At 40.2% G+C, this 57,671-nt stretch carries 47 protein-coding genes and 3 pseudogenes (1 of these 50 running past the window's edge); 11 read left to right on the plus strand and 39 right to left on the minus strand.

Annotation, left to right across the window (positions count from 1 at the left end; all coding sequences use genetic code 11):
* Positions 1-251, plus strand: a 251-nt coding sequence (locus AC2JF7_RS06320) for a hypothetical protein (protein WP_500727848.1), incomplete at its 5' end; no start/stop codon positions are given.
* A gap of 156 nt (positions 252-407) precedes the next feature.
* On the opposite strand, the gene serS is transcribed toward AC2JF7_RS06320, so the two are convergent.
* From serS to AC2JF7_RS06335, 3 genes are all read right to left on the minus strand, one after another.
* Positions 408-1,715: a serine--tRNA ligase gene (serS, locus tag AC2JF7_RS06325; protein ID WP_500727849.1), complete on the minus strand. Its 1,308-nt coding sequence runs from the start codon at positions 1,713-1,715 to the stop codon at positions 408-410.
* A gap of 366 nt (positions 1,716-2,081) precedes the next feature.
* Positions 2,082-2,618: a GNAT family N-acetyltransferase gene (locus AC2JF7_RS06330; protein WP_500727850.1), complete on the minus strand. Its 537-nt coding sequence runs from the start codon at positions 2,616-2,618 to the stop codon at positions 2,082-2,084.
* Positions 2,618-3,223 (minus strand): TVP38/TMEM64 family protein, encoded by a 606-nt coding sequence (locus tag AC2JF7_RS06335; RefSeq protein ID WP_500727851.1) that lies wholly within the window; start codon positions 3,221-3,223, stop codon positions 2,618-2,620. The genes AC2JF7_RS06330 and AC2JF7_RS06335 overlap by 1 nt, the downstream gene beginning before the upstream one ends.
* A gap of 342 nt (positions 3,224-3,565) precedes the next feature.
* Here AC2JF7_RS06335 and AC2JF7_RS06340 point away from each other — a divergent pair, with 342 nt between their 5' ends.
* Entirely contained in the window at positions 3,566-4,354 is a 789-nt protein-coding gene (locus tag AC2JF7_RS06340) for an alpha/beta hydrolase fold domain-containing protein (protein ID WP_500727852.1), read from the plus strand.
* A gap of 151 nt (positions 4,355-4,505) precedes the next feature.
* The gene (locus AC2JF7_RS06345) at positions 4,506-5,882 is read left to right on the plus strand and encodes an NAD-dependent succinate-semialdehyde dehydrogenase (protein WP_500727853.1); all 1,377 of its coding nucleotides are present in this window, start codon (positions 4,506-4,508) and stop codon (positions 5,880-5,882) included.
* Between the two features lie 51 nt (positions 5,883-5,933).
* Here the strand turns inward: AC2JF7_RS06345 and AC2JF7_RS06350 are convergent, their stop codons facing one another.
* The 16 genes and pseudogenes from AC2JF7_RS06350 to AC2JF7_RS06425 form a co-directional block, all read right to left on the minus strand.
* Positions 5,934-6,947 (minus strand): zinc ribbon domain-containing protein, encoded by a 1,014-nt coding sequence (locus AC2JF7_RS06350; protein WP_500727854.1) that lies wholly within the window; start codon positions 6,945-6,947, stop codon positions 5,934-5,936.
* Between the two features lie 183 nt (positions 6,948-7,130).
* Complete coding sequence (locus tag AC2JF7_RS06355) at positions 7,131-10,121, minus strand: MMPL family transporter (RefSeq protein WP_500727855.1); 2,991 nt, start codon at positions 10,119-10,121, stop codon at positions 7,131-7,133.
* A gap of 5 nt (positions 10,122-10,126) precedes the next feature.
* Positions 10,127-10,699 carry a TetR/AcrR family transcriptional regulator gene (locus AC2JF7_RS06360; protein WP_500727856.1) on the minus strand — a complete coding sequence of 191 codons (573 nt, stop codon included), beginning with the start codon at positions 10,697-10,699 and terminating at the stop codon, positions 10,127-10,129.
* A 162-nt stretch (positions 10,700-10,861) separates the two neighbouring features.
* Positions 10,862-11,776, minus strand: coding sequence for a serine hydrolase (locus tag AC2JF7_RS06365; RefSeq protein WP_500727857.1), 915 nt, complete (start codon positions 11,774-11,776; stop codon positions 10,862-10,864).
* Positions 11,777-11,789: 13 nt separating this feature from the next.
* On the minus strand, positions 11,790-12,707 hold the full coding sequence (locus AC2JF7_RS06370) for a magnesium transporter CorA family protein (RefSeq protein WP_500727858.1): 918 nt from the start codon (positions 12,705-12,707) through the stop codon (positions 11,790-11,792).
* A gap of 139 nt (positions 12,708-12,846) precedes the next feature.
* Positions 12,847-14,141: pseudogene (locus AC2JF7_RS06375) on the minus strand (extracellular solute-binding protein).
* A 271-nt stretch (positions 14,142-14,412) separates the two neighbouring features.
* Positions 14,413-15,714, minus strand: coding sequence for an extracellular solute-binding protein (locus tag AC2JF7_RS06380; RefSeq protein WP_500727859.1), 1,302 nt, complete (start codon positions 15,712-15,714; stop codon positions 14,413-14,415).
* A 48-nt stretch (positions 15,715-15,762) separates the two neighbouring features.
* Positions 15,763-17,055 carry an MBL fold metallo-hydrolase gene (locus AC2JF7_RS06385; protein ID WP_500727860.1) on the minus strand — a complete coding sequence of 431 codons (1,293 nt, stop codon included), beginning with the start codon at positions 17,053-17,055 and terminating at the stop codon, positions 15,763-15,765.
* A complete protein-coding gene (locus AC2JF7_RS06390; protein ID WP_500727861.1) occupies positions 17,039-17,863 on the minus strand; it encodes a carbohydrate ABC transporter permease in 825 nt (274 codons plus the stop codon). Before AC2JF7_RS06390 ends, AC2JF7_RS06385 begins: the two co-directional genes overlap by 17 nt.
* A complete protein-coding gene (locus AC2JF7_RS06395) occupies positions 17,864-18,730 on the minus strand; it encodes a carbohydrate ABC transporter permease (RefSeq protein WP_500727862.1) in 867 nt (288 codons plus the stop codon).
* Entirely contained in the window at positions 18,730-19,815 is a 1,086-nt protein-coding gene (locus AC2JF7_RS06400; RefSeq protein ID WP_500727863.1) for an ABC transporter ATP-binding protein, read from the minus strand. Before AC2JF7_RS06400 ends, AC2JF7_RS06395 begins: the two co-directional genes overlap by 1 nt.
* A gap of 344 nt (positions 19,816-20,159) precedes the next feature.
* Positions 20,160-21,041: a DNA/RNA non-specific endonuclease gene (locus AC2JF7_RS06405; protein WP_500727864.1), complete on the minus strand. Its 882-nt coding sequence runs from the start codon at positions 21,039-21,041 to the stop codon at positions 20,160-20,162.
* 102 nt (positions 21,042-21,143) lie between these two features.
* Positions 21,144-22,097 (minus strand): exonuclease domain-containing protein, encoded by a 954-nt coding sequence (locus AC2JF7_RS06410; protein WP_500727865.1) that lies wholly within the window; start codon positions 22,095-22,097, stop codon positions 21,144-21,146.
* Positions 22,094-22,930 carry a Sir2 family NAD-dependent protein deacetylase gene (locus AC2JF7_RS06415; RefSeq protein ID WP_500727866.1) on the minus strand — a complete coding sequence of 279 codons (837 nt, stop codon included), beginning with the start codon at positions 22,928-22,930 and terminating at the stop codon, positions 22,094-22,096. Before AC2JF7_RS06415 ends, AC2JF7_RS06410 begins: the two co-directional genes overlap by 4 nt.
* A complete protein-coding gene (locus AC2JF7_RS06420; protein ID WP_500727867.1) occupies positions 22,931-23,578 on the minus strand; it encodes a DUF421 domain-containing protein in 648 nt (215 codons plus the stop codon). It lies immediately after the preceding gene.
* 12 nt (positions 23,579-23,590) lie between these two features.
* Positions 23,591-24,040 carry a DUF3290 domain-containing protein gene (locus AC2JF7_RS06425; RefSeq protein ID WP_500727868.1) on the minus strand — a complete coding sequence of 150 codons (450 nt, stop codon included), beginning with the start codon at positions 24,038-24,040 and terminating at the stop codon, positions 23,591-23,593.
* A 235-nt stretch (positions 24,041-24,275) separates the two neighbouring features.
* Here AC2JF7_RS06425 and AC2JF7_RS06430 point away from each other — a divergent pair, with 235 nt between their 5' ends.
* A complete protein-coding gene (locus AC2JF7_RS06430; RefSeq protein WP_500727869.1) occupies positions 24,276-25,190 on the plus strand; it encodes a proline-specific peptidase family protein in 915 nt (304 codons plus the stop codon).
* A gap of 281 nt (positions 25,191-25,471) precedes the next feature.
* Positions 25,472-26,881 (plus strand): DHA2 family efflux MFS transporter permease subunit, encoded by a 1,410-nt coding sequence (locus tag AC2JF7_RS06435; RefSeq protein WP_500727870.1) that lies wholly within the window; start codon positions 25,472-25,474, stop codon positions 26,879-26,881.
* A 467-nt stretch (positions 26,882-27,348) separates the two neighbouring features.
* Here the strand turns inward: AC2JF7_RS06435 and AC2JF7_RS06440 are convergent, their stop codons facing one another.
* On the minus strand, positions 27,349-28,266 hold the full coding sequence (locus AC2JF7_RS06440) for an L-lactate dehydrogenase (protein WP_500727871.1): 918 nt from the start codon (positions 28,264-28,266) through the stop codon (positions 27,349-27,351).
* Between the two features lie 197 nt (positions 28,267-28,463).
* Between AC2JF7_RS06440 and AC2JF7_RS06445 the strand changes: the two genes are divergently transcribed.
* Positions 28,464-29,405 carry an aldo/keto reductase gene (locus AC2JF7_RS06445; RefSeq protein WP_500727872.1) on the plus strand — a complete coding sequence of 314 codons (942 nt, stop codon included), beginning with the start codon at positions 28,464-28,466 and terminating at the stop codon, positions 29,403-29,405.
* An 81-nt stretch (positions 29,406-29,486) separates the two neighbouring features.
* Here the strand turns inward: AC2JF7_RS06445 and rpoN are convergent, their stop codons facing one another.
* The 8 genes from rpoN to AC2JF7_RS06485 all read right to left on the minus strand — a co-directional run bounded on the left by rpoN (position 29,487) and on the right by AC2JF7_RS06485 (position 39,328).
* Complete coding sequence (gene rpoN / locus AC2JF7_RS06450) at positions 29,487-30,752, minus strand: RNA polymerase factor sigma-54 (protein WP_500727873.1); 1,266 nt, start codon at positions 30,750-30,752, stop codon at positions 29,487-29,489.
* 40 nt (positions 30,753-30,792) lie between these two features.
* Positions 30,793-31,908: a glycoside hydrolase family 172 protein gene (locus AC2JF7_RS06455; RefSeq protein ID WP_500727874.1), complete on the minus strand. Its 1,116-nt coding sequence runs from the start codon at positions 31,906-31,908 to the stop codon at positions 30,793-30,795.
* Complete coding sequence (locus AC2JF7_RS06460; RefSeq protein ID WP_500727875.1) at positions 31,901-34,060, minus strand: glucosidase family protein; 2,160 nt, start codon at positions 34,058-34,060, stop codon at positions 31,901-31,903. Before AC2JF7_RS06460 ends, AC2JF7_RS06455 begins: the two co-directional genes overlap by 8 nt.
* A 1-nt stretch (position 34,061) precedes the next feature.
* On the minus strand, positions 34,062-34,889 hold the full coding sequence (locus AC2JF7_RS06465; protein WP_500727876.1) for a PTS system mannose/fructose/sorbose family transporter subunit IID: 828 nt from the start codon (positions 34,887-34,889) through the stop codon (positions 34,062-34,064).
* Positions 34,886-35,716, minus strand: coding sequence for a PTS sugar transporter subunit IIC (locus AC2JF7_RS06470; protein WP_500727877.1), 831 nt, complete (start codon positions 35,714-35,716; stop codon positions 34,886-34,888). Before AC2JF7_RS06470 ends, AC2JF7_RS06465 begins: the two co-directional genes overlap by 4 nt.
* 10 nt (positions 35,717-35,726) lie before the next feature.
* Complete coding sequence (locus AC2JF7_RS06475) at positions 35,727-36,224, minus strand: PTS sugar transporter subunit IIB (RefSeq protein WP_500727878.1); 498 nt, start codon at positions 36,222-36,224, stop codon at positions 35,727-35,729.
* Positions 36,225-36,235: 11 nt separating this feature from the next.
* The gene (locus tag AC2JF7_RS06480) at positions 36,236-36,649 is read right to left on the minus strand and encodes a PTS sugar transporter subunit IIA domain-containing protein (RefSeq protein ID WP_500727879.1); all 414 of its coding nucleotides are present in this window, start codon (positions 36,647-36,649) and stop codon (positions 36,236-36,238) included.
* Positions 36,650-36,769: 120 nt separating this feature from the next.
* The gene (locus AC2JF7_RS06485) at positions 36,770-39,328 is read right to left on the minus strand and encodes a sigma 54-interacting transcriptional regulator (RefSeq protein WP_500727880.1); all 2,559 of its coding nucleotides are present in this window, start codon (positions 39,326-39,328) and stop codon (positions 36,770-36,772) included.
* A gap of 519 nt (positions 39,329-39,847) precedes the next feature.
* Here AC2JF7_RS06485 and AC2JF7_RS06490 point away from each other — a divergent pair.
* The 4 genes from AC2JF7_RS06490 to AC2JF7_RS06505 all read left to right on the plus strand — a co-directional run bounded on the left by AC2JF7_RS06490 (position 39,848) and on the right by AC2JF7_RS06505 (position 43,906).
* Positions 39,848-40,816 (plus strand): ABC transporter substrate binding protein, encoded by a 969-nt coding sequence (locus tag AC2JF7_RS06490; protein WP_500727881.1) that lies wholly within the window; start codon positions 39,848-39,850, stop codon positions 40,814-40,816.
* A 393-nt stretch (positions 40,817-41,209) separates the two neighbouring features.
* Positions 41,210-42,181 (plus strand): ABC transporter substrate-binding protein, encoded by a 972-nt coding sequence (locus tag AC2JF7_RS06495; protein ID WP_500727882.1) that lies wholly within the window; start codon positions 41,210-41,212, stop codon positions 42,179-42,181.
* Between the two features lie 26 nt (positions 42,182-42,207).
* A complete protein-coding gene (locus tag AC2JF7_RS06500) occupies positions 42,208-43,125 on the plus strand; it encodes an ABC transporter permease (RefSeq protein ID WP_500727883.1) in 918 nt (305 codons plus the stop codon).
* Complete coding sequence (locus AC2JF7_RS06505; RefSeq protein ID WP_500727884.1) at positions 43,103-43,906, plus strand: ABC transporter ATP-binding protein; 804 nt, start codon at positions 43,103-43,105, stop codon at positions 43,904-43,906. Before AC2JF7_RS06500 ends, AC2JF7_RS06505 begins: the two co-directional genes overlap by 23 nt.
* Before the next feature lie 67 nt (positions 43,907-43,973).
* On the opposite strand, the gene AC2JF7_RS06510 is transcribed toward AC2JF7_RS06505, so the two are convergent.
* Genes AC2JF7_RS06510 through AC2JF7_RS06520 form a run of 3 tightly spaced genes read right to left on the minus strand, consistent with a single transcriptional unit; the run spans position 43,974 to position 47,044 of the window.
* Positions 43,974-45,836 (minus strand): beta-glucoside-specific PTS transporter subunit IIABC, encoded by a 1,863-nt coding sequence (locus tag AC2JF7_RS06510; RefSeq protein WP_500727885.1) that lies wholly within the window; start codon positions 45,834-45,836, stop codon positions 43,974-43,976.
* Positions 45,837-45,854: 18 nt separating this feature from the next.
* Complete coding sequence (rpiB, locus tag AC2JF7_RS06515) at positions 45,855-46,388, minus strand: ribose 5-phosphate isomerase B (RefSeq protein ID WP_500727936.1); 534 nt, start codon at positions 46,386-46,388, stop codon at positions 45,855-45,857.
* Positions 46,388-47,044 carry a ribulose-phosphate 3-epimerase gene (locus tag AC2JF7_RS06520; protein ID WP_500727886.1) on the minus strand — a complete coding sequence of 219 codons (657 nt, stop codon included), beginning with the start codon at positions 47,042-47,044 and terminating at the stop codon, positions 46,388-46,390. Before AC2JF7_RS06520 ends, rpiB begins: the two co-directional genes overlap by 1 nt.
* 181 nt (positions 47,045-47,225) lie before the next feature.
* Here AC2JF7_RS06520 and AC2JF7_RS06525 point away from each other — a divergent pair, with 181 nt between their 5' ends.
* Entirely contained in the window at positions 47,226-48,212 is a 987-nt protein-coding gene (locus tag AC2JF7_RS06525) for a LacI family DNA-binding transcriptional regulator (protein ID WP_500727887.1), read from the plus strand.
* Between the two features lie 359 nt (positions 48,213-48,571).
* On the opposite strand, the gene AC2JF7_RS06530 is transcribed toward AC2JF7_RS06525, so the two are convergent.
* From AC2JF7_RS06530 to AC2JF7_RS06565, 8 genes and pseudogenes are all read right to left on the minus strand, one after another.
* The gene (locus AC2JF7_RS06530) at positions 48,572-50,623 is read right to left on the minus strand and encodes a BglG family transcription antiterminator (protein WP_500727888.1); all 2,052 of its coding nucleotides are present in this window, start codon (positions 50,621-50,623) and stop codon (positions 48,572-48,574) included.
* A 100-nt stretch (positions 50,624-50,723) separates the two neighbouring features.
* Positions 50,724-51,872 carry a mannitol-1-phosphate 5-dehydrogenase gene (locus tag AC2JF7_RS06535; RefSeq protein WP_500727889.1) on the minus strand — a complete coding sequence of 383 codons (1,149 nt, stop codon included), beginning with the start codon at positions 51,870-51,872 and terminating at the stop codon, positions 50,724-50,726.
* The gene (locus AC2JF7_RS06540; protein ID WP_500727890.1) at positions 51,872-52,315 is read right to left on the minus strand and encodes a PTS mannitol transporter subunit IIA; all 444 of its coding nucleotides are present in this window, start codon (positions 52,313-52,315) and stop codon (positions 51,872-51,874) included. Before AC2JF7_RS06540 ends, AC2JF7_RS06535 begins: the two co-directional genes overlap by 1 nt.
* Positions 52,316-52,329: 14 nt before the next feature.
* Positions 52,330-54,150, minus strand: coding sequence for a PTS mannitol transporter subunit IIBC (locus AC2JF7_RS06545; RefSeq protein WP_500727891.1), 1,821 nt, complete (start codon positions 54,148-54,150; stop codon positions 52,330-52,332).
* Positions 54,151-54,330: 180 nt separating this feature from the next.
* A complete protein-coding gene (locus AC2JF7_RS06550) occupies positions 54,331-54,984 on the minus strand; it encodes a bifunctional 2-keto-4-hydroxyglutarate aldolase/2-keto-3-deoxy-6-phosphogluconate aldolase (protein WP_500727892.1) in 654 nt (217 codons plus the stop codon).
* Positions 54,985-55,054: 70 nt separating this feature from the next.
* Positions 55,055-55,321: a hypothetical protein gene (locus AC2JF7_RS06555; protein WP_500727893.1), complete on the minus strand. Its 267-nt coding sequence runs from the start codon at positions 55,319-55,321 to the stop codon at positions 55,055-55,057.
* Positions 55,322-55,345: 24 nt separating this feature from the next.
* Positions 55,346-56,640: pseudogene (locus tag AC2JF7_RS06560) on the minus strand (PTS sugar transporter subunit IIC).
* 34 nt (positions 56,641-56,674) lie between these two features.
* Positions 56,675-57,671, minus strand: a pseudogene (locus tag AC2JF7_RS06565) (DUF871 domain-containing protein); it runs 106 nt beyond the window's last position.

The raw sequence follows: 57,671 nt of genomic DNA on the forward strand, positions 1-57,671 counted from the left end.
ATATTTTGCCAGTTCTTTATCCTCTTGTCAAGGACTTTTTTCCGGCCCGCTCTTGCTCTTTATTAAACAACAGCGCTTTTTATCTTACTAAAGCTGCTCTTCTTTGTCAAGCGCTTTTGCTTAAGATAGTGGTGCCTGAGTTGCTAACTTTGTTGACTGGCTCAAGCACAGATAACACTTTACACTTTTTAACTTTTTTCGTCAAATTGACTACTTTGTTCGTTATTTACACTAATAAGATGCAAAATTAGTTTTTCTAATAACTATTAACCCTGAACTCACCCAGTCTGGCGCTATTTTATGATAGATTATTCGTAATATCGCGTTTAGGGGCCCATTTTAGCTCACAAAAAAATTGCTTTTTTACGAATAAAAAAGGAACCATACTAAAAGTTCCTCCTTTTATTCTATATTAAACTAGCTTCCTTGGTAATTTTCTTCATTCCGTTCATGTATGGCACTAAAGCTTCAGGTACCGTAACTGTACCATCTTCATTTTGGTAATTTTCCAAAATGGCAGCAACAGTCCTGCCAACAGCTAAGCCAGATCCATTTAGCGTATGCACTAATTGCAGCTTGCCATCCTCATCCCGGTATCGTATTTGCGCACGACGAGCTTGAAAATCAGTACAGTTTGAACAACTGGAAATCTCACGGTACTTGTTTTGGTTTGGCATCCAAACTTCCAAGTCATAAGTCTTGGCACTTGTAAAGCTGGCATCTCCAGTTGATAAGGCAACCACATGATAAGGCAAGTCCAGCTTTTGCAGCAAATGTTCAGCGTTAGCTGTCAATTTATCCAGTTCGTTCCATGAATCTTCTGGTTTGCAGAGTTTGACCATTTCAACCTTTCTAAATTCATGCATTCTAATTAATCCCCGCGTATCACGGCCAGCAGACCCAGCTTCGCTTCTAAACGCAGGAGAAAGAGCAGTAACACTGATTGGTAATTTATCTTCGTGAATTATTTCGTCACGGAAGTAGTTAACCAGTGGAACCTCTGCAGTCGGAATTAAGGTTAAGTCACGGGGTTTGTCCGGATTATCATTATCAACAATCGTATAGACATCTTCGCGGAATTTAGGAAACTGGCCCGTTCCCTGCATCGAATCATCGTTAACCAAGTAAGGTGGGATTATTTCCGTGTAACCAGCCTTAGAATTCTCATCTAAGAAGAAGTTGAATACTGCCCGTTCAAGCAGTGCGCCAGCGCCCTTGTAGTAGACAAAACGTGCGCCAGAAACTTTGGCCCCGCGGTCCCAGTCTAAAATATCTAAATCTGTTCCAATTTCCCAATGCGCCTTTGCTTCAAAAGATAGTTTTTGGGGATCGTGCCACTTGCGGACCTCTTGGTTATAGTCTTCATCTGGACCAATTGGAGCAGAATCATCTGGAAAATTAGGTAGTCTAAGCAATATATGCTTTTGTTTGGCAGTCAGGTCGTTAACACGGTCGTCCAATTCCTTAATCTGTGCACCAACTTCACGCATCTCCTGAATTGCACTCGCAGCATCTTCCTTATTGCGCTTAGCTTGGGCAATCGCCTTGGAAACCTTATTGCGTTGTGCTTTAAGTTGTTCGCTGCGGCTGAGACCTTGACGTCGCTCTTCGTCAATCTTGATTAATTCATCTAGTTCTTCCGGTTTAATGCCTCTTGTAGCAAGCTTTTCTTTTGCCCATGGCAGCTTTTCCCGAATCACTTTAATATCTAGCATTTTTCAACCTCCATAAAAAAAGCCAATTCATCCCTCTCTTGGGACGAATTGGCTCTACTTGGCTTCGCGGTACCACCCAGTTTCAGCCACCCAAAAGCAGCTGCACTCTTTTTAGCGATAACGGTGCCGCAAACCCGTGTAATTGTTAATTACCCACTTGATAGAATCTGGAAACGATCGTTGTTCGCTTGCACCAAAATGCGAACTCTCTGTAAAACAATCTAAGGATTCCGTGTTTGCAACTATTTTAAGCTATTTTCTCTATTTACGCAAATAGTATTTTTTAACATGTAAAAGCTATTAATAATCTCATTTAACAAGCCAAAAGAGAAGAAAGGAAGAGTCTTTAAGAGATACTCTTCCTTTTTATTTATCATTAGTGCTGGTCAGCCACTCTTCTCGTTTTAGCAGATAGTATTTTTCCTCATAATTAAATAAGTCGGTAATTTGACCCAAATCAACTGCATACATAAATTTGAAGCCTAGCCGTTTGAGTAACTTTTGCGAGCGGTCATTTTGCTTGAACGTGCCGGCCCAGATTTCTTCTTGCTTTAACTGCTTAAAAGCAAAGTCAAATAGTAGTTTCAGCGCTGCAGTCATGTAGCCGTGCCCAGAAAAGTCTTTATCCAGCAGAAAGCCAACTTCTTTAGTTTTTAGCAGGTCTCGTTCATTAGTTCCCCGCTCATACAACTCAACTAAGCCAATCGGACTAGTAGCGCTATCAAAGCAAACTGCATAGCTATACTTTCTAGCTGCATATTGGCCTGCAGCCACTTCTGCATCTGCGATATTTCGATACTGTCCAAAGCCAGCCATCTGCTGGTAGTACTTGTCCTGTCCCCACTTCAACAGTGTCGGTGCATCGCTTGCTTTGAAGGGCCGCAAGTAAATCTGAGCTGTCATTATTTGCCAACCAGTTTGAGCAGCCAGCCCATTCCGAACTTAAGAGCAAAACTATAGGCCGCAATTGTCCAGGGCTTACCCAAAATAATAATCCAAAAGTAGGTCCAAAACTTCATGTCAGTCAGCCCTGCTAGCAGGCAAAGCACATCATCTGGAGACATCGGGGCTACGATACAGATTGCAAAGAACCAGTTGAACTTATGCTGGTTTTTCGTCCACTTCATATATTTATCAAGCGTATCTTCAGAAACAATATGCAAGATAAAGGGCCGGCCATAAAACCTGGCCAAGAAAAAGTTGATAATTGACCCCACACAGACGCCAACATAGTTATACACAAATCCGGCTACAGGCCCAAAGAAAATGACTCCTCCTAGAAGCGATACGCCCCCAGGAATGATGGGAATAACCACTTGAATTATTTGAATTAAAACAAAAACCACCGGTCCAATAATCATTTTATCCGCCAAGTATGCTTTCATCTTTGCTTGGCTGGTAAAGATCCCTAACCGGTACCAGTAAATACATAATAAAACAATGATGATCCCACTGACTACGGTTAGAATGTTGATTAACCTGCGACTGGCTTTAGCTGACAGATGCATAGTTTACCTCCAGTATTACGCTTCATTTTACCAAAAAAAGCAGCCCATGATTAGGTTTTAAGGATATTAAATATAATAATAACTATAATTAACTAATCGTAATGGTGCGACCAACAAAAAACTTTAGCCAGTTTTGTTGGTTCATCCCTGCTACTTCAAAGATATTAACTGCTTGCTTAAGTTTGAGTTGAATCATTTTACCTACATATTGACTTTTAGAGCAAAAAGAAATCTGCACTTTAACAATATCTTACAACAAATGCTTACTTGAAATAAAAATGATTTATGTCCCTTTTTTAAACTATAATAATCTTAAAAACTGAAGTTGAAAGAGGCATACAAATGACTAAAATTATGAACAACATTATTTACGACAAACAAAAGCAGTTGGCAGTCGACATCTACATGCCTGATGCCAATAAAAGCAACGACCGAGTACTGCTTTTCTGGCATGGTGGTGGCTGGATTCGCGGCGACAAAGAGGATCTCACAGACTTAGGCTCTAAGATTGCTGACCAGGGTTTTACTGTTTTTATTCCCAATTACTCCCTTGCACCTAGATATACGTATCCGGCGGCCCACCAGGACAGCGATAACTTTGTCAAGTGGCTGCTTAAAAGCAGTTACATCCACCAAGCTTCTGGTGCAGACAAGAAAGTCACGCAAATTGGGGCCAGCAGTGGCGGCGTGATGGCACTTTATCTGGCTGGCAAGTATGGGTTTCTCACTGTTACCTGGTCTGCCCCTGTTAACTACTCAGATTGGATGAACGATCATACTAGTGTCAAACCTGCAGTTGATGCTCAAAATGAACTCGGCTTAACCAAGCCAGATGATATCAATGCCTCCTTTTACAAGTATTTTGCTCTGACTTACGCCGGGCAAAATGACCCTAAAATATTTAACAAGCTCGATGCTGAGGCATATGACTACCAAAAGTTGACCCAACTACTAATGATTAACTCTACTGACGAACTTACTCCTGTTAAATACCTGCTGGCCTTCGTCAACCGGCTGGCTAAAAATGGACATGGCGTTGACCTCAAAATAATCCCTGGAAACAAGCATGCAATGGCTTATGCCAAGCAATACCTAATGACATCTTTAACCTATCTTGCCGGCGCAATTTAGCTTGGGATTTAACGCTGTCGAGGCAAACTTACTTATTAATAATTAGTAAAAGCTGAGCCAATAATTGTTGTCTTCAGTGAAAACGTTTTATAATTAACACAGAAATTAAATGTACTATTCTTTTAAAAAATAGTTTTAAGGAGATAACAGTATGGCTAAATATCAATCAATTAACCCGTATACTAATGAAAACTTTGCCAATTATGACAATCCAACATCCAGTCAAATTGAAGAGGCCCTTGACCTAGCCCATGCCCTATATAAAAAATGGCGTCACGAAAGTCCCGAAAGCCGGTCTAAGATTCTGCACCAAGTTGCAGAAAAATTGCGTGAGCACAAGGACGAAATGGCTGAAATAATGACCCGTGAAATGGGCAAGATGATTGAAGAATCAAAGGGTGAAGTTGATTTATGTATTTCAATCTGTGATTATTATGCAGACCATGGTCCAGGAATGCTGAAGCCGCAGCCAATTGACTCAGAATTAGGCAATGCTTACTACCTTAAGCAAGCAACCGGTGTTATTATGGCTTGCGAACCATGGAACTTCCCTCTTTATCAGGTAATCCGCGTCTTTGCACCTAATTTCATCGTTGGGAATCCTATTTTGCTTAAGCACGCACATAATGTTCCTGGTTCTGCTGCTTTGACTGCCAAAATCATTAAACAAGCTGGCGCTCCTGAAGGCAGCTTAATCAACCTATATCCTAGCTATGATCAACTAGATGCAATTATCGCGGACCCGCGTGTCCAAGGCGTGGCTCTGACTGGTTCAGAACGTGGGGGCGCTTCGGTTGCAGAAACTGCTGGCAAGAATCTGAAAAAATCAACTATGGAACTTGGTGGCAACGATGCCTTCATTATCCTGGATGATGCTGATCCTAAAGTGCTCAAACAGGCGCTGAAGTCTGCTCGGACATACAATGCTGGCCAAGTATGTACCTCATCCAAGCGAATCATTACTGTTAAGTCGCACTATCACGAAGTGCTGCATGAACTAACGGAAAGCTTTGCTAGTCTCAAGCCAGGTGATCCCCTAGATTCTAATACAAGCTTGCCGCCAATGAATTCTGCAGGAGCTAAAGAAAAATTGACTAAGCAAGTTGAAGCAGCTATTGCTGCAGGGGCCAAAGTCTACTACCAATATCCTGAAATCAACTCTGAAGGTGCCTTCTTCCGCCCATTGATTTTAACCAATGTTGACAAGGACAATCCTGCTTTTGACCAAGAATTCTTTGGCCCAGTTGCAATTGTTTATGAAGTTGCAGACGAAGATGAAGCTATTGCACTGGCCAACGACTCAAGCTATGGATTAGGGTCCTCAGTTATCAGTGCCAACGTTGAGCATGCCCAAAAGGTTGCAGCTCAAATCGAAACGGGTATGACCGTCATTAATGGTACCTGGATCAGTTCCGGCGAATTGCCCTTTGGTGGTGTGAAGAAGTCCGGCTATGGTCGCGAACTAAGTGACTTGGGCATGATGGCCTTTGTTAATGAACACCTTGTAATTGATATGCCAACTAAGTAACTTTAATTTAATAAAACCAAAAAACTGGACTTCACAGTGAAGCCCAGTTTTTTATTGCTTGCGGTATTTTTTACTGAATAAGTTGTAGCCAGCTAGCACTGTGGTCATGAAACTGGCTAATATTAAGAAGTAAGTTGATGTTCCAATTGAGACTGCATAAAGCAGCAGTTCTCTGGTAATACTATTCAAGAAACCTCTGTCAACAGGGGAACCATTCACTATACGGAGGATTAAATAGGCCAAAAAGATCGTTTCGATAAGAGATAGAATAAAGGCGAAAAGTTTGTCCTTTTTGCTGCCTTTCAAAGTTCCATATATGACTAGCAAGGGAATAAGAACAATGAGCAGCCAAATTATGCAAAGCAAGATGCCAGACAAGAAGGTTGTTCCAGATGAAAACAAGCGGCCAGCCAAGTTGAATATAACCCGCGTTATTGACATTTTGCCAGTATAAGCAACGTCTACAACCGAGGCACCTGATCCTGCAAACATGACAATGAGATTAATTGCAGCCATTAGCACTACTAGAAGCTGCACATAATTAAAGTGCCGCTTAACATCGGCTGTTTCCCCAGCTTGCCTGCGGCTATGAGAAGCAAACTTGCTTTTTTCCTTTGTTTCTTCAACATTATTAAACATGTTAGAAGCAACCTGGTTTAACTTTTCAGTTAGTCGCTTATCAACAGTGTAACGCTCAATTTTTTCATCATGCGTACAGACAAGATACAACCAAATCAGTAAGGCAAAGAAGCTGATCCAGCCAATACTACGTGAAAAACTCATTACTAGTAGGAGCAAGATTCCCAGCAAAAAGACAATCATACTGTTAGCGCGAATCCATTCCAGCATCCTTTGAACGATCAGGTTTTGCTTTTCAGGGTAAAATTCTTGCCGATAAATTTTCCGGCTAACAATCTTCTTGCCCGTTTCCTCATTTTCATATCTGGCCTGCTGGTGTTCATCTGAAAAAAAGGTGTCACGATACTTTTGCAGGTTAAAGCGACAATTTGGACAAAATTTATCTGTATCTGCAATTGGCTGGCCACAATTTGGACAAGTAGTCATAATTATGCTCCCTTTACTCCTGTTAATACTTAGTAAGTTAATCATAAAACAAAAAGTACAATAAAAAAACTTCTTTGTCACACATTTGGAATTAATTTAGGTTGGCTTTGCAAGTAATTAGATAATAAAAAAGATTGAAAACACTAATATGAGTACTTTCAATCTTCCTTTTTAGCAAAATTATTATTTTTTGACGTGCCTGCCCTTATTCCAGTGAATACCTTCATAAGTTAGCTTAACGCCGGCTGACAAGGTGACTGGCATGATAAAGACCAGGATAACCAGGCCAATGATTACTGCCAAGGCAACCTCAATCAATGTTGGGATACCAGATGGGATCAACGCGGCAAAGGTACCGCCTAAGATAATTGCAGCCGAAACAACAACTGTTCCGATAATGCCACACGCCTTCAATATCCGTTCACTCGGTCTGCCACCTTCAAGGGCGCGATAACGAGTCATCAGGAAGATACTGTAGTCAACTCCCAATGCAATCAGCATGATAAAGCCGAAGAAAGGCGTATTCCAAGTCAGCATGCTCTTGCCCAAAGTGGCTTTTACTACCCACTCGCTAATTGACAGTGAGCAGAAGTAAGCAATGAGCAGAGTCCCTAAAATATACAGTGGTTGCAAAAGCGACCGGGTAACAAAGATCAAAGCAATGCCGATACCAATTAACATGATAGCTGCAGTTCTAATAAAGTCCTTGTTAGCTACATCTTTAACGTCGGCAATCTTAGAACTTTGTCCGCCCATAGCGACTGTTGCTTGGTCAAGTCTAGTGCCAGCAAGCATCTTTTGGGCCGTTAAACTAAGGTCATGCGACTTTTTCGTCGCCTTAGTAGCACTAGGGTTTGAATCAAAAACTACAAACATCATTGCTGACTTCTTGTCAGGACTGAGGTAATTCTTAATTGATTTTTGGAACATGTCGTTTTTGATAAATTCTTTAGGAATATAGAAGGTATCTGCAGCAGAAGAGCTAGCCAAGCTAGTTAAATACGAGGCCCCTTGGCCTAATCCACTGTTAACGTCATCAACGCCTGAAGTAATCTTAGGCATGCCATTAGCTAGTTGGCCCGCACCCTTGTTGAGTTGGCCAGCGCTAGAATTCAATTGACCGATACCGGAGTTCAGTCTGCTTGCACCAGAATTTAACTGGCCAATGCTAGAGTTAAACTGACCAAGGCCACCATTCAGAGTTGATGCCCCGCTATTCAGTTGGCCTGATGCAGTTGCTAACCTGCCGACGCCAGATTGCAACTGGCCCATTTGACTAGAAACGTCTGGCATAGCAGCAGAAGCTTGTGCCCAGGACTTTTCTAGTGCGGCACCGGCAGCCTGCATAGCGGCCATCTTTTGCTGCTGGGTCATTCCTGGGATGCTGCCAATGCTCTTGGTCAGATTTTCCTTGTAACTCTTTTCTAAAGTTGCTTTTGCTTGTTGCTGAGCAGCTGCCATGCCTTTAGTTCCATTAGCTAGTTGCGAATTTAATTGGTTAAGGCCACTAGTCATTTGCTGCGTACCACTTCGCAAGCGGCCTGCGCCATTTTGCAAACGACCTGCACCATTTTGGAGCTGACCTGTGCCACTTTGCAGTTGCCCTGCACCACTTTGCAATTGACCTGTGCCGCTTTGCAACTGACCAGTACCACTGGCTAATTGACTAGCTCCTGAGCCCAGCTTTTTGCTTGCCTTGCTTAGCTTGCCTAGCCCAGCACGTGCTTGATCAACTCCCTGGTTGACTGTATTTAGCTGGTTCTTAACATATAATTGATCGATGCTTTCACCATATGGCTGGGTAACTGAAGTAACAAAGGAAACGCCCTTGGTTGCCTGGAGCTGTCTGGTTAATTGATCAAGCAGCTTTAAGTCTGCCTCATTATCAAGCCGGTGCTTGCTCTTAATGTACAAGGTTGATGGTTCTGCCATTCCTTGTGAAAAGTGATCTTCAACCACCAACATCCCAGCCTTAGCTGGAACACTATCAGCAATTTCATCGGTATCATCATAGTTTAAGTGACCCGTGTACATTAACCCAAATGGCGTCACCACAACTGCCAATACAATTAAGTAGATAATCGGGTGAGCCAAGGTGCCTTTCGATATGCCATGCCATAACTTATCTTCATGTTCACCAGTAAATTTCTTTACTGGCCAGAACATTTTTTCACCTAAAACTGCCATAAAGAACGGATTTAGTGTCAGCAGCACGAGCAGCAAGGCAGCAACCCCAACTGCTACGCCCACGGCTGAACGATAAATTGAAAAGTTGGCTAGGCTCAATGCGGAAAAGCCAATTAAAATCGATGAACCAGAATAAAGAATAGTCTTGCCCGCCACCTTCAAGGCATCTTTCATAGCTTTATAGCGGTCCAGACCCAAGCCCAGGTTCTCCTTAAATTTATCATAGAGTAAAATATTGTAGTCAGTACCAATTCCGAACAAAACAATAATCATGAAGACTTGGGTAAAGTTGGAGAACGGGAAATTCTGGTATTTAACTAAGTTGGTCACAATCGAAAAAGCAGTGATAAAGGACACGCCTACCGTAAGTAGCGAAATCAACGGCACGATTGGCGATCTAAAGACAATAACCAAAACGATGAAGATGAAGACAATAGTAATTGCCTCTGTCTTCTTGATGCCCTCTTGAATCGCATTTGAAAAGGCGTTTTGCAAAACGTCTGCACCTGTAACGTAGGTCCGAATCCCAGCAGTCTTAACCGCATTAGTGATCTGCTTGTCAACTTCGTTGATTGGGCCATGTTTTTTGGCAACGTTAATCTGCATCACCCATGTCGTATTGTCTTTTGATTTGAGTTTTTTGCGGGTTGCGATATTGTCATCAGGAGCCAGAACATCTTTGATGCCGTACTTATCCTTGTTTTCTTTCAAACTGGCAACAGTAGCGTTAATCGCCTGCTCATCATCTGGCGTCAACTTGCCCGTTTTCTTATTGAAGACAACAGCAATTTCATACGTGTCTTTTTTGGTCGACTTCCACTCTTTTTGAATGGACTGTGCGACTTCACTTTGAACGTCTGCGGGTAAGGAAACATTTGAGTGCTCGCGTGTTAACCCCGTAATGTCAGGCAAAGCCACAACTGAAATAATTAAAATTAAAATCCATGCAATTAATGAAAATATATGGTTCTTTAATAGTTTTTGCACTCTGCTTATCCTCTCTCATCTTGCAAAATATTTTTAGGTAGAACTAGTTGCAAAATCAGTTCATGGTACCCTTGGTTGGCCTCGGCAGCAGTTTCACCCGCAAATGACGCAGACACATCTAAGAAAACGTAGCCAAGCACCGCACCAATTAAGGAATGGAGTGAAACTGTACTGTCACTGCGAAGGTTCAACTTATCAGCCAGCGCAATCACATTCATAATCTCTTTGGTAATGGCATCATCACGCTTATACTCATTGAGGTGGTAGAGAATGCTGAATAATGCAGGATCATCCAAAATAAAATTACGAACAATATCCGCAAACCTAAGCAAGGCATCTTCACCCGAAAGCCCCATCAAGTTCTCAACTAGCTGCTGCCTTAAGGTCTTAATTCTGCTAGCACCAACAAGCGATAATAACTGCTTGCGGCCTGAAACATAATGGTAAAGAGACTGTGAGCGAACGCCTAGCTGCTTAGCTAGGCCGGGCAGAGTAGTTGCAGACAAGCCTTCTCGCCTAATCATCTCTGCCGCCTTAGCAATCACTTTATCCAAGTCAAGACTTCTCTTTTTGACCAATTTCACCCCTCCTTTAAATAATACAGAGTACAATATAACACTACATCTTGAAGAATACAATCTACAAACTGTAAATTATTTTTAAACAGATAAATAGGCCCTTTTATCAAAATTGGGCCTCATTTTATTCAGTAGTAAGTACTGCCTGCTTTTGCATTTATTCTATTTAAAAAAACTCGCCACTTTCTTGCCTAGCTTGACAAAATTGCGGTCATTATTGCTCCACACGCTGATACAGTATGCATGACCGTGGGATTGAACTAATGCAACACTAGATTTTTCGTCACCAATGCCATAAACCAAGCCACTAGCAGACCGAACCACCTTAGCCTTATTTTTAACCTCATTTAGTGCACTTAAGACCTGATTAGAATATTGCCGACTCAGTGTTTTATCCCGATAAAGGTTAGTCATCACCTTGGCCAAGTCGACTGCTGTTGTCCTGCTCGTTGGGCTAGACGTATATTTTTTGCTAAATTTCGTGTTGACGCCGCCCATCTTGTGCATAATCCGCTCAAGGTTTGCTGGCTTAATCTTGCGCACTAAAGCATTGCCAGCGGTTTTACTGCCCCGCATCATTGACTGCTTTAAATAAGAAACACCATAACCAATGCCTGGTTGAAGCATCCGTTCACCCTTAGCGCGATCAACCTTTTTAACTTTAACAACTGTATGTTCAGACAATTTGCCATGTTGCTCTTGGTAGGAAATTGCTGCCAGCAAGAACAGGCGACTCGTCCCACACACACCATGTGTTTGCGAGGAGTTAGCCACCTGTGCGAACTTGCCAGTTTGCAGATCCTGGACAACTACCTGATAACTCTGGTCTTTGCCCATTACTCGCGCAACCTTATTTGCCCACTTTTTGTCACTGCCTGCAGCCACCTTAACCTGAGTAGAATATTCAACTCGGGCCACTTTGGGCTCGTGGACCACCTTGCCTTTTTTAGTCTTAATAACTTGCTTGGGACCCTCGACTGCTAAATTGGCATTTTCTGTCCTTTTTAGGCTAGCTGAATAAAGCATAAATGCCAGTAGCGTGGTGATTAGTGAGCCAATAAGAATCTTGTTTTTCATTAGTCTGCCTCATCTAAAAGAAATGGTGTCGCTTCATTAGGAAAATCAGCCAAACCATTAAGAAAATCATTATAACCGTTATTATAATCCAATCAGAAGAACTGTGCCCGACCGGTAGACTGACATTCATACCATAAAAACCAGTTAAAATGGTCGGAACAGTTAAAACCAGGGACCAAACCGTCAAGAACTTCATCGTGTCGTTCAGATTATTATTCATCATGTTGTTTGACGTTGCCGAAAGTGTATTGGTAACTTGCTGTGAAATTTTAACCATTTCTGCGGACTGGTTAGATTCAATTAAAACATCATCCAGCCGCTCACGTGCCTGCTTGGTAAAGTCTAATTGGGATAGCTTCAGACTATGCAGCATCATCAAGTTGGTTTGAATTGAGCTTGACAGGTAGACTAGACTCTTCTCAATATTTGATAGTTTGACCAAGTCCTTATTATCGATATTATCAGACAATTTCTGGTCCAAGCTGTTGCGCTGAACATCCAGCTGCATAACTGCACGTTGGAAGTATTGCGACGAAAACAGCAAAAACTTCATCAACAATTCTGTCACATCCTGAGCCTTAGAAAGCTCTTGACGCATCGGCAGGTCATTGAATTCATCAAAAACATAGCTGGTCGCTTCTATATGAAAGGTAAAAATATTCTCTTCCAAAACTAAAAAGGTAACCGGGTGGGCCGTAAAATGCATAATCGATTTGGTAGGCCAAATTGGCACATCGTAAACCAGCAAGTGTATATGCGTGTGTGTGTCATAATCATAGTGTGGTCGCTCATGACGGTCAGAAATATATGAAATCATTTCTGGAGTGAAGTTGAATTCATCTTGCAGCTTTTCGCTGTCTTCTTCATTTAGATTGTTGATATCGTACCATCTATACTTGGTTTCCACCGGAAACTTTTGCTCTTTAATCATTTTTACACCCCAGGCTATTAAATTTAACTGGCAGCCTTGTCAGTTTTGCACCTATAATATCTTAACATTCAAGTGGAAAACGACCAATAAAAAACGGGCATGAGCCCGTTTTTTTAAGAGATTGTCAAATCTTTATTATTTATTGTTGCCAAGCTGCATCAAACTTAGTTTTACCTGCCTTAATTGCCTTGTCCACATTCCGGTTTTTCTGACCAGAAATCAAAATGGATTGCATAATTGGCGTTAATTGACTAAAGGTTGCACTAGAATCTTTAATTACAGGAATGCTGTATAGCGAGTTGCTGGCTAAGATTTCCTCCAATTTAGCCGGCAATTTAAACTTCTTGTTAGCCTTGTATGCCTTTGAAGTGGCTGCCTTTTCATTAACCGGTATATAGCCTGTTTGCTTAGCCCACTTAACCTGATTTTTCTGCTCGCAGAGAAACTTCATAAACTGGAGGCTGCAGCCTTTTGCATTGCACTGGCATGATTAAACATGTATATGTCTGTTCCCTGCTGCATCGTATACTTGCTAGGGCGGGCTGCCACTTCATATCTAAAGCCCTTTTGGGCAGCTTGTTGGATCCAGGTCTCCGTTGAGGAAGACGTCACAAACATTGCTAGTTTATTGTTGGTAAATGGAATGTAAAGGTACTTGTCTGAACCTGGCATTCTTAAGTAGCCAGCCTTTATTCTAGCAACGTAAAAATTAATCAGCTTTTGAGATTGGGGACCGTCAAAGTCAATCTTACTAGAAAAGTTTTGTCCTTGGTTCTTCATGCCCAAAGCATAGTAATTATTTAAATCATCAAAGCCAGCTCCCACCACTTGGTGCTTGCTCTTTTCATAGATTGTCCGAGCCGCCCGACTTAATTCGGCCATTGTCTGGGGTGCCTTCTTAATTCCATATTGTTTAAGCATGGTTGGATTATAAATCAAGACTTCAATTGACTTGTTGAAGGGAATACCATATTGAACGCCATCGATCTGAGCGCCTGCAAACATTTCCTTCTTAATGCCAGAAGCAGACTTGCCACCCCAACCCACTTTTTCGCTATTAATATATAGTGTTAAATTAACCAACATCTTATTTTGTGCAGCACTCCGGAGCCAACCCGGATATGCTTGGGTAATGGTTGGTAAGTTGCGCGGAGACTGCAAAGTGGAAGTCAACTTTGCTTGCAAATCATCATAGCTTCCCTGTTCTTCAAGTTTAATCCTGATCTTAGGATGGGTCTTTTCAAAGTCGGCTGCTAAAGTCTTCAGGGCCTTTTCTTGGGCTCCCTGCATGCCATGCCAAAAGACCACCGTTGTTTTGGCTGTCACCTTGGGTATTTTAGTGGAATTCGAAGTCGAATTCTTTGAACAAGCAGCAGTCCCTACTAATACTAGTCCTAGAGCAAGAAGAACTACCAGCTTTTTACCGCGAATCATAATGTTTTCCTCCAAAAGTATTTACGTGCTGCTCATCATCATCTAGCAAGCGCTGGTTATTATTTTATAGCAGCAAGTTACGGAATACAATAATAGTTTGACTTAAAATTCGCTTTTTTTATTGTTTTTATCATGTTTTATTGTAAAAGTTCGGCTTTATCCGTTTTTTCAGCAGTTTGCTAAAATTTTGTTTCCCTTTCAATCTGTTTCGTGCAAACAAAAAGGCTTGCCTTCAAGACAAGTCTTTTTAAATCAATTTGTTATTTAGTTTTTATTGTTTCCAAGCAGCATCAAACTTTGACTTGCCTGTATTAATGGCGCTATTCACATCTTGGTGCTTTTGCGCAGCTGCAAAAATATTTTGCATGATTGGGCTAAGTTGGCCATACGCAGCACCAGCATTCTTGACAACGGGAACACTGTAGAGGTTCTGCATTGCACTTTCCAGTTTAGCTGGCAATTTAAGCTTTTTATTGTTCCGGTATGTTGCCGAATTAGCTACGGCTTGGTTGACTGGAATGTAACCTGTTGCATTTGCCCACTTAAGTTGGCTGGACTTTGACACGAGGAACTTAATATAGGTAAAGGCTGCAGATTTTTGTTCAGCTGTTGCATGATTGAACATGTAAATATCAGTACCCTGTGACATGGTGTATTTGCCCGGACGCGGTGCTACATCATAAGTAAACCGGTTGCCTACGCCTTGCTTGACGAATCCTTCACCAGCAGAAGTACCAATATACATTGCTACCTTTTGGTTGGCAAATGGTCCTGACAAGTAGTGCTCTGAACCTGCTACTCTAAAGTAGCCTTTCTTAATACCGTCAGCATAGTAGTTAATAACTTGCTTAGACTTGTCTCCTGCAAAGTCAACCTTGCTGGAGAAGTTAGTCCCATTGTTCTTCATTCCTAAAATATAGTAGTTAGCTAAGGCATCAAAGCCGGCACCAACGACCTTGTGCTTACTCTTAGTATAGATAATTTGGGCATCCTGCTTCAATTCATCCATTGTAGCTGGCGCTTTTTTAATGCCATACTTCTTAAAGAGATCAGCATTATAGGTTAAGACTTCAATTGACTTGTTAAATGGAATTCCATATTGGGTACCAGAAATCTTAGCACCATCTAAAAGCGCTGGCTTAATATCAGAAGCCTTAGCACTGCCCCAACCAACATCTTTATTATTAATGTATGGCGTCAAGTCAACCAACATCTTATTCTTAGACGCGGTATAAAGCCAGTCCGGATATGCCTGAGTAATAGTTGGCAAGTTGTTTGGTGACTGCAAAGTCGAATTGATTTTGGCTTGCAAGTCCGGATATGCGCCTTGATTTTCAAGCTTGACCTTGATCTTAGGGTTTTCTTGTTCAAACTCTTTTGTCAACTTTTTCAAAGTATCTTGCTGTACACCTGTCATACCATGCCAGAAAACAATATTGGTTTTCTTTGATACTTTGGCAATCTTTTCCGAGTCAGAACTCGAAGAAGACTTGCTGCCATTCGAACAAGCAGCAGTGCCAACCAGTGTTAATCCAACGGCAAAAACAGCCGCAAGTTTCCTACTAAACTTCATTTGGTAAAACCTCCCAAAAAATAAAAACTAAACAACAATTTTGATTCACTAAAGCGTAATTGTTTCATTGCGCTTTGGTAAAATCCGTTTTCCAAATGGGTTCTCTTCCAGCTCCGGATGCAATGTGTGCACCGGTATCAGCAATTTTGGCTGAACTTCCCCAATAATTTCCTTGAGTTCTTTTTCGTCTGCGTGGCCGGAACAGCGCAAAGCCTTGAACTCAATATTTTTATCCGCTAAATCCTGCAAGAACGGTTTATAAGCCGGGTCAAAGTCACCTAGCGGTTCGGCGTTAGAATGAATATAGAGACCCCGCGCTTGTAAACTAGCATAGTCACCAACTACTTGCCAGAGGTATTCGTGATCGTCATTAAGCAATTCCTCATATGGAACAGCCAATTCCGGCTTAAGATCGGCAAATATTTTCTCCCCTGGCAAGTAGTAGTACGGATAATCTGTTCCCAAAGCCTTAAGCAAGTGAGCACGCCCTGAATGCAAGACAACCTGGCGCGGCGAATCAGCTATAATCCGTAAAAGCCGTTCCACATTGGTCGGGTATGTATTAAAGGTAATCTGGCGTTGGGGATTATCTTCTTGCAGCTGCACAATCTGAGCAATCAATTCCTTTTCATTTCGCGGACCCGTGAATTCTTCGCTTTCTTGATCATGCTTTTCTTCTGGCCAGGAAACACCTGTCCCCTCAATAATGAAAACATCGCAGTTCTTGGCAGCTGCCAGGAACTGGTGGACCCATTCAGGGTGGTAGCCATGCAGGCGAATATCACCAGTATAAGCAATTTTTTGGTCTGGAGTGGTAATAATTAAACCAGTGGCTCCATATGCATCGTGGTCGCTAGGCCAAACTTCAAGGGTGATATCGCCCACATGTATTGGCTCGCGGTATTTAGCAGCTATAATAGGCCGCACATAACTAGCATCATGGCCAGCTGCAGGCAATAAAAAATCCCCCTGCTCATTGAGCGGTGGCAGCATTTGTGCTGTAATTGGTCCTGCATAAAGGGGAATTTCAGGTGCCAAAAAGTTCATTGCCTTGCTGTGATCAAGGTGCAAGTGGGAGATGTAAGCCGCCGCATGTTCCCAGCGTTCAGTATCAATTGCTTGACCAGTTAGCTCGGAATCATAGAAGTCTGGTACATCGCCAATCAGCTGATTATCAATTAGTGTCTGGTACTTTTCATCAGGCAAGGCGAGTTCGGGCCGGTAAACTTCACCCAAGTCGAATAAAACATGTGACTTACGATAAGCTACTTCAATCATCGGTCCACCAATTGTCGTTAGGCCGTTATAAAAAGTAATCTGGGTCTTATCCCTTAAGGTCATTGCGTACCACTCCTTTAATAATTTGTTTTCTAAAAATTAAGTACAAAATCAAAATTGGCAAGACAGTCAAGGTGGCCGCAGCAAGCTGCAACTGGGTTTCACTGCCTGCATCAGACGCAAAGGCCGACAAACCGTTGTTTAAAAGCCGCATCGTATCTTCATTAGTAACTAAGAGTGGCCAGAGGAACGAATTCCATCCTGAAATAAAGCTGAGCAGACCAACAGTAAACAATCCGCCCTTAGACATCGGTACCAAAATTTTCCAAATGTAGTCCCAGTCACTCGCCCCATCAATCATGGCTGCCTTGTAGATGGTACTTGAAATTGAGCCGAAATAACTCTGCAAGTAGTACATGTAGAAAATCGAGGTCAAAAATGGCAGAACCAAACCAATGTAGGTATTAAGCAGGCCCATATGGGCAATCGTATTGTAATTGGTAAAAATAATGGCTTCACCTGGCACCATGAGCAAGGACAAAAGAACCAATTGCACTATTCCCTTACCCTTGAAGCGCAGATTGACCATGGCAAAGGCACCAAGCAATGAATTAAACAAACTGACAATCGTAGTCACACTAGCTGTCAAAACGGTATTAAAGAAGTAGCGGGCAAATGGCGCCCGGGCAAAAACCTTAGCATAGTTAGACCATTCAAAGTGGTGCGGAATCAAGGTTGGGGGAATTGATGTTGTTTCTTGAAAGTTCATCAATCCACCCAAAATCATATAAATAAAGGGAAAAATTGTGATTACAGCGAAGATGAACAAAATAATGTAACTGACCAAAACACCTATGCGAATCCGTTTCATCTAATTTTCTCCTATCTTCTTCATCATCTTGCGTTGCAAGAAAGTTGCAAACAGGATGATGATGAATAAGACAACCGTTGCTGCCATTGCCACACCCGGGGTACCAACAATCTGGAACTTATTGTAAATATAGAAGACTGCAGTAGTACCGGAATTACCCACTCCAGCTTGGCCATTAAATAAGGCATAAACCGAAGTATAGATTTTAAAGGACCCAATAATGTTCATTGTTAGCAAAAAGGCAATCGTTGGAACTAATTCAGGCATGGTAATGCGCCAGAACTTGTCCTTGCCACTGGCACCATACATGTCAGCCATCGTATAAAAATTCGGGTCAATATTGCGCAAAGCACCCATCAAGATGACAATATTAAAGGCCAAGGAGGTCCAAATACCAAAAATGATGATGGTTGTGAGCGACATTGCCGGATCATCAATCCAATCAGGTGCTGGTAAATGCAAACTTCTAAGCAAGAAGTTGAGCATGCCATAGTCGCCATTAAAGATATAACGAAAGACGATTCCAATTGCAATAGTTGAAGTCACATAAGGCATGAAGAAAGTAGTTTCAAAAAAGCTCTTATGTTTGACCTTATCAAAAATGATCCAGGCCAGCATTATCGAAATGGCCAAACCAATAGGAACCGAAACCACAGCATAGATGACTGTATTTTTAATCGCCTGCCAAAATTCTGGGTCTTTGAAGATGTACTGGTAATTACTGAGGCCAGCCCAATTTAGGTCAATCAAAGAGCCCTTTTGAAAACTCATGCCAAAAGCACGCAAGATTGGATAAATGCTGAATAAAGTGACAAAAATAATCGTTGGCGCTAAAAAAAGCCATGCTTTTTTCTGGTTAGTTTTCATTAGTAAACGCGCTCCCCTTGCGGTGTAAAGAGAAATATTCGATTGAGTCGCATTTGAAAGCTGATTTGATCACCTGCTTTAACGGATGATTCCAAGCTAACCAAAGAGCGAATCTGAACTTGGTCATAGGTAAACTTAAGAATCCGTTCACGCCCAATCAATTCCACATCGTCAATCCTTGCATGAAGAAAACCCTCTGGGTCAGGCAAAATGTTTTCGGGCCGCACAGAGAGAGTATATTGTCCATTTGCCAGCGGATGTTTGAAGCGGGACTGGTCTAAGTCAGCAAGTTTAATCGTGAAGTCACTTGCCTTGATTTCATCGTCTGTCTTGGTCACTTTAAAGTTATCTATTACCGGATTGCCGACAAAGTTGGCAACGAAGTAATTGGACGGGTCTAGATAAAAGCTTTCGCCCTGGTCGTCCTGCTGGATAACGCCATCATTAAACAGGATGATTTTGTCGCCAATCGACAGTGCCTCTTCTTGATCATGAGTGACAAATAGGGTAGTTATGCCTACTGACTTAACCAGTGAACGAATTTCTTCCCGAATCTTGAGTCTCAGCCTGGCATCTAAATTGCTCAAAGGTTCGTCCATCAATAAAATCTGAGGTTCCTGTACTAACGCCCGGGCAATTGCCACTCGCTGCTGTTGACCACCCGATAAGTTGCCTGGCTTCTGGTCAGCTAGTTCGTTAATCTGGGTCAATTCCATGTACTTTTCGGCTATCTTTTGGGCTTCTTCTTTAGTCTTCTTGTTCTTGCCTACTACAAGCGGAAACATTACATTTTGCAGAACAGTCATATGCGGATATAAAGCATAATTCTGAAAAACATAGCCAATATGACGATTCTTGGGCGCAACATTCACCATCGACTTGCCATCAAAGAGAATTTCGCCCGACGTCGGATTAAGCAACCCTGCGATCATGTTTAAGATCGTCGTTTTACCACAACCTGAAGGACCTAAGAGACAAACAAGGTCACCTTTTTTTACAGAAAAGCTGACATTTTTAATGGCTTCATGACCATTATCATAGACTTTCCTGAGGTTCTTAACTTCAACAAATTTGTTGTTATCCATAAACTCCGTACCACTATATTAATATTGCTTTACCTGCTAATTGATTTATCGACTTAATTTTAAGATAAAATTGAGTCGAACACAACTATTCATACTTCACAAAAATTCGTAGTTTGCCCAAGGCGGTGGACTTTTATAGCACAATAATTAATTTTTGGACAAAAAAGATGAATTATTATGAAGCATTACATTTTATTGTTCTGTTTTTGCACCCTTTATTTTCCAAAAATAATTTTTCCCTCCCATTACGCTTTTTAATTCCAATCATTCAATATTATTTGGGTTCCTACTTAGACCAGTTCTTATTTATAAATAAAAAGACCACTGCCCATGCAGTAGCCTTGCTAGTAATTCACTTCTTTAACTTGCACCTCTTTGTCAACTTTTGCCCGACCATTTTGGTAATTAAAAGAAAAACCCGGCTGAATATTAAATAAATAAACGTTAAAGTCCAAGCTGCCATCAGTTGATACGGCTTGCAAGTTAATGCCCCGAGCCATCAACTCATCCTCCCGAAAGATGGGGGTCGCTTGGTAGATCACCCGCTTATTCTGGCGTAAGGCCTGGTGCACCCGCCTTTCAAAAATAGTCTGAACCCGTTGGTTGGAAAAGGCGGACTGGGTAAACAAGTTTTTAGGATTGTTTTGGTCGCCAGACAGGTTGTTGGGATTATAGTTGCCAGTCAAATCAATACCAGCAGAAATCGAATAGGCAATCAGGTGACCCCGATTATATATTTGTTCCCCATTACGACGGTTATAGTGCCAGCCTGTGGGTTCTACAAACTGGCGCACGCGTAAACTATCATTGGCAACATTGCGTTTTTCTAAAAAAGCAGTATTAGAATGCGATGTGCGGTTTAACCCGTCTAGGTTAGCGTAAATAACGCGGTTGACCCGCCAAGCATTCTTGATCAGAGTGGATTTGTCATTGTTAATAGGAATATAAGCGGATTGACCACTCTTAAAGTTTAGTTGCGCTAGCTTTTCATAGTCCTGCTTGGACAGACCACCATAGACCTTGCCAGCGGGCTTGGCCTTATTAACACTAGCAGCTTTATGACTGGTACTTTGCTGGTTGGTTATCTGCTCAACGGTCTGATGACCGCTTGGGTCTGCACCGCCTTTGGTCGAAACGAACCACAAGAAAAAGAGGATAATGATTACCATTGTCCAAAAGTCATTGCCACTGTTTCTTCTGCTTCGTCTTCTTCGCCTGCGTGCCATTCAAAATGCTCCTTGCTTAATGATCATTAAGTATAGCTAATCGAACTTTTGTTTGCAATATGTAGCCAAAAAAAGCAAGATTACTCTTGCTTCTTGTTTGACTTAATTTCGGGCCCATTCATCAATCATATTCAGGAAATAACTCTCAGACAAGCGCTTAATCTTGCTGCCAGCCTGGTTATATTCTTGGGCCCTTTGCCAAGCCTTGTTGCTTTTACTGAAAAAGCCCTTATCATCCAAAATCAAATAATCCGTATCGGCTTGAACAGTCGAATGAGCCTGACCACCCATATTATTGACCATCAATGCTGCTTCCTCATTATCCATCCCTAGCTCATCAGCAAAGGCAATTTTTTTGTTATTGACTGGGTTACGGAAACCACGTTCCCAAACTTCTAGTTCTTCCACTAGCAAGTCCTTATTCTTAATTTGGGCTTGGGCCTGCTGAAGCAGCTGCTCATCAAAGTGCTCGCGAAAGTCATCGTAAACCTTCATCGTGTCAATTGAATCGGCTAGACCATGGTGCTGCTCTGTTTTTGCAATGCCAGCACGCTGCAAGCAGTCAAGCAAGCGGTTGTGCTGGCGTGGATAGTATACACGAGCTAAGCGCAGCACGTCCACATAATCATTGCTTAATTCAGGCAACTTGAACTTATGAGCTAAGTCATACAAAAAGTTCAGATCAAAGTTGACATTATAACCAATAATGATGTCATCACCAATGAAGTGGCGAAATTCAGTCATTGCGGCTTTGACTGGTATCCCCTTTTTAAGGAGCATCTCCTCTGTAATGCCATTAAGCTTGGTAATAAAGGCAGGCACCCGGTTAGAACGCGGGTATACGACTAGCTGGCTATATTCATCTACGATCTGGCCCTGGCGCACTTTAATTGCACCAAGTTCGGTGACATGATCGCGATAGGGATTAAGGCCAGTAGTTTCGATATCGAGCATCGTATAGTCTTGGATAAAGGCCGGGCGTTCCTGACCCTTGCCCCGAATCTTTTCTTGAGCACCGGATACATGCAAAAGGCCATTCTTGATAAAAATACTCATTGAGTCCTCTCCTGCTTTTTGCTTAAACCGTGCAGCAAAGTTTTTGTATCAGCATTCACACCAGCACTACGCCCTTGGATTTTCAAAGGCAGCATATCTTGCTTTAAGTCAGCTGCCACGTATGACCATTGCGGAAACTGCTCAACCAGATGAATGATCGGTTCCAGCAGCCGCGGGCTTGTTTGATCAACGCCTAGTTCCAAAAAGACCACCTTTTCCTCTTCGTTACCAGTTAAAAACCAACGAAAACGGGTATTAGCATCAGTCTCTGGGTAGAAATGATCACTAAGCGGCATGTGAATCTCCATTGCTTGCCCACAGACCTCGCACTTGGGCACAAGTTCATCCATTGCTGGTTGGTCTTTGGGAGCAACAATTTTTTTAACTAGTTCACGATCATCTTTAAGTCCATGGTTAACGCCACTTGAGCACTGCATCATGGTCCAATCGCCAAAGGCATTGAAAATACGCTTGTCGTTAAACCCGGCACTTTCAAAAAAATGACCAAAAGTTGAAGTTGCAATAAAATATTGTTTCTGCCCCAGCAACTGTTTAAGTTCCCTCATAGTTTGGCTAGGCTGATAAGCAAGCGAATAATGATTAATCAATTCACTCCACAAGCGCCACTGCTTGGCCCACGACTGCGACTTGAGGTCAAGGGCGGCTCCCACTGAATGCACCTTGTTTGCTTGTGCCAGCTCAGGAAAGTTCTGATCAAAAGATTCTTGACCTAGGAGGTCCAGGCCCTCTATTTGAGCCAAGCCGTTGCCGGCAACAACAATTATAACGTCAGCTGCATTGACTAATTTTTGAGCCTTAGACAAATTTTCCATTTACTTCTCTTTCTTATTTTGGTTATAACCGGTGAAGGCCACCTGGTCTTTTTCAATATCGGCCAAGAAAACATCTTTAGTATCACTGAAGCCGGCAGCTTTAGCTTGCGCATTCAGCCAGTCTTCATCTTTGTCAATTAATTCTAGAACCTCTTGGTTGACTTGGCCGTCACTAATTAATGGGAAGCGGAGGTCTTTTTCATCCTTTTTGATGACTGTTAATTGGCCATTCTTTTCAAAAATACAATTTTTGACTGCTTCAATGGAATATATCCCCTGACTGCGCAATTTGAACATCAATTCATTAGCGGATAGGCCAGCAGCTAAACAGTTATTGACCAAGATTTGACCATTTTTAATTATTTGGATCGGTTTACCATCAATTATACCGCGAACAAAGTTGCTGTGCTCACGGGCGAACTTCAAGATAAAGACAACCAAGGTCCAGACGATTAATACAAGCAAAAATTGCAGAACGGAAATATTGGCATTATAAATCACACCACCAATAATGCCACCAAGAACGTAGTTTTGGAGCTGGTCCAGGGCTGTAGTTGGCGCAATGTTGCTCTTGCCAAAAACGTTAATTTGAAAAATTAACGTTAACACACCTAAAACAAATTTAATAAAAAGTTGCGTATAATCCATACTGATTTCCTCCTAATTCTTGACGTTCACTTCATGGTTAATAACATGTGCTTTAGTCAAAGAATAACTGTTATTGTCATCATTCAAATTCAATTGATAATCGGTGTCCTTTGAATTCAGCCTAACAATAATGCCGTCGCGCAATGTTGTTGAACTAACCAGCACATCTTGATCAGACACGCCATGATCCTTAGCCACTGCCTTAATAAAGGGTGCTATTTGTTCAGTTTGCGACTTATTTACATTAGTTTGGACATATTTTTCATATTGCGTACCGACAAACAATAATAAAAAGAGCAGTGCAATAATACCTAAGTCGCGATAGCGTGTGTCGAAGCGATGGCGCAAGTACAGGACGATAAAAGCAATCATGGTTAAAGCAGCAACTGCAATTAATGCATATAAAATCGTCTTACTAGTATTTTGATTTTGTTCAATATATTTAAGCGTATAAAAATTCATAATAAGGTCTCCTCCTTTAATTATTTTACACCGAAATATCTCACCAAGGTGTTTTTTAAAATTGCGGCAGTGAAAAGAATATGGAAAATATTTTTTATTTCACCCAAAAACATTTTTCAGTAAACATCAGAATATTGTGCGCGCTGCAGTGGACAGGCTGGTTCCAGCACTTAGTTTTGTTTTCAATTATAGATGAGCTAAAATAGAAAATAAGCGTTAAACAAAGGAGAATTATATGAAAACAGGTAGCAAAATCATCACGTTAGACAACGGTTACCACCTTTGGACCAACACACAAGGGCATGGCAATATCCACCTGCTTGCCTTGCACGGCGGTCCCGGAGGCAATCATGAGTACTGGGAAGACACAGCTGACCAGCTTAAAAAGCAGGGGCTAGATGTCCAAGTAACCATGTACGACCAACTGGGCTCGCTTTATTCTGACCAGCCAGATTACTCTGACCCCCAGATTGCACAAAAGTACCTTACTTACGAATACTTCTTAGATGAAGTAGATGAGGTTCGCTCCAAGTTGGGACTGGACCACTTTTACCTGATCGGTCAAAGCTGGGGCGGACTTTTAGTCCAAGAATATGCGGTCAAATATGGCGACCACTTGAAAGGCGCCATTATTTCATCGATGGTTGACGAGATTAACGAATACGTGGATGCAGTCAACCGGCGGCGGCAGGAAGTTCTACCTCAAAGCGAGATCGACTTCATGCATGAGTGCGAGCAAAATAACGATTACGCCAACCAACGCTACCAGGACGATGTCAACATTTTAAACATCAACTTTGTCGACCGTAAACAACCCTCCAAGCTATACCACCTAAAAGACATCGGTGGCAGCAGTGTCTACCAGGCCTTTCAAGGTGATAACGAATTTGTCATCACAGGTAAGCTGAAAGAATGGCATTTCAGAAACCAGCTCAAAAATATCAAGGTGCCAACCCTGATTACCTTTGGCGAAAATGAAACGATGCCGATTTCCACAGCCAAGATTATGGAAAAAGAAATACCTAATGCTCGCTTAGTAACAACTCCTGATGGCGGACACCACCATATGGTTGATAATCCTAACGTTTATTACAAGCATTTGGCTGACTTCATCCGGCAAGTCGAAAACAACAGCTTCAAAAGCAAATAATCTACCACAGCTCCAATGTTGGAGCTGTTTTTTTTTCGTAAAAACGACAAAATTGTGATTAGACTGGAATAATATGTGCAGAATCCGCTGACATTTAAAACCATGCTATTACTAAAACCGGCAATGAATTAATATTAGTCGCTAGGCAAGAGCTTGGACCAGCTTTTGACCTTGCAAAGAACTTTATTAAATTTATTCTTTTAAAAAACTTACGAAAATTTGGTCTTTTTGTTACGATAATCAAGTTGCTCTTAAGAGCAAAAAAGTGAGAGGAGTTTTTTATGAAAAATAATCAAGCAAGGATACAGGTTAAACGCCCTTGGTTGGCAATGATGAGTATGATGATCGGGGCCTTTGTGGGCATGCTGTCCGAAACCTCATTAAATATTGCATTGCCGCAATTAATGAAGGCATTTAACATCAATTCTGGTGCTGTCCAGTGGCTTGTTACTGGCTACATGCTGGTAATAGGGGTTATTTTGCCCTTCTCAAGTTTGTTGACTAAGTGGATTTCTACACGACAATTAGTAATTATTGGTCTACTTGACTTCATCGTCGGAGCAGTTATTGCAGCCGTTGCACCTAACTTTACCGTTTTGTTAATTGGTCGAATGATTCAAGGACTGGGAACAGGGCTTATCTTGCCGTTAATGTTTACAGTTGCTATGTTGATTTTTCCACCTTACAAAATGGGAACAGCCATGGGCGTTTGTGCCCTAGTTATCATGCTGGCACCAGCAATTGGACCGACTGTCACTGGCATTATTCTGGGCAAGTTATCTTGGAACTGGATCTTTTGGTTCTTTATTCCATTCCTAGTAATTGCTTTGGTTTGCGCAATTGTAGGACTTCCAAACACTGGTAAAATCACCAGACCAAAAGTGGACCTTCTTTCGTTGATTGAGTCTGTCGTTGGATTTTCAAGTTTAGTAATGGGCGTAAGTTTTGCCTCAAATATGGGCTGGACTTCCCCAACTGTTTTAATAATGTTGGTAGTTGGCATTGTGGTGTTAGTTTTGTACGCACATCGTCAATTGCACTTAGAACAACCAATCATCAATCTTCATGTCTTTAAAAAGACTGCCTTTGCCCAAGGTGCACTTTGCGTCATGTTGGACTTTGCAATTATTTTGTCAGCAATGTACTTGTTGCCCCAATACCTGCAAAAAGGCTTGTTACTACCTGTTGCCTTGACAGGCATGATTATGTTGCCAGGTGGTATTATCAACGCAGCTGTTTCAGCCTTTGCAGGACGTTTGTTCGATTCTATGGGTGCTAAAAGGCCCGCTGTGACAGGATTTGCTATTGCTATTATTAGTACCCTGATGTTGATCTTTTCACACAGCAACTCGCCAATTGCTTATGTGATTGCAGCCCATATTATTTTGATGATTGGTTGCCCGCTAGCGATGTCACCTGCACAAACCCACGCCTTAAACTCGCTTCAGGGAGCAGAGTCAGCTGACGGCAGTACCATTTTAAATACTATGCAACAAATTATCGGTGCTGTGGCAACTGCACTTTCAACTAGCTTTTTAAGTCTAGGCCAAAGTGCCTATCAAGGAACTAACAAGGCTGCCCAATTTACCAATGGCGTACATTACGGCTTATACTTTCCTCTTGCTTTAGCAATCCTTGGTCTGCTTATTGCATTCACATTGAAGCCAGAGCATTCTACTGACGCACATTAGTGGTTTAATTGCATGAACTTTTAAAATTGTATGACAATTCAGCACAAAAGTTTACTAGCATACCCTAAAATAAAAATGGAGCTTTCTACAAAATGTAGGAGCTCCATTTTTTCTTGCTAATCAAAAACATATCTATCTTAGATATTAGCAATTGTGTCCGACCTAATCTAATAATCGCCTCTACCACTTAGATGTGTTTGTGGTGCTATTCAAGTTGCCGGTATGTGTCTTACAGCCGCCTTGATCGGCGACCGCGTAGCCTTTTTCAAACAAGTGTAAGGCGATTGCTATTTACTCTGCAGCTTCAAGAATATATTCTGCTGGTCAGTCACAGCCTAGCCACACGACTTGATCCTAGTATCAAGACCAAGAGGCATATTCTTTGTTGCTTTTGCCATCTTTTCTTCTTTAAATATGACATTTTCACTCTGCAAAAACAGCCAAAGCTGGTAGCAATAGTTTGATTATCAATTAAATTCTTTAGCAGCTTTTTCTTTGATTGTGTCAGCCGAATGTTGTAATTTCTCTTTTTCATCATCAGTCAACGCCAAATCAATGGTCTGAATGATGCCATCGCGTCCAACAATTGCTGGGTATGACAGGTAAGTACCATACTCATCCCGGTAATTGGAGACAGGCATCTGAGTATGGGCATCGCTTAAAACAACTTCAAGCAGACGCGTTGCAGCTGCAGCAATAGCGTAATTGGTATATTGCTTACCCTTATATACAGTTTGCCCGCCAAACTTGATCTCTTCGTTTAAGTCTTCTAGCTTCCAGGGCTTATTTTGGGCCAGTTCAGTAATTGGCTGTTCCAAAACCTTAACAGTGGACCAAGCTGTAAATTGCGAGTTGCCGTGCTCACCCAGGTTGAAGCCTTGAACCGAGCGCGGATCAACCCCCAATCGCTTGCCCACTGCTCGCTTCATCCTAGCTGTATCGAGCAACGTACCAGTACCAAGCACGTGCTTTTTGGGCAGGCCCGTCAACTCTTGGTACATGCTGGTAATGACATCAACTGGGTTGGTAATAGCAATGATGATGCCGTCAAAGCCGCTTTTTTTAATTGCTGCGGCAATCTGGCCGATCCGCTCCTTGTTATAACGCAATTCGGCAAAGCGATCACCACCTGCCTCCAAGGCAATATTGCCAAAGGCAGAAATGATGACGTCTGCATCCTCTAGGGCTGCATAATCATTAGTAACAATATTGGTATAATGGTTGAGGTTGGCCATTGCATCTTCAAAATCAAGCGCGTCCGAAGCAAGTTTTGCCTCATCTACATCAATTAACACCAAATCGTCTACTAGTCCGGAAATAACTAACTGGTGTGCCACCGTACTGCCAACATGACCGTCACCAATAATACCTACTTTATGACTCATTATATTTCCTCCTGCTTGTAAAAATAAGGAATGTTTACCAAAATTATATACTCTAATTGTAATCAATACTCATAAAAATAAAAATATTCTTAAATTATTTAGATAAAAAATTAATCATTTAATGGTTGACTAATATAATCCTAGACGTGCTTTTTTATAGCATGCAGTCTTATACTATAGTTAGGAGGTATTACATTATGAAACAAATTAAAATTGGCAAGACAAACTTTACTGGTTCTGCTATTGCGCTGGGAATTATGCGCATGAATAAGTTGACTGTTGATGCGGCCGTCAAGGCACTAGAAACAGCTCACGACGTTGGCATCAACTATATCGATTCAGCCGACATTTATGGTCACGGCAAGTCTGAAGAGGTTTTTGGTGAAGCCCTGAAGCAATCTGGTTTAAAGCGGGAGGACTTCTATATTCAATCAAAAACTGGAATCTTTGAAGAGCCAACTTTGAACTACAAGACAACCCGCTACGATTTTTCAAAAAAGCACATTCTTAGTGCCATAGACGGAATCCTCTCCCGGATGAAAATAGATTATCTGGACAGCCTATTGCTGCACCGGCCAGATGCCCTAATGGACCCAGCTGAAATCGGTGCCGCTTTTGACGAATTACAGGCAGCAGGCAAGGTACGCCACTTTGGTGTATCAAACTTTAACCCCAGACAAGTTGACTTGCTGCAAAACGGGATTAGTCAAAGGCTGCTAATCAACCAGTTGCAGTTTAGCGTGATGCATACTGGCCCCATCGACTTCAATATCCATACCAACATGACTGATGACCGCAGCATTGACCATGACCGCGGTATTCTGGATTACTCCCAGTTGCACAACATGACCGTCCAAGCCTGGTCCCCATTCCAATACGGACAGATTGAAGGCAACTTCATCGGTAACCCCAAGTTTCCAGAAGTCAACGCCGCCCTGCAAAAATTAGCTGATGGAAAAGGCGTATCCAAGAACGCGATTGCAGCAGCTTGGATTTTGCGTCATCCTGCTAAGATTCAAGTTATCATCGGCACCATGACACCTGACCATATTATTGATAGTGCCAAGGGCGCCGACATTGATCTAACGGCCCAAGACTGGTATGACATTTACCTGGCTGCTGGCAACGATCTGCCTTAACCAACTTGCCAAGTTAAAAGCCCCAGTGAAAATTCACTGGGACTTTTTGTGTGCTCTTAGTCAGACAAGTTACAAATCTTATTACCTGGTCTGTTTTCTAGCATAACTATTGGGAATATTTAATTTTTTGCGGTACTTGGTAACTACGCGCCGACTTAACTTGATGCCACGTTCAGCAAAAATTTCCACCAGTTGCTGATCACTAAGTGGTGTCTTAACATCTTCCTGCTTAATCAACTGGTCCAAATCATATTCAATCCGTGCCTGGGACAAGTCGCCTGTCACTTGCCGCGGAAAAAGCATCTTTAAAGTAAAGACCTTATTTTGACTCTGAATATACTTATCCTTGATTGCTCGGCTAATTGTGCTAGGTGCAAGATCCAGCGCCTTGGCTGTTTCTTTTAAGCCTAACGGCTTCAAGTCCTGCTTTTTCAGCGTCATTAAGAAGTCGTGCTGGAACTGGCCAACATATTTACCAAGGCGCAGAATTGTTCGTTGCCGTTGTTCAATCGCGTTTTTCATTTCTAGGTAGTGCTGACGCTGTTCAGAAAAATACTTGCCTTGCTCTGATTGCTCCTTCAGCTCACTAAAAGTATGCTCATCAAATATTAAGTCTGGTATTTGCGTTTGAAAGATCTCAACTGTCAACTTGCCATCTTCAACCTTGTAAATCAAGTCAGGCAACAGGTATTGGGTATTATCGGCGACAACATACTCACTAGCTGGGGTTGGGTCCAGGGTTTGGATGCTGGCCAGCGCTTGGGTCAATTCTTGGCTTGAAAATTGTGACTTTGACCATTGCTGAGGATCGGCCAACATTTCAAGCTGACCTGCACGCAAAATCTGCATCGCTACTGGGTCAAAATCGGTTTTTGCTTGAGCTTGCAATAACAAACACTCATTTAAATTAGCAGCACCAACACCGCAGGGATCAAGACTTTGAAGCAGGCTTTGCGCATGATCCAAGTCAGCTAAAGAAAATTCTGTTCGCCCAGCAATCTGTTTTTTTTCAGCACGCAAGTAACCATCCTGATCCAGATTGAAAATCAAAGTTTTGACCGCTTTTTGTTCTTTAGCGGACCACTTGCTCAACCCCACCTGAGCCAGCAAGTGGTCTACTAAATTTTCGCCTTCCGGTGCACTAATCCATTCCAGATTTTGCAATTCTTTTTTGGGTTCGCGCAAGGAAACAAAGGGATTGCTTTCACTCAAGTCCTTCATTGCACTAACTAAGTCATGAGTGCTGTAGGAGAGAACCGTTAGATTTTGCTTTAATTTTGGCGACAGAAAAAGCCGGGTAACTAATTGCTCTTGCGGTTTTAATACCAACTGTTGCGACTGTACCATCGGCTCGTTCTCCTTACTCTTATTATAATTATTACCAACTTTAGCGTGGACGTAAATCTTCTAGAGATGGCAGATCCTTTCTTATGCCTGCTGGCTTACTACCATACCAATACGCCACCGAAGAAAGATCATCACTTCGTTCAAACAAGCTTACATCATCATTTCCAATTTGTTGCAAGGCAACATGAATATTGTCCTTAAATGAAATTGGATCAACTAAATGCCATCGATATAGAGCATTTTGTGGTAGCCCGTCATTTCCAAAGGCATGGGGTGAATTTGGTTTACCTGTACTAAAGTGCTCCCTTGAATGATCTACATTGCTGTGATACGGAAATCCAAGATAGGGAGTACAAAAAGTGGCGGGATAAGTTGTTCCATCTTCATTATACTTGTGAAAAGCCCAAGCTCCACCAAAATAGTCTTCCATTCCAGTTGATGTAATTGTTGGATATTCTTGGTCTCCGTCAAGGTAAAATTTAAATTCACCTTCACCCCACCAATAGCGTTCTAAAGCTGTTAGCGCAACAAAAGTACCTACATAGTAACCATAATCATCTACTTGTGGTAGTACAACATAATCATGTTGCAATTTTGTTTGCCTTTCTCTATTCCAATAAGCATGGAAGTATAATTCATCCGCTAAATCAGTTTTTTCATGCAATTCATAATTAATTGTATAGAAAAATGAACGTATATCTTGTCTGAATAGGTTAGTAATTGTAATTTTTGCAGCTTTTTTAAACGGCATTTCGAAGTATGAATTCATTCCACCTGTTGGCGCCACTACTATTGGAGTGGAATCAACATCATAACGTTCGCCAAACCCATTACAAAAGAAATCTCCTAGCGGACAGTTAACAGCAGGTATCGAACTTCCATCCCAGTAAATGCGTAAAATGGTATTGCGCATTACAAAACTACCTTTTTCTGTATGATCTCGGATGGTAAACCACAGGTGCTTTAGAACTCCTGCTCCTTTAATATCAGCAATTGTAACTTCTTTATTCTGGGGTAAAGTGATACTTGCTTTCCCTTTGCGCGAAGGCCCTAACCCGCTTGCTAGTGTAGCTGCTTTGCCTTTTTCTCCAGTTGGATTTTCTGGTGTTATCGCCCTAGTCCTAAACGAAGAAAATTTTGTTAGATTACTAAACATTCTGTCTTGCCTCACTATTAATTTGAACACGTATTTTTGTATTTAAGAATTCCTTTTTGGCAACTCGACAGCCCTGTGGTTGAAATTTAACCAAGATTTTTTTGGGCTCCGAACCCCGTATTCTTATCGTAATACTTGAATTTTCTTTAGCTTTTTGATATTTAATATCAGCCCTCATTCCATTAGTCAATGGAAAATCACACCAATTAAAGTTAGGAACGACTTCTAATGGTTTAATATTTAAAATGTTTTTTTGAGAATCAAAGTCTATCCCCATAACATTTTTAATCATCAATACACTAAATGTACCATCACTCCAACCACATTTACCACAATGGTTAAAACGCATGACGTCTTTACCACTATTGCCAACTTCATATGGCCACCACCACCAGCTGCCATCTAAATCAGCTAGCTTGAAAAGCAAATCAATTCGTTGCTTAAATTTATCCTCTCGGTCAACAGTTCCCATAAATGTTGTTATATATCCTGGAAACGTTGCTTCTGCTTGATTCCCCCAAGAAATCCCTTTACTCAAGGAACTATAACTCGGATTATTATTACTTGCGGCAAATTTTAAGGTATTAAGATAGTGGCTTTCAAGAACATCATTGAAACCATAAAAAGGCGCCAACGTTGTATCTGATTCTTCACCGTCATGAAATTTCAACGTAATTTGATGATTCTGGTTAACTCTGGTTAAGAAGTCTAATCCTTGTTTAGACAGCCCTTGCTCATATTGATGAGCATCTACCGTTGTCTTCTTAGTATCAGGATTAACCCCTTCATCATATTTCTTATTACCCTGTTTGTCTTTAATCAAGACATATTGCTCGATTTTTTCTTTTATTTCATCAGCAGTTTTTTCATAGAAAATGGCATTTTCTGGTTCATTCAAAACTTGACGATAAATCCTGGCAACACCTGAAATAGCTGTCCAAAAAGTGATCTGTGTTCCAGTATGAAAGTCTCCCAGTGCAATGCCATCAGAAACCCACTGTGATTTGACCAGCCCATATGTTTTATCACGATGAACAATCAAATAGTTAACTACATACAAGACATGTTCCCACAATTGGAGGTTATTTTGAATAAATGCAATATCATTTGTTTGTTCAAGGTATAGTGCTAATAAAATTGTACTGTTCAGAGAATTTTCAACAGAATGCTGCACACCACCTTTGAACTTATCACCTTTCGGTTTAATTTCATATTTTGAAAACCAAAGAATAACTTGTTTAGCTAGATCATGGTCAAAATAAATGGCTGGCAAGCTAGCATAATACATATCACGCAACCACGTACGATTAACTACTGGACTCGACCCCCAATTTGCTCCTACAACGGTTCCATTGGTTGAACGTGAGATGCTATTCAACGCACTATCAGATTTTCTAATAATTAATGCTGCTAGTTTGGGATTGTCAGGTATATTAAGTTGCCCATATTTTTGTACCACATGCTGATATGAAGAAATAATAATATTGTTCATTTCTGCTTGAGATACATTAAAAACAGCATTAGGATCAGTCAAAGTTACCCAGCCACTACCACTTTTTAAATTGCGTTCATTATAACTATAATTAAATTCAACATTATGTCGATCCGAATACTTTGCATTATAGCATCGCGGAAAAATCAATTTAGCATCAGAACTATTTTTGCTAATGTCGCAAATTTGTAATAAACCGCTGATTGCTTTTCCAGATTCCAAATAAATAGGCAAAAACAACTGTAAAATTTTCACTCCAGAATAATAGTGAACAAACCTAGGGATCAAGTTAAACAACAAATCGTATTCAATTCTATGATCTTGCTTTGCAAGCACAGACTTTTTGCCAGCTATTTGAACCTCAATTCCAATATTTTTTTCTTGAACGAATCCATTAGAAACCCATGTGCCTGGCTTATCTTCAGTGTAATATGAATCCCTGAAGAAATTAAGATTTTTAACCAATCCTTTTTCATCTAAACTGGCTAGCATGTATTGATTGCTAACCTCGATTGAAAAATCCTGGCTTGGAAATAAATGCCCATAATAGCTGCTTTTATTCGTTGTAACTTGCTTTTCAGGCGTAGTTATTACATTGAAGAAAGGGTTTGGTGGAGTTTCCCAGCCTGTTTCTATAATATCTTGAATTCCCTTATTCATATTAAACTATTCCAATTAGCGAAGCTAAAACTGATAAAACCACAATTGCAAAAATCAAGCTGATCACACCAATCTTTTTATCTTTCAGAAGCTTATAGCAAACTAAAGTAATAGTCACTGGTAACAGTCCTTGAAATATTTGATCAAGGACTGACTGTACATCCATGATTGTTTTACCGCCCATAGTCCACTTAATTGTAGTTTTGAATACAACCATTTGGACGGTCATGGCACCGACCATAACTAAGCCTAGAATACTAGCTGCTTTGGTTAGCACATTCATTAAACCATTTTCATAAAGTTTTTTAACATAACTAGAACCTAGCGCATAACCTAAGAATCCTCCATAATATCGGATAACGTAGTTAGGAATATTGAACATAATCAAGAAAATAATTGGTGCTAAGAAGTTGCCGTTGCGGGCAAAATTGATGGCTAAGGCAGCACACACTGCACGCCAAACGCCCCAAAAAAGTGAATCACCAATACCAGCTAATGGCCCCATTAAACTAGTTTTAACAGCATTAATCGAATCTGCGTTAAAATCAGGTTCTTTACTGTTTTCTTTTTCCATGGAAGCTGCAATTCCCATAACAAAAGTTGACATTGGAACAGTTGTACTAAAGTATGAAGTTTCTCTTTCTAAAGCTTCTCTTCTTCCTGCTTCATTATGTTTATAAAATTTGTTGATAAACGGCATTAATGAGAAGCAAAAACCGCCACCTCCCATCAAAACAGGATTGACAGAAATGTACATGGTTGATGAACGCCAAAACATACTGCGAATCATTTTCTTCTCATCTTTTGATAAATCTTGTGTCAATTTCATGCGAAAAAATCCTCCTCTTCTTGATTAAAGGTTTTATTTTCATTCACTTGAGTTTTACCACCAGCTTCTTCTGTCACTGGCTTATTCTTAACTATTTTAATTTCACTCATATCACGCTGAGCAACGGCTATAGCAACGATTGCGGCAATAACTGCAATTGCCATTAGCGGTAACTTCAGGTAAGCCATTAGAACTATCCCTAAAAAGTAGTATTGAGCTAATTTGTTGTCCCATAATAATAGAAGTAGCATTGCCATTCCTACAGCTGGTAGTAAATTACCTGCCACAGTCAGACCATTCATAATCGATTTAGGAATTGCTTGTAAGGCGACTTGTACAGCTTTTGAACCAAATAAAACTGCAAAAAATGGAATAAGTGAATACAAACCATAATGTAAAAACCAAAGTCCAAAGTGAAGGCCAACCATTTTCTTGTCTTCACCTTTTTTAGCCAATTTGGCAAAAAGTGGCGCAAAAGGTCCAACTACAAAAGAAAGAATCATATTTAAAGATTGTAGTCCCAAAACTGCAAGTGGAAAGGCCAAAGTGATATTAGCACCCATGTTACCTGACTGAATTGTAAAAACAGTTGCTAAAGCTGCAGCCAATGCTGGTTCAGCCGTACTAGAAATTCCAATATTGACGACCCCCATGAAAATCGTCTCTACTGACGCACCGACAAGTAAACCAGTATTAACATCTCCCAATAAAAAGCCAAGTAATGGTGCAACAACAATTGGTCGACTTAGCATTGCATTCCCAAAGAACTCATGACCAGCCGTGCCAACAAAGACTGCAATTGCAGTCATCAAAGCATCATAAAACATTATTTACCTCCTACTTTTCTATTTTTTTCAAGACATCTTTACCCAAATGTTTTTCCATATTAGGCGTGCCTTGAAAATAAGTATTAGGGAACTCTGCCACTAATTTCTTTAAATTTTCAATCTCACCGGGGGATAAGCGAACCTCCTTGGTGAGAGTTATTTCATCACCTTTGGCATCCATCTTACCAGCATTCCCAATGTTGACTCGTTCTGGCTTTTCATTGACCTTTTCAGCAATTACCAGAGCATCTTCAACTGTTGTAGTTATTACCAATAACCTCATATTTTTCGATCGCTCATCATTTAACAATTCTATTGCATTATCAACTTTTAAAATAATTGTTTTAAGGTCTGAAGGGGCTGCCATTTTAAGCATCATCTTCTGCATATCATCAGATGCCGCCTTATCATTAGCTACTACTATTCCCTGTAATTTTAATGCCTTACTCCACGACATTGAGATTTGTCCATGAATTAGTCTTTCATCAACCCTTAGTGCTGCAATCATTTTCTTCCTCCTTATCCAAAGAAATCAGCTTCCTGATCTTCTGTGTTATTACTATCATCTAGCTGAAAAAGTTCAACCTGGCTTTGATCAATCAGCTCTTGCAAGTGCTCCTTTGTTAATGGCTCACAATCAAGCAAAACAGCCATTACCACTGCAAGGTTAGTTTGAGTGACAACAAAGAGATCTTTTTCCTTAGCAGCCTGCAGAACTACTTTTTGGTTAACACTGCCTCCTCGTAAGTCGGTAAAGATTACGGCTGGTCGCTTTGCCTGCTTAATAAAAGCTGTAATTTGACTGGTATAGTCAGTCTTATCAACATAGGCGTCAATTATCTGAATCTTATCTCCCATTCCAGTTAAAATTTCTATTGAGCTCTTTAGGCCACTGGCAAAATGCCCGTGACTAGCAATTAGTATGTCTGTCATCCCGTCACTCCTTTTTCATTTTCACTTACTTAAAAGCAAAAGTAGTGCCAAGTCTAGGAAGATTGATCTATCAGCAATAAAAAAGAAGTGTTTAATAATTTAAACACTTCTTTTGGACTGCTAGATAAACTGTTTAAACAATTCATATAACAGCGACATTTCATAGGTTGACACCTTAATATTATATTTAATTTCAATAGGTTGAAAAATACTGCGTGTGATTTTGAAAAAGTTCTTTTCTTTTTCTGTCTTGGGTTCAACCTCAACGTTCGTGGTGTTGTGCATCATTGTTCGTTCAATCATTAGTGCAATGTGCATATAAAGGTTAAGCTTAACTTTACCGTCCAGTTTTAACTTGTAAAAGTCCTCATACTTTTGATTAATTGTCTCCACTTCAGCTAGGACAACATCGGGATTCAAGAAACTTAAGCGTTCTGAAATGCCTTCTTTAGAAAAGAAACGCAACAATTGTTTATTAAATTCTAGCAACTGATCAGCTGACAAGTATGGTTGCAGCCAGTGACGCAATTTGTTTTCTCCACTAACGTCTAAGACATCATAAAGATTCAGATGATTAAATTTTACTGGCTCAGTAAGGTCAATAGTAGTTAAGACAAATAAAGTTTGGTTGAAGTAGGACCATTTCTTTTGCGATATTTTTTCTTTTAATTCACTGTAGCCAAGTGGTATGACTTTGATCTTGGCTGGAACATATTGCCGAATAATATCACTGATTTTTTCAGCAATTCCCAGTCCCGAAATGCACGAAACCAAAATATTCAATGCTTGCGAAAAACCTTCATAATATTTGACACTAATTTGGTAATCCTGGTCAGCCTTTTCAGCAATTTCCTTAAAAGGAGTATTTTGTTTCATTTTCAAAGCTAGGTCAAGCGCTGTTAAAGTCGTTAAATTATTGACAACAAGCAGGTCTCCATCTAGTTGCGGGCTAATCTGGGTATATAACTGACTTAGTGATCCCATGTCAACCATTAAAATAAAGCCATTAGTAGTATTAAAGCTTGAAATCAACTTGTTAGTTTCCCTAGTGATCGTCGAAATATCTGCTTCAATAGGCATATCAATTGCATCAAACACATAATTACCGCAAAGTGAATTAATAACTGCTTGAATACTTGTAGCAGTGCTTTCGCCATGAGCGACCATTAACCCCCGAAGCTGAATTTTTTCATCAACGTGGTCACTTAAAAGAATAGCTAATAAGAATGGTAATTGATTGTGGCTCCTTTTATCCAAAACCGGTAAGTTTTCATAGAATTTTTGGGCCACATGCAGTGAGCGTGGCAAGTGACTAGCAACTATTTCTCGCAATTTATTGGAATCACCTTGTTGTTGATAATGCTGCTCATACAAGATATAAACGATTGCTTCTAAATAGTCAGCCTTACCCAAACCGTACTGCTTTTGAACCACCCTTTCAAAGAGTGCCCGGTGCTGCAAATGCATACCAGTTGCCATGGTATTGGGACTAATAAACTTGTTAATTGCCTGAATTTCTAACCGGCAATTGTTTAAATTAGTTGACGAATAGTGGCCAATCAGTTTCTCAATAGCAGATTCTATCTTGGTTAAGCGGTGGCCAAACTTAAAATCTGCTGAAATCGTTAATTCTTCATTGGGATCAACTTTAATTGCGCCATAGTTCTTAAACTGAGGAAGCTTCTCTAAGTCAAGATTGTTAAGCGTCAAAGCAATTTCACCTTTGGCACCCTCATTATGATAAGCAGATGCACAAGAGACCTTAATAACATTCTTCAAGTAACCGATATTTCCGCCATGATTAAGCTGCAATAAAGCCGATGTAACCGCCTCATTGGCAACAATTGCCTTACCAATTTTTTGTGCTTCATGATAAAACAAAGTACTTAAAAGTTCTAATCGCTCATCTACTGGTCGATCAAGGTAGTCAGGCAAACTAACGCGAATAGGAATTCTACGTAAAAAGGTAGGCAAGAGGACTGCTTCAGGATCTTCGGTGGTCGCCATCACTAAATGCACTTCAGCCTTATTAGGATGAACATTGTCACCCATCTTATAAAAGTGGCCGGAGTCAATAAAACTAAATAGTTTCTCTTGGTTTTCACTGCTCAAGCGGTGCACTTCATCCAAAAAGAGGTATCCTCCATCAGCTTCTTTTAAAAGGCCATCCCGGTCTATATCAGCGCCAGTGAAAGCACCCTTAACGTGACCAAAGAGCATACTGGAAATTAATTCTGGATTATTGGCATAATTGGCACAATTTAAGACGATATAGGGTGCATCTTGCTTAATAGCCCCCACTTCTTTGGCATAAGCATATATTTTGTTAGCCAAAAAGCTCTTGCCGACACCAGAATTACCCGTTATTAATATATTTAACCCATCTGGTGGATAAGTGGCGGCTGAGCTGACCTGTTCGACCACCTTTTTTAAAGAACCTTGACTACCAATGAAATTAGCAAAGGCAGTTTTGTCTTTTTTAGTAGACGAAATTTTTTTCCACTTAATGGGGCGCTCTTTGATCTTTGAGACTTTGTTTTCCTTGGCTAACTGATTAAGATAGTGGCTGACCACCGACCGAGACAAATTCAATGCATGAGCTATTTCACTAGTATTAACAGCTTCCCCATCAGTCAATGCTTCTACTTGCTTTAAAACTCTGCCTTTAGCATCATTCATATCAATCACCCTTCAATTATACTATTTCTAATTATAACCAATTATTAGAGCGCTTTCTATCTCTTACTTCCTACACTTAATCAAGAAGATAATATTGTAAGGATATGGCCAACTATTTTTAGTAGCAGCCGAATGCATACCAGGTGCTTCATTGCTAGGCTTTTACCACAATATTATGTACAAACCAATCAGCCAAAAATTAAATTAATCCTTGACACTTCCTTTTTTATCTTTTATACTTCTTTCATAAAGGTTGGAGGTAAGTTCTCATGAAACAAAATTTGAAACATGACTTACAACTGAATAATTATTATCTTAGCTACTATAGATAAGGTTTGGATTCATCTAGTTGAATTCAAACTGACGCAAGTTTGAATTTATCTATGATGGCTAAGCCCTTTTTAGTGCGACAGGCCACATAGCTTTCTAAGTGGCTGAAGCGCTAATGATTGATTTCCTTGGATAACTCTTGTTGTGCCCACTTAAAGTAAGTGGGTATTTTTTTATGGAGGCATGGAAATGCAAATCAAAAAGTTAGTTACCGGAATTAGTTTGGCTGGATTGTTGCTCTTAGGCGGTTGCAGCAATAAAAAGGCAGACAACAACACTACCGTCAAGCACGTTGGCATCTTGCAAGTAGTCCAACACCCGTCTTTAGACAAGGCTTACAAGGGCTTCAAAGAAGGGCTTAAAGAAGGTGGCTACACTGAGGGCAAGAATCTGAAGATCGACTACCAAAATGCTCAGAATAACCAAGACAACTTGAAGAGCATGAGCGAAAAGCTGGTCAATGAAAAATCCGACTTAATTTTGGGTGTTGCTACTCCAGCGGCTCAAAGCGTGGCTAATGCTACCCAAGACATCCCGATCGTAGTTACCGCCGTGACCGACCTTAAGGCCGCTAAGCTGGTCAAGTCTAATAGCAAGCCGGGCACCAATGTTACTGGAACGACCGACATGGTATCTATTAAGAAACAAATTGACTTGCTCTTGTCAATAGTACCCAAAGCCAAAACCATTGGCATCATGTACAATGCAGGCGAATCAAATTCAAAAATTCAGGCTGACATGGCCATTGCTGTATTGAAAAAGGCTGGTGTCAAGGCAGTAGTCAAGACGGCTAATTCCACCAACGATGTGCAGCAAGTTACTGAAACACTAGCTGGCAAAGTCGACGGTATTTTTGTACCGACCGACAACACCTTTGATTCGGCTGCTTCTGTAGTTGGCAAAGTGGTCAAGGAGAAGAAGGTGCCACTGGTTGCTGCTTCAATTGACCAAGTAAAGACGGGTGGGCTTGCGTCGATTGGGATTGACTACGAACTTTTGGGCAGGCAGACTGGCAAGATGTCTGCCAAAATTTTAGCTGGCAAGGCTAAGCCACAAGATATGCCAGTTGAAAAGGCCAAGGATATGAAACTAGTTGTTAATAAGGACATGGCCAAGGCTCTTGGTATTGATCCCAAGTCAATCAAGGCACCTAAGTGAGACATGCGCTAATTTAATAGCCTATTATCAACTATTCAGCATTTAAGTAATCTTTTGCTTGACTTTCAATTTTTATTATTTTATAATTTTCTCATTGAGGTTGGAGGTAAGTTCTCATGAAGAATAATTTGAAGCAAAACTTACAACTGAATAACCGTTTTTACTTTAGCTATTTTAGATAGTGTTTGAGTTCATCTAGGTGAATTCAAACAAGACGCAAGTTTGAATTCATCTATGATGGCTAAAGACCCTTAAAATACGGTTGGCCACATAGCTTTCTAAGTGGTTAACCGTATGCGATTACTTAATATTAAGATAATTATGTAGTACCCACTTGGAAGTAAGTGGGTACTTTTTATTTTTAACTGTTTCAGAATATATGGAGGAAACACGATGCATATTCGCAAATTAGTTACTGGTGTAGGCATTACTATCGCCGGATTGCTGCTATTAACAGGATGCAGCAACAAGCAAGATAACTCTAAAAAAGTCAAGCACGTTGGGGTCTTGCAGGTAGTCCAGCACCCATCTTTAGACAAGGCTTATAAGGGCTTCAAAGAAGGGCTAAAGGATGGTGGCTACGTTGAAGGCAAGAGCCTGAAAATTGACTACCAAAATGCTCAAAATAGTCAGGACAATCTGAAAAGCATGAGCGAAAAGCTAGTCAACGAGAAGTCTAACTTGATTTTAGGAATTGGTACGCCGGCAGCCCAGAGTGTGGCCAACACGACCCAAGACATCCCGATTGCTGTTACCGCAGTGACTGATCTGAAGGCAGCCAAGTTGGTCAAGTCTGACGCTAACCCTGGACGCAACGTCACGGGTACAACCGATATGGTGTCAATCGACCAGCAAATCAACCTGCTCTTGTCAGTTGTGCCTAAGGCTAAGGCAATCGGCGTGATGTATAATGCTGGTGAAGCCAATTCTAAAATCCAAGCTGACATGGCCATTGCTGCATTAAAGAAGGCAGGCGTCAAGGTCGTGGTCAAAACTGCCAACAGCACTAATGACGTGCAACAAGTCACTGAAACCTTGGCCGGAAAGGTGCAAGGAATTTACGTTCCAACCGACAACACCTTTGCTTCTGCTGCCGCTGTCATTGGCAAGGTAGTTAAAGAAAAAAAGATCCCCTTAGTTGCCGGAGCTGTTGACCAAGTAAAAAGTGGTGGTCTAGCAACGGTTGGAATTGATTATGAAGCGTTGGGTCGCCAGACTGGTAAAATGGCCGCCAAGATTTTGGACGGTAAAGCCAAGCCACAAGACATGCCAGTTGAAAAGGCAGATAAAATGCAACTAGTAGTCAACAAAGACATGGCCAAGGCTTTAGGGATTGATCCAAAGTCAATCAAAGCACCTAAGTAGATTTAGAAAGGGCGTAAATATAAATTATGCTAAGTACTTTTTGGGAATTATTTCTTTCAGCCTCCTCGCAGGGCTTACTTTGGTCAGTGATGGCTATCGGCGTTTATTTAACTTTTCGAATTTTAGATATAGCTGATATGACCGCTGAAGGCAGCTTTCCCTTAGGCGGGGCTATTGCCACCATGTGCCTAATCAAGGGTGTTAACCCGATCTTGGCAACAATTGCTGCCTTTGGTGGAGGATTGCTGGCTGGCCTGGTCACTGGTCTGCTCAATGCAAAATTGCGCATCCCCTCCCTCTTAGCCGGGATCATCACTATGACGGGACTCTATTCCATTACTTCCCGCGTAATGCAGAATGCGGCTAACGTGTCGCTGCTGGGCAAGGATACCATTTTTACCATCGCGCAAAATTGGGGCCTTTCACGTAATAATGCTGTTATCGTCATGGGGTTAATTATTGTCCTAGTGGTAATTGGCTTGCTAGTTGGCTTCTTCCGGACCGAAATTGGCCTGGCCATGCGGGCTACAGGTGATAATCCGGAGATGAGTGCTGCCAACGGTATTAAAACCCAGGGCATGAAAATTTTAGGGTACATGATTTCCAATGGCTGCATTGCCTTGGCTGGCGCTCTTTTAGCCCAGAACAATGGCTTTGCTGACTTAAACTCTGGTGTTGGAACAATCGTGATTGGTCTGGCTTCAATTATTATTGCCGAAGTTCTCGTGCGTAATTTACCAGTCGGAGCACGACTGCTTACTTTAGTAGCCGGAGCAATTATCTACCGGCTGATCTTGGCCCTTGTCTTCCAGATGAATGTCGAACCATCCGACGCCAAGCTGGCTTCGGCCTTAGTCTTAGTTGTTTGCCTGGCCCTACCTAATTTTCATCTGCCACGTAACCTTAAAGGAGGAAGCAAAAATGCACCAAGTACTAAAGATTAAGAATTTGCACCAAACCTTTGAGCGCGGTACCGTTAATGAAAATCGGGTCTTGCGCGGGGTTGACTTAACCCTAGCTGCCGGCGACTTTGTGACTATTATTGGCAGCAACGGGGCTGGTAAGTCAACACTATTAAACAGTATTGCTGGTACCCTGCCAATTCAAGAAGGTCAAATCATTCTCAATGGCCAAGATATCAGCAAGTTGCCCGTGACCAAGCGCGCTAAAAATATTAGTCGGGTCTTTCAGGATCCCAAGATGGGAACTGCTGTTAGACTGACTGTCGAAGAAAACTTGGCTTTGGCAATGAAACGGGGCAAACGGCGCGGCTTTCGGGCAGGAGTAAAGCGCCAAGATCGTGAATTTTTTAAGAAGCAACTAGCCCAACTTGATCTAAATCTTGAAAATCGCCTAGAAACAGAAATCGGCTTGCTTTCAGGTGGTCAGCGCCAAGCCATAACCTTGCTTATGGCCACGCTCCAGCGACCTGACCTGATTTTGCTAGATGAGCACACTGCGGCTCTAGATCCGCAAACTTCAATCACTGTTATGCAGCTGACGGAAAAGCTAATCAGCGAGCAAAAGCTGACTGCCTTCATGGTCACCCACAACATGGAAGATGCCATCCGCTATGGCAATCGGCTAATCATGCTCCACCAGGGCCGCGTCGCCTTGGATTTAGCTGGCGCAGAAAAGCGGAGCTTAACTGTAACCAAGCTAATGGAACTCTTCCAAAAGCAAGTTGGTAATGGCTTAAAGGATGATGTATTGCTATTAGGTTAAAAAATAATAAAAAAGTCTGAAGAAATTTCTTCAGACTTTTTTTGTTCTTTTATTAATGTATCTGCTTTTAAACTGTCACCCGCAAAACATCGCTATCATGTTCTGTATTTCCTGCATGTAACAGGTCTACTTCTCGGTAATCCTTCGAGTTAGTAACAATTACCACAGTAGAAAGGTCATAACCAGCTTTTTCAATTGCAGCTATATCAAAATGAAGTAATTTTTGTCCCTTTTTGACTGGGTCACCTTGTTTAACAAAACTTTCAAAGTACTTCCCATTGAGTTTAACTGTGTCAATTCCAATATGAATCATTAGCTGGGCGCCCTTGTTAGAAGTAATCCCTAAGGCATGCTTAGTATCAAAGAGCATGGTCATTTCACCATCAAATGGTGCATAAACATCGCCACTTGTGGGCTGAATTACGAAGCCGTCACCCATGGATCCATTTGCAAATGCCTGATCATGGGCTTGAGTAAGATCTTCTACTGTCCCAGAAATTGGTGATGTAATTACATCATCAGCAACTATTTGAACTGAGCCTGAGCCGTCAACACTGGCTACTTTTTGGACTTCTTGGTTTTCATTAAGACCTAGAATCATGGTAACAACACAAGCAACTACAAAACATGCAAGAAGCCCGATGCAATATGGAATAAAGGTCTTTCCAACAAAGGCTGGTAATGTAGTTAACCCGCCAAACACAAAAGCAAAAGCCTTAACGCGCATACCACCAATGATTGCGCCACCTACAGCACCTCCTGCAACAGCACCAATTAAAGGTTTCTTGTAGCGGATACCAATACCATAAATTGCTGGTTCAGTAATTCCCGCAAAGAATATTGATAGCAAGGCAGAAAATGAGTAGGCCTTCATCTTCTTATCTTTAGTCCTGACAAAAGTTCCAAGCGTAGCACCTGCCATACCGAAGTTAGCTGCACAAGTCAAAGGAACAATATAATCAAAGCCTAAGCTACTGATATTGTTAATCATTACTGGATTAACTGCCCATTGTAGTCCAAAGATAACGAAAATATTCCAAATACCCCCGATTAAGGCGCCTGCTACCCAGCCATTGAGGTTCATTAACCAGTTGATAACTTGGGAAATCCCTTCACCAACATAAACTCCAAATGGACCAAATAGTCCAGCAGTCAAGGGAACCATGACAAATAATGAAATCAACGGTACAAACAGCAATTGTAAATTGGTTGGTATCCATTTTTTTAACCATTTTTCTAAATATGACAGGCACCAAGTTGCTAAAATAGCTGGTACTACAGTAGAAGTATAAGTCATTAAGACTAATGGAATGTTAAAGAAATGAACGATTGTACCATTGCCAGCTTTACCCATTAAGTCAATGAATTCTGGCATAATGAGAGCACCCATGATAGCTGCAGCAACAAATTTATCACACTTGAACTTTTCAGCCGCAGTAATAGCCAGCATAATTGGTAAGAAATAAAATACAGCCGTTGAGGCAACCGTCAAAATATGATAAGTCGATGAGGTCGTTGATAACCAGTTAAGTTGTGTGGCTAGCAATACCAATCCACGAAAAACACCGGAACCAGCAAATAATGGTAGTAATGGGGTGAAAATACCGCCAATCACATCCATCAATTTTAAGAACCAGTTGGTATCTTCCTTTTCATTGCTTTCGCTACTACCCCCATTGACTAAGCTAGTGCCATCAATTAATTGATTGTAAACTTGCGGTACAGCTGGACCAATTACTACTTGAAATTGCCCAGCTTTTTCGACTACGCTAATTACTCCGTCAAGTGCTTCAATCTTAGCTTTATTGCTATGCGCCATATTATTGTTAGCCAAGCGCATCCTCAAACGAGTAGCACAGTGGGTAATGTTATTAATATTATTTTCTCCGCCAACTAAGGATAAGATTTTTTTGCCTAAATTTTCTGACATGGTTTGGTCTCCTCCCTTCTATATATCCTGATTTTCAAACTTTTCTTGGCCATCAAACTGTGTAGAGTTTTCAAGTTTAATGAATTCTGCTTCATTTTCACTTTCAATAGCTGCTAACTCTTCAACTCTGCGCTCGTGTCGACCACCAATATACTTAGCATCTAGCCAATTTTTCACAATCATTTTGGCTAATTCTGAACCTACCACTCGTGATCCAAAAGCTAAAACGTTAGTGTTGTTATGCATTCTAGATAACCTGGCTGTATAACAATCACTGCAGACGCAGGCACGAATCCCACTAACCTTGTTTGCAGCAAGCGAAATACCGACACCGGTACCACAAATAACAATCCCTAGATCAAATTCGCCACTTGCTACTGCTTCGCCGACTTTTTTACCATAAATTGGATAATCCGTCCGTTCTGAATCTTTAGTACCAAAATCATGTACTTCATAGCCTAAACTTTTAACATAGTCGATAATTATCGGTTTTAGTTCTAGCCCAACATGGTCAGAACCAAAAGCAATTTTTACCTTTTTTTCTACTGTCATCATGCATTTTCCTTTCTAATCTCAGTGATAATCTTTGTATAACTTTGCTCTTTACCAAACAAAGCCGAGGTACCTAAAATAAAATTGTCCACGCCTTTTTCATGCAGCTGTTTAATCTTCTCCCGCGAAACAGCGCCGTCAATTCCTAACACGTAGTTATAATCTCCTTTAGCTGCTACAAACTTATCTAGTTTGGGTAAGACAAAGTCCTGAAATGGTTGACCTGCAAAGCCCGGATGAACAGTCATCACCAGAACATAGTCAACATTAGGCAAAAGCTCTTCAACGGCGGCGAAAGAAGTGCCAGTATTCACGGCTATCCCCGCCTTTTTACCTAGAGCATGAATATCATCAATTGTTCGCGCAGATTGTTCCTCAGCATCCGGACAAAAGTAAATTACATCAGCACCTAAATCACTGAAAAATTTAACGTAAGTTCGTGGGTTTTGAATCATTAAATGGGCATCCATTGGTTTTGTAGTTAACTTGCGGACTGTTCGATAATCCTCTGGTCCTAGTGCAAAGTTGGGCACATACTTACCATCCATGACATCCATGTGATACATGTCTACTCCGGCTTTGTTGAGTTGTTCAACCTGACTTGCCAAATGACCAAAATCAGCACACATCATCGATGGACTTAATAATAAAGACATTTCTTCCTCCTTTTTGAGTAATCGTTTACTCAAAATCTATTACCGATATTATTACACTTTAAAGTAATTTTGTAAACGTTTTATTTTAAAAAATAGTTATTTCGTGTAATCGATTAACCAAAAGCCGCATTGAATCAGCTTTTTTAATGCTATAATAATTGATACAGATAAGGAGACAGCGATGAAGCAATATTCCATTAAAGACATTGCCAAGCTGAGCAATGTCTCAACTGCAACCGTTTCACGAGTAATTAACAATAACGGAAGGTTTTCTGAAGAAACGAGAAAACGTGTTCTAGAAGTCATCCATAAAACCGGCTATAAGATTGATGATAGTGCTCGTAGTTTGCGTACCAATGTCACTTACACCATTGGTGTCCTAGTACCTGATATTAAGAATCATTTTTTTGCTGATCTTGTCCAAAAAATTGAAGAAATGCTTTTTTTGCAGAATTACTCTACAATTATTTGTAATACAGATAAAAATGAGCAAAAAGAAAAAGCATACTTACGTATGCTTGAAAACAAAAAAGTCGATGGAATCATTGTCATTTCTGGTTCTTATGAACACGGTTTTAAATTTCAGAGTTCATTGAAAGAAATACCTTATATTTGCATTGACCGTGAGCCAGAAGATTTTCACAATACAGTTTTTATTTCTTCAAACCACTATCAAGGTGGTCTAGATGCAACTAATTACTTGTTTGAAAGAGGCTGCAAGCACCCAGCAATTGTTGTCAAGAAAGTCGGCACATCAATTAAGTCCAGAATTGATGGTTTTAAAGAAGGGCTAAAGATTCATTCTCGTAAGTTTGCAAAAGCTAAGTATGAACTAAAGCTAGATAATAAAAATGCACTCAAGCATTTTCTTCAAAACAATACCGATATTGATGGCTTTTTTGCCGCTGATGATACTATTGCAATCGAACTTCTGCAAGAGTTAGCTAGGCTAAACTTTCAGGTACCTGAACAAATTCAGGTAATTGGCTTTGACGATGTTCCTGCTGCTAGTGTAATCGCACCTAAATTATCAACTGTCCACCAAAATACGCAAAAGATTGCTCAAACTGCTATCACAAGCATGATGCATGCCCTTAATAAACAAAATGAAAAGGGTAGTCAATTTTTGATCCCCACTACTTTAATTGCTCGCGAAACAACAAAATAATATGGTGGATTGTAAAATCAAGAAAATCTATTATACGGCTTGTTTTAGGAAAAACTGTACCACTAAAATCTTGCACTAACATAGCCATTCTTTGCGCCAATTTGTTTTCATCCTCAGTTTCTAACTCACTAAAATTAAATATGAACTCGAACTTGGTCTAATCAAATATAACCACATCACTTTCTATGATGTCCAATCTACAGCTGATTGCTATCAGGAAAAACGGTGCAGTATTAGCGACTGAGTAATATTGTTTAGCGTCGGCAGTTTATCTCATTCCCTATGAGTCTATGAAAGAAGATTAAATTGCATCTGTCAAACAAAGTAGAGTGTTCATCTTAATATACAATTTTATTTTTCTATTTACTTTTTAAGATTGCTAAAAATTTACCGGCCAAAAATTGTCTTAACTGCTCTGTAGTTCCATTTTCAAACAAGTCCATTGTTTCATTACTCATTACCAGCATGCTACTGATTTTTCCTAATGCTTTTGTTTCTACTGTATTGTTTTCAGAAGGAACCAGCAAAACCAGAAATCGTTTTACTTTAATTTGTTTATTATCCATAGCAGCCATTTCAATGGGAAGACGAAGTTGGCAAATTGTGACAAAAGCTTTAGAAACTGCCGAACTGCTAGCATGGATTAATGCTAAATGTGTATCCGGTAGTCCTACTGGCGCTAAATTAATCCGATAAAGCAATTTTTTAGCAACTAATACTGCATCAACAATAATTTCATTTGGCAGTACCTGAACAATCTTAGTAATCACTTCTTCCAATGACTGTTTAGCAGTATTTTCAAAATTAAGTACGCAAATCTGACTAGCAATCCTGGCATAAAGATCAATCTCTTTCTTTTGTGCTAATAGTTTTGTCATAGCAGATTCTTGAACTTTATCTTTTTTAAAATTGGCATACTTATACTGGTAGGTACGCAAGTAATTCTTGATTTTTTTAACTTCATCCGTCAGTAGAAGTGGGCTTACAACCATGTAGTCACGCGAAAAGCCTGGCAAATCGACTGTGGTCAAAACAATATCGTAATTAGCAATTGCTGTATGATTTAACTTGGCTATTTTAGTCGTATCTATCCGACTAATTTCTGGCACCTCTTGTTGCAAACGGCTCTTTAAAATTTGTGATGTTGAGAAGCCATTTTCACAAATTACTAATGCACTCAAGTCATGGCAATACTTATGATTTTCACATTCATTAGCAAAATAAAGTAATAGCAATTGCTTTTCATAGTCACCAATAGTTTTATCAGGAAAAACCTCATGCCATTTTTCAACAATAATTTTAAAGAGCTTTTGATATTTTTGCTCTAGTCCCTTGATCTCAGATAAATCCGTCTCTGGCAACGTAACTTGCTTCTTCTTTAAAAGTGCTTCGATGTGATGAGTTAATTTCTCAAAAAAAGTTGGATTACAAGTGAAATTCCAGCCATATGCCGTAGATACCAATGATATAAATTCTTTGACTTGAACAGAAAGCGAGAAGTCAATTTCATCTAAGTTTTTACTGGTATTTTGCCGGTCACTATTCTGCAATTGTGCTGCCAGAAAGTTTACTTCCTCTTTGGTAGTCTTAGTACCAATATTCTGATAGTGCAAATTAGCCAAAAATCGATATGCTAACCCTAAATACTTGATATCAACTTTGTCATTGGTCATTTTAGTTAGCTTGCAGCCCTTTGAAAAACGATAAATTGATAAGGAAAACATAACAACCAGTGAAATAACCTGTCGATCAGATATCCCTCTGATGTGGGGCAAAACCGATGTTGTCAGTGCCTCATAGCTTCTAACTAAAAGATCTGTTGGAATAAGCAATGCAAAGAAATTCGCTGTCAAATCTCTCTTCCTTTGCAGAAAAAGCAAAAACTGATATTCATTGATCTCATTCAAGATTAGCCTACAAAAAAGGTAGCGTCGGATATCTTCTGGACCACTAACGACAATTCCTACGCCTTTTTTTCGATGCAGGCACAGATCATAAGCCTGCAAAGATTGAGCAACATCATTTAAATCACGCTGAATTGTGCCCTGGCTAACCTCTAAATTTAGGGCTAAATCGTTGATCTTCATTTCCGTATTACTTAATAAAAGCATAGCAACAATCGCATCTTGTCGCGAAGAGGTAGATAAGTGATAAGTATGTTTTTGATTAACAAGACCGTTTTTGATTTTGCTTAAAGCCGTCTGATTGCCTTCAAGCAGATATGTGCCCTTTTTGTTAGTTAAAATTACGCCTTGCTGTTCAAGATACAGCCGCAAGTCAGCGAATTCACGGTAGAGCGTACGCTGACTAACACCCAGCTGTTCTTTTAATTCCGTTAAGGAAAGTCCCCTTTTATTTTTGGTTAATTTAAGCAAGATTTCTCTTTGTCGTTCTGTAAATACTACCATCATTCCACCTCCTACCATAATAAAAGTTCACTAGTAAAATCAGCAAAAACAGCCATTGCTATAACTTAAATATATCAAATGACTGTTCTTTAATTTGAACGATTTATTTTTTGAATTCTGTTGATATTTTCTCAGCAATTACATTAACTAATTCTGGATCTTTTAGCTCTGTTGTTTCTTTAACAACTTCAGCAAATTTTTCTTGGATCATTTGTTGTAACTTTACGCTCTCATCATCACTAGGAACATCAAATTGATAAATTTTGGCAGCAGTTTCAACTAATTTGCTGTAGCCTAACCCGCGCTCTTTAGCTTCACGAATTGGCCGAATGAAGCGTTCATCGTAGCCTAATTTACGAATAGGTGTCCGTCCAACGCGAGCAATTGTATCGGAAATATATGGATTTTCAAAGCGCTTAATGATCTTTGTCTGATACTTTTCATGTTCTAAGCGATCAAACTTCCACTTGGCAATCAGGAGATCACCTGTTTCCTTTAAAACACCCTTTAGCTGATCTAAAACTCGCTTGTCCTTGATTGCTTGACCAATACTGTCATAACCCAAAGTCTTGCCTGTATATGCTACAGTCGCATGACCTGTATTAACAGAGAACAGTTTACGTTCAATATATGGTTCCAAATCCTCAGCATAGTCTACTCCCTTCAATTGCAAAGTTGGATTAGCCATTTGAGATTCATCTACTATCCATTCTTTAAACGGCTCAACTGAAACCATTAAAGGATCATCATGCTTTTGCAATGGAACAATTCGATCAACAGCAGCATTAGGAAATCCAATATATTCATCGGCATAAGCTTTAATAGCGTCGCTTAAATGTTTATAAACTTCCTTCTTCAGCAGTTGGGAGCCCCCAATCATATTTTCACAGGCGATCACGTCAATCTTTTGCTCGTTACCATTGTCCTTTCTCGCTTCAATTCCTTGAGCAATTAGCGGAGCAATAAATTGCAAGATCTTAGGACCAATTGCAGTTGTAACCAAATCTGTTTCGGCAATTGCCTTAACAACTTGTTCTGGATTTTTACCATTATTGATCCCCCGAACATTCTTGACGTTGATCTTTTTTTGTCCTTCAGCGGCTAGTTCAATTGTATATTCTTGCCGTTTATTGAGTTCATCAATAATTGCTTCATTAACATCAACAAAAATAATTGAAAAATCATTAGCGGCTAGTGTTTCGCCAATAAACCCACGTCCAATATTACCTGCTCCAAAATGTACTGCTTTCACTATTCTTCTACCTCTTTTAACAGACTAATTACTTCTTGTTCAGATTGCGCATCTGCTAATTTAGCTACATTTTCAATTTTTCTACAAAATAATGCAATCTGTGACAAAACGTTTAAATGCTCATTATTCACACCAGCAATTCCAAAAACAACCGTTACCATTTTGTGGTCGCCTTTGCCTTCTCCAAATTCAATTCCTTTTGGAACTTGAATAAGAGATATTCCTGTCTTTTTAATAAATTTTTTCCCCTCATCAGTTCCATGTGGGATTGCAATGAAATTGCCAATATATGTCGAAAGTTCTTTATTACGTGCCAGCATTGAATCAATGTAACCAGAATCAACACAGCCATTGTCAACTAACAATTGTCCTGCTGCCCGAATTGCATCTTCTTTTGTATCAAAATGCTGACCCAGCTTAATCATTTTTTTATCAAGTTCCATGTCCTATTTCCTTACTATTTTAAATAAAGAATTAACTTTTGCAGATTCTCATTTTCTAACATATTATCAACAGCAATAATTTGGGCTTGATTAACGCTTGCTTTTAACTGTGCTTCCTGTGCAGAAGTTGTTATCAATAATCCTGTTGAACTATCTTTAACATCAGCTAATGCCACTTGCTTAGCAAGCAAATCTTTTTCAGCTGTTCTTAATTCATCATTGAATAAACTAACTGCCATCGTTGTTGACCCCATGTTCTTAGGTCCATTGACAAAATAAACCTTTTTAACTTTAGTAAAATCAATTTTACTAAACAAAGCAGAGCTATCTTCAGATTTTTCTGCAGGGTCAGGGTTGCTTTTTGCTTGGTCGCTCACGGTATCTTGTTTTAACATCTGAACAATCTCGTCATAACGAGGACTATTCATGAAGTTGCCAACTGAAATATGCACTGCATCTGGAGTCTTTTCAGTAGCACGGTCGGTTAATTCACTTTGCGTAACAACTAAAAGGTTCGGTTCTGCCTTTAAGTCCCGGACAGCCATATTCGTCACTGGAATATCCATTATTCCTGCTTTCTTAAGCTTGTCACGCAGTAGTGAAGCACCCATTGCGGATGAACCCATACCAGCGTCACATGCAAAGATGATTTTTTTAACGTCCTTGGCAGGCGTTACAGCAGTATTATTACTGTTACTGTCACTAGCAATACCTTTTGATTCATTCTTCATCTGTTTCATTTCAGCTTGCTTAGTTTCCAGGTCATCACCCAAAGACTTATCTTTTTTCAAAATAATTGCTGAAAGAACAAACGACACAATTGTAGCAACTAGAATACCCGCAAGGTTAGCTATATAACTACCTTTAGGTGTCATTAAAAGAATTGCAATAATTGATCCTGGCGAAGCAGCAGCTTTTAATCCTGCGCCCAGCAGCTGGAAAGTGAACGTGCCTGAAATACCAGCCAAAATTGCAGGAATAATCAGTAATGGTTTCATCAAAATGTAGGGAAAGTAAATTTCATGAATACCACCTAAAAATTGAATAATTACTGCGCCAGGCGCTGAAGATTTAGAACTGCCCTTGCCATAAAGACAAAAGGCTAACAAAATTCCAAGTCCCGGACCTGGATTTGATTCAAGCAAGAACAAAACTGACTTACCAGCTTGTTCTACTTGTTGGATACCTAACGGTACCAAGATACCATTGCCGACTGCATTATTTAGGAATAGAACCTTAGCTGGCTCAATAAAGACATTGGCAAACGGCAAAAGGTGAGCTGAAATAATCCAAGAAACACCTTGAGCCGCAATATTGCTACCACCTACAACTAGGGGATTAACAACAAATTGACCAATAATAGCTAAAATCATTCCAATAATTCCAGCTGAGAAATTTTGGTAAATCATCTCAAAGCCGGCCCTTATCTTGTTTGCAAATAATTGGTCAAACTTTTTAATGCACCAACCGCCTAAAGGCCCCATAATCATGGCACCTAGAAACATCGGAACATTGGCTCCGACGATGACGCCGACTGTAGCAATTGCTCCAACTACAGCTCCACGCTCACCTGATATCATCCGGCCACCAACATAACCAATTAGTAGTGGCAACAGATAGTGCAGCATTGGATTAATTAATTTGGCAATATTTGCGTTAGGGAACCATCCTCCTGGTACTAAAAACAGCGCCGTTATGAGTCCCCAGGCAATAATTGCCGAAATGTTCGGCATAATCATGCCTGAAAGAGCCGTACCAAAGCGTTGAACTTTGGTCTTAATTGAGCTCTTTTTCTTAACTGTTGTTTGACCAGCAGTTATATTTTCTTGTGACATCTTCTTTTTCCTCCTGTACTTGCTTCATCCATACTTTTATTTTAAAAAATCAGGTATCCGCTTACAAGCAAATCTAGTGGACATTTTGGCAAAGGCAAACTGCCAAAATTAATTTGAAAAAAATGGGCATATAAAAAGTCTCAAAGCCATATCAATGACTTTGAGACTTAATATTCATTTTTATTTTTTAGCTATAGCGGCTATATATTTTTCATGAAACTGTTTTGCATTATCTTTTACAGCTTTGTAGTCATCATGATCTCCTGGACCAACCAAACTACCACCAACTCCTATTGCAAAAGCACCTTTACTAAGCCATTCATTCATATTTTGTAATGAAATTCCACCGGTAGGCATGATATTTACATTTGGAAATGGACCATTAATCTCATTAATAATACTTGGTCCAGATACCGAACTAGGAAACATTTTTATGACCTCTGCTCCATAAGTAAGGGCCTGTTGTATTTCCGTTGCTGTAAAACAGCCGGGAATGTATGGAATTTGGTACAGATTACAAAGCATTGCTGTTTCTTTATTAAATGATGGACTGACAATAAATTTTGTTCCAGCAACTATAGCCAGTCTTGCTGTAGTAGCATCAAGAATCGTACCAGCACCAATAACTATATTATCCTCTTTCAAATACTCTTTACTCAACTTCTCGATTGTCTTATCAGCATTGGGCGATGTGAATGCTACTTCTATTGCACTTAATTTTCCAGCAATACAAGCTTTAGCTATTAGGTATGAATTTTCTTCACTGTGGCCTCTGATTACAGCTATTACACCTGCTTTTTGAATTCTATTATATATTCTAGCTTTCACTACCATAATTTGCCTCTTAACTGTTTACAATATTTTATTTTTACTTAACTTTAGCCATAATGATTGCTGCTTTAATTTAGCTTTTTCCTTTTTCCATTTTTTCAAATACTAGCCGGTACTTCTCTGAAATAATTGAACCTTCAAAAATAGTAATAAATCCGACAATAATCCAGCTAAATTTAAACAAAATAGTTATTGCCAGTAGTACACCTATTACTATTATTCCAAGAAACAAGATCTTTCCCGGACTTGTTTGGTTTAAAAACTGAGTAATTTTATTTGATTTTTTTACAAATATTTGACACATAATAAAACATACAACTAATAAAAACAGCTCATTCATGTGACACCTTTCTGGCCATAATTGCTATGCTTTTTCAGCTATCTGTTCCTTCTCAAGCTGTTGTTTTTCAAAAACTTTAAAAAATGGATAATATATCAGCAAGTAAACAACGAAGTTTAGCACGGAAAGCACCATAGCTTCCCAGCTCCAATTAGTACTCATGAAGGCTGCAATCGGTCCAGGAAGTGTAAATGGCAATCTCGCCATCATCATTGGAACAATGTGAGTAATTGTGGCAAAATAAGAAATTGTTGCAGTTACAAGTGGGCCTAAAATAAAGGGAATCCCTAAAATTGGATTTAAAACGATGGGTGCCCCAAAAATGATGGGTTCATTAATATTAAACAAACCCGGTAAAAAAGATAACTTGCCTAGGTCCTTTAAATATTTAGACTTTGAAAACATGAACAAAACCACTAAAGCTAAAGTGCCAACTGCTCCACCTATCCAAATAAACCATTGTAAAAATTGCTCAGTAAAGATAGTCGGCAAGTTTGTAGCAGCGACACCAGCATGAAACTGACTCATGTTATGCGCAATTGACATTTCCCAGAAAGGCCTGATTACTGGATCCATAATCGCTGCACCATGGATGCCCAAAGTCCAAAAACCACATATCAAGAAGACCGTAGTTAGACCTCCAGCTAAACTATTACCTACCAAGAAACTCTTTAATGGCATTAAGATATTAGAAATAAAAGTAGCAATATTAAAGTTTAAAATATCTCTCACTACCCAGAATAATATTAAAATAATTGCTGCCGGAAATAAGGCTACAAACGAATTTGAAACCTCCGGCGGCACACCATCAGGCATTTTTATTGTGATATTCTTTTTTTGTAAAAAATGGTAAATTTCGACTGAAATCAGTCCAGTAGCAATCGCTGCAAAAAGTGAAGAGGCACTCAAATTACCAATATTCAAGTAATGCCCTGCAGCAATAACGCCTTTGACGTCCTCATTAACCTTGACTGGTTGAACTGTAGCAATTAAAAAGGCCATCACACCCAAGATTCCGCTAGACAGAGTATCATCTTATAACTTTCTGCTAGTGCTGAAGCAATCCCAAAAGCTGCATATAGAGACAAGATACCAACCGTAAAGCGAAAAGGAATATCCAATATTGCTTGATACGGTAGCAAAAAATCTGCAACCGCCGGAATAGGCATATTGCTTAAAATAGTAAAGAATGACCCTACAATCGTTAGGGGTAATGTAGCTATAATCCCTTTTCGTATTGCTGCCATATGTCTTTGCTGACCGAACTTATTAGCTACAGGTAAGACCTTAGCCTCCAAAAAATTAACAAAAGTATCCATATTTTTCACCTCATAGTTTAGACATTACTTCCTTTTAAATAACAAATTTAAATTTTGACCAAGGTTTAATTTGAGAGAGCAAAATCAACTCCTTAGCATTAATATGACCTACCAGATTTTTACGTTGATCTCGCTGGGGCTCTAAAATTACCTGTAATTCATTTTGGTATTTACCAAATTTTTCATTAACAACTACTACATCACCACGTTGAAACTCAAGCTCATTATCATGACTTGGGTTTGAAAGGTTTTGATACTTTTTTCTGACTTCGGTTGATCTAATCACCTGATCTGTAATATCTCCGCGGCGTACATGCTGGTTAGTTAAAACGATCTCCTGTTCAACTTTATTGCTATTTGCCGTAAATTCAATTGTGAACTCAAGCTGATAACGATCAATCTGACCCAAAGTCTGCAATTCCTCATCACTCGCATATGCGTTACCAATAATGACATCATCAATCAAACCTGTAGCAAACATTTTTTTGGCTTGTATAGTCAGTGGCAAATCACGATCTTCTTCTAAGGTAGGCAGACCGTCATTGACATTCCATGGTCCTATTGTTCCAGATTGAGAGCTGATAAACTCAGCCGTACGCAAATTATTGCGTTTAAACCGTTCTGTGCACTTTATAAAGAATTGATAGGGTAGCCCAGTACCCTTTTGTGGATAAAAATTATGACAACCATATAGAAACGGTTTATTTGCCTGGTAAGATAAAATGTTATCTAGATATGCAACGTCGTTGCTCATATTCAATTCAATGACTAAATTTTGGGCGTTATAACTAAGTAAAGCTTCTTTTTTTCCATCAAAGCCATCATCTAGCCTTAATCCATCCACTCCAAGTTTGGCAAAAAGGATAAGTCATCGTAAGAAATCCCTAATTGTTTAAAAATTGCCGGTGAAACGTCTAAAATAACCTCATAATTAAGTTTTTTAGCCAGTCCAACCAGTTCTTGATATCTTTGAACCACTGCTTCCTTATTCTCAGAGATCTCCAGCATACTCATGAAAATCCGCAAAAAGC

Source organism: Lactobacillus sp. XV31L (assembly GCF_059900865.1).

What these genes read in the sequence shown, in the direction of transcription:
- serS (WP_500727849.1), bottom strand. Translation starts at nt 1,715, where the DNA reads ATGCTAGATATTAAAGTGATTCGGGAAAAGCTGCCATGGGCAAAAGAA.
- AC2JF7_RS06330 (WP_500727850.1), bottom strand. Translation starts at nt 2,618, where the DNA reads ATGACAGCTCAGATTTACTTGCGGCCCTTCAAAGCAAGCGATGCACCG.
- AC2JF7_RS06335 (WP_500727851.1), bottom strand. Translation starts at nt 3,223, where the DNA reads ATGCATCTGTCAGCTAAAGCCAGTCGCAGGTTAATCAACATTCTAACC.
- AC2JF7_RS06340 (WP_500727852.1), top strand. Translation starts at nt 3,566, where the DNA reads ATGACTAAAATTATGAACAACATTATTTACGACAAACAAAAGCAGTTG.
- AC2JF7_RS06345 (WP_500727853.1), top strand. Translation starts at nt 4,506, where the DNA reads ATGGCTAAATATCAATCAATTAACCCGTATACTAATGAAAACTTTGCC.
- AC2JF7_RS06350 (WP_500727854.1), bottom strand. Translation starts at nt 6,947, where the DNA reads ATGACTACTTGTCCAAATTGTGGCCAGCCAATTGCAGATACAGATAAA.
- AC2JF7_RS06365 (WP_500727857.1), bottom strand. Translation starts at nt 11,776, where the DNA reads ATGAAAAACAAGATTCTTATTGGCTCACTAATCACCACGCTACTGGCA.
- AC2JF7_RS06370 (WP_500727858.1), bottom strand. Translation starts at nt 12,707, where the DNA reads ATGATTAAAGAGCAAAAGTTTCCGGTGGAAACCAAGTATAGATGGTAC.
- AC2JF7_RS06380 (WP_500727859.1), bottom strand. Translation starts at nt 15,714, where the DNA reads ATGAAGTTTAGTAGGAAACTTGCGGCTGTTTTTGCCGTTGGATTAACA.
- AC2JF7_RS06385 (WP_500727860.1), bottom strand. Translation starts at nt 17,055, where the DNA reads ATGACCTTAAGGGATAAGACCCAGATTACTTTTTATAACGGCCTAACG.
- AC2JF7_RS06390 (WP_500727861.1), bottom strand. Translation starts at nt 17,863, where the DNA reads ATGAAACGGATTCGCATAGGTGTTTTGGTCAGTTACATTATTTTGTTC.
- AC2JF7_RS06395 (WP_500727862.1), bottom strand. Translation starts at nt 18,730, where the DNA reads ATGAAAACTAACCAGAAAAAAGCATGGCTTTTTTTAGCGCCAACGATT.
- AC2JF7_RS06400 (WP_500727863.1), bottom strand. Translation starts at nt 19,815, where the DNA reads ATGGATAACAACAAATTTGTTGAAGTTAAGAACCTCAGGAAAGTCTAT.
- AC2JF7_RS06405 (WP_500727864.1), bottom strand. Translation starts at nt 21,041, where the DNA reads ATGGCACGCAGGCGAAGAAGACGAAGCAGAAGAAACAGTGGCAATGAC.
- AC2JF7_RS06410 (WP_500727865.1), bottom strand. Translation starts at nt 22,097, where the DNA reads ATGAGTATTTTTATCAAGAATGGCCTTTTGCATGTATCCGGTGCTCAA.
- AC2JF7_RS06415 (WP_500727866.1), bottom strand. Translation starts at nt 22,930, where the DNA reads ATGGAAAATTTGTCTAAGGCTCAAAAATTAGTCAATGCAGCTGACGTT.
- AC2JF7_RS06420 (WP_500727867.1), bottom strand. Translation starts at nt 23,578, where the DNA reads ATGGATTATACGCAACTTTTTATTAAATTTGTTTTAGGTGTGTTAACG.
- AC2JF7_RS06425 (WP_500727868.1), bottom strand. Translation starts at nt 24,040, where the DNA reads ATGAATTTTTATACGCTTAAATATATTGAACAAAATCAAAATACTAGT.
- AC2JF7_RS06430 (WP_500727869.1), top strand. Translation starts at nt 24,276, where the DNA reads ATGAAAACAGGTAGCAAAATCATCACGTTAGACAACGGTTACCACCTT.
- AC2JF7_RS06435 (WP_500727870.1), top strand. Translation starts at nt 25,472, where the DNA reads ATGAAAAATAATCAAGCAAGGATACAGGTTAAACGCCCTTGGTTGGCA.
- AC2JF7_RS06440 (WP_500727871.1), bottom strand. Translation starts at nt 28,266, where the DNA reads ATGAGTCATAAAGTAGGTATTATTGGTGACGGTCATGTTGGCAGTACG.
- AC2JF7_RS06445 (WP_500727872.1), top strand. Translation starts at nt 28,464, where the DNA reads ATGAAACAAATTAAAATTGGCAAGACAAACTTTACTGGTTCTGCTATT.
- rpoN (WP_500727873.1), bottom strand. Translation starts at nt 30,752, where the DNA reads ATGGTACAGTCGCAACAGTTGGTATTAAAACCGCAAGAGCAATTAGTT.
- AC2JF7_RS06455 (WP_500727874.1), bottom strand. Translation starts at nt 31,908, where the DNA reads ATGTTTAGTAATCTAACAAAATTTTCTTCGTTTAGGACTAGGGCGATA.
- AC2JF7_RS06460 (WP_500727875.1), bottom strand. Translation starts at nt 34,060, where the DNA reads ATGAATAAGGGAATTCAAGATATTATAGAAACAGGCTGGGAAACTCCA.
- AC2JF7_RS06465 (WP_500727876.1), bottom strand. Translation starts at nt 34,889, where the DNA reads ATGAAATTGACACAAGATTTATCAAAAGATGAGAAGAAAATGATTCGC.
- AC2JF7_RS06470 (WP_500727877.1), bottom strand. Translation starts at nt 35,716, where the DNA reads ATGTTTTATGATGCTTTGATGACTGCAATTGCAGTCTTTGTTGGCACG.
- AC2JF7_RS06475 (WP_500727878.1), bottom strand. Translation starts at nt 36,224, where the DNA reads ATGATTGCAGCACTAAGGGTTGATGAAAGACTAATTCATGGACAAATC.
- AC2JF7_RS06480 (WP_500727879.1), bottom strand. Translation starts at nt 36,649, where the DNA reads ATGACAGACATACTAATTGCTAGTCACGGGCATTTTGCCAGTGGCCTA.
- AC2JF7_RS06485 (WP_500727880.1), bottom strand. Translation starts at nt 39,328, where the DNA reads ATGAATGATGCTAAAGGCAGAGTTTTAAAGCAAGTAGAAGCATTGACT.
- AC2JF7_RS06490 (WP_500727881.1), top strand. Translation starts at nt 39,848, where the DNA reads ATGCAAATCAAAAAGTTAGTTACCGGAATTAGTTTGGCTGGATTGTTG.
- AC2JF7_RS06495 (WP_500727882.1), top strand. Translation starts at nt 41,210, where the DNA reads ATGCATATTCGCAAATTAGTTACTGGTGTAGGCATTACTATCGCCGGA.
- AC2JF7_RS06500 (WP_500727883.1), top strand. Translation starts at nt 42,208, where the DNA reads ATGCTAAGTACTTTTTGGGAATTATTTCTTTCAGCCTCCTCGCAGGGC.
- AC2JF7_RS06505 (WP_500727884.1), top strand. Translation starts at nt 43,103, where the DNA reads ATGCACCAAGTACTAAAGATTAAGAATTTGCACCAAACCTTTGAGCGC.
- AC2JF7_RS06510 (WP_500727885.1), bottom strand. Translation starts at nt 45,836, where the DNA reads ATGTCAGAAAATTTAGGCAAAAAAATCTTATCCTTAGTTGGCGGAGAA.
- rpiB (WP_500727936.1), bottom strand. Translation starts at nt 46,388, where the DNA reads ATGACAGTAGAAAAAAAGGTAAAAATTGCTTTTGGTTCTGACCATGTT.
- AC2JF7_RS06520 (WP_500727886.1), bottom strand. Translation starts at nt 47,044, where the DNA reads ATGTCTTTATTATTAAGTCCATCGATGATGTGTGCTGATTTTGGTCAT.
- AC2JF7_RS06525 (WP_500727887.1), top strand. Translation starts at nt 47,226, where the DNA reads ATGAAGCAATATTCCATTAAAGACATTGCCAAGCTGAGCAATGTCTCA.
- AC2JF7_RS06530 (WP_500727888.1), bottom strand. Translation starts at nt 50,623, where the DNA reads ATGATGGTAGTATTTACAGAACGACAAAGAGAAATCTTGCTTAAATTA.
- AC2JF7_RS06540 (WP_500727890.1), bottom strand. Translation starts at nt 52,315, where the DNA reads ATGGAACTTGATAAAAAAATGATTAAGCTGGGTCAGCATTTTGATACA.
- AC2JF7_RS06545 (WP_500727891.1), bottom strand. Translation starts at nt 54,150, where the DNA reads ATGTCACAAGAAAATATAACTGCTGGTCAAACAACAGTTAAGAAAAAG.
- AC2JF7_RS06550 (WP_500727892.1), bottom strand. Translation starts at nt 54,984, where the DNA reads ATGGTAGTGAAAGCTAGAATATATAATAGAATTCAAAAAGCAGGTGTA.
- AC2JF7_RS06555 (WP_500727893.1), bottom strand. Translation starts at nt 55,321, where the DNA reads ATGAATGAGCTGTTTTTATTAGTTGTATGTTTTATTATGTGTCAAATA.